This window comes from Enterocloster citroniae, from assembly GCF_040545455.1.
Classification (GTDB): Bacteria; Bacillota; Clostridia; order Lachnospirales; family Lachnospiraceae; genus Enterocloster; species Enterocloster citroniae.
Window position 1 is genome coordinate 57,672 of record NZ_JBEPLZ010000021.1, and the last position, 47,278, is coordinate 104,949.

A 47,278-nucleotide genomic window follows, 5' to 3' on the forward strand; every position below is an offset into this window, starting at 1 on the left:
CCACCACAGTCAGGGGAATGTCGGAGCCGTATTTTGACTGTGCTCCGTAAAGCACCAGCACATTGTTCATCACCGCCATGATGACCACAATGGAGATCTGGGTGAGAAAGCTGCTGATCCCAAGGGGCAGGATATGTTTCAGGATCCCTGCACTTGGCAAAAAGCTTGTGGGTTTCAGCCGGAAGGATTTGGTCCCGGTAAGGTAGTAGACCGCCAGCAGGGCGGAGACGATCTGCCCGGCAATGGTAGCCAGCGCCGCCCCCTTCATGCCCCATCCCAGGATAAAGATGGCCACAGGGTCGAGGACCACGTTGATGATGCAGCCGACCAGGGTGGAACCCATGGCAAACTGCGGGCTGCCGTCCGCACGGATGATGGAATTCATGGAGTTGGCAAACATAAAAAAGGGAATACCCAGGATCAGACAGGAGAAATATTCCCTGGCATATTCTATATTGTTTACCGTTGCCCCGAATCCTGTGAGGATACTGTCACGAAACAGAGCGAACACCAGTGTCAGCAGGATTCCCGACACGGTGATCAGTCCGATGGCGTTGCCCACGCTCTTGTGGGCATTTTCCGCGTCCATGCGCCCCTGGCAGATGCTCAGGTAAGCCGCGCAGCCGTCACCTACCAGAAGGGAAATGGCAAGAGCGATAATGGTGATGGGGAATACCACATTGGTGGCGCCGTTTCCAAGGAATCCCACCCCGCGGCCGATGAAGATCTGATCCACAATGTTATACAGGGCGGATACCAGCAGCGACATGATACAGGAGATGGAGAAGCGGAGCATCAGTTTTCCGATGGATTCCTCCGCCATATATTGGTTTGCGTTTTGATTCATAATGACCTCCGTTTTAGTTGAATGCATAAATGATGGATAGATGAAAGCACAAAAAAGACTGCGGCTTCTGTGAATGACCTTCACGACAGAAGCTACAGCCATATTGCAGTATTTAATATACCAGATTTTTACAGGGGATGTAATAGGTTAATGTATACAATCTTTTCTATCATTTATATTGTGAACTTTTCTGGTTGCATATTCCTCAGTATGGTAAAATAAGACAGAAAATGTATCTACGTGGAAGCAGGAAAGTGAATTTAAGAGGAAGCATGGTGAAAAATGAAGCGGCAGGAGCAATTTGCGTATCTGGAAGAACGTTTGTGTCATTTATGTAATTATATTCAATATTGTAATTTCAAAAATTATACAGATATAAACAGGATATCGGAGGGATTTATTCGTAACATAATTAATATTGTATATGGATATAGTTGTAAAGATTTAAATAGCGTACGGTTGAATTATCCAGGGATAGACTTGGGCGATGACGCTGCCGGAACCGGTAACGGATCAACGGGTACTGGAGGAGCTGCTGCATTGCTTTAACAGGCCAGCCTTTACAACGGATTTTGAATATGAATGTCCGAAAATTATACCTGTACATGCAGGATAAAGCGTATATGGTAAAGGTAAATGATAAAGAAGCAATCTACATTGTAACAAATATGGGAGGTAAGGATGCAGGCAGGAGATAAGATATCCTTTGGAGATTATGAATGGCGCGTGCTTGACGTACAGGACAATACTGCATTGATCATAACTGAATATGTGATAGAGGAGCGGTCTTACCATGATGTCTACAAAGATATAACATGGGAGGAATGCTCCCTGCGAATATATCTTAACGGGGAATTTTATAATAAGTTCAGCGAAAGGGACCGGTCAAGGATCATTTCCATGCTGAATCAAAATATGGACAACCAGTGGTATGGCACAAAAGGCGGAGCAGACACATGGGACAGAATCTTTTTGTTAAGCCTTGAGGAGGCTGCGTGCAACTATTTTGGCGACAGCAGTTCAAAGCTTTATCACCCCGGAAAAAATCAAAGATACTGGTTTGAAAGAAAAGATATGAATAACAGCAGGCGGATCGCGCACCATCTTGAAAATGGACGGGGCTGGTGGTGGTGGCTCCGCTCACCTGGCCGTGTTGGCATAAAAGCGGCCTATATCTGGGGGACTGACGGCAATATAGGCATCCAGGGCAACAATATTTTAAAAGGCAATCTGGATGAGGGCAGGTGCAGAGGCGGTGTCCGTCCTGCTTTGCGGCTGATGCTGTAGGATGGAAGTAAATGTGTTGGCTGCGGCATGTGCGTTAAAGTGTGCGTTGCGCATAATTTGGTATTAAATAATAAAAAAGCGGAGACAGTATTGCAGGCAGGCTTACCCACACGGCAAAGAATATGCAGGATGTGTCCTATGTCGTGTTGGATCAGGAAAAGGACCGTATTGAGAAAATGGCGGTTAGCCTGTTTAAAAAGATAAAGCCCTTGGCGGATCTGTTAAACCCCATGGCAAGGAATCATGAGATAGATGACCACTTTTTCTTTTTTAACGCTCCCGCCGTGATCGTGATCCTGGCTAAGAATCAAACAAACGGTATACTTGCCGCGCAAAACATGGAATTTGTAGCGGAAGCACATGGACTTGGCGTACTGTACAGCGGATATTTTACAATGGCCGCCAATGCTTCACACAAAATCAAAAACGCAATGAGCGTACCCCGGGGGAAACGTGCAGCAATGACATTGGTCCTCGGTTATCCGGATGTGAGATTTTACCGTTCCGTACAGCGTGAGAAGTTAGATGTCACATATAAGTAGATGGTTTATGCGCTTGCGCGGTAATTTGCCGCGCAGGCGTATTTTCTTTTGTCATCTTCAATGGCTTTATACATTTTTCATAATCAATAATATTGACCACCAGGTCAATATATGCTATCCTATAAGAAATTGACCAATAGGTCAATAATTGAAAGGATGGGTTCCATGAAGCGGGAAGAAAAGAATCAGCAGACAAAGCGCCGGATTATGGACAGCGCATTGAAGGAATTTACGGAACAGGGATATGGGGGCAGTTCGGTGAACCATATCTGTGAGGGGGAAGGATTTTCAAAAGGAATTATTTTCCACTATTTCCAGACCAAGGATGAGCTGTATCTGGCCTGTGTGGAGGAATGTTTCCGAACGCTGACGGGATTTTTGCGGGAGGCGCTGATCCTCGACAATGAGCCGGTGCACCGGCAGCTCCAGGCATATTTTAATGCCAGGTTTGATTTCTTTCAGGCATTTCCCATGTACCAGAGGATATTTTGTGAGTCCGTCATCATGCCGCCCCGCCACCTGGAGGCAGCGGTACGGGAGCAAAAGGCTGAGTTTGACGCCCTGAATCTCTCCATATTGGAGCGGATCCTGGCGCCTCTTAGGCTGCGCCCGGGGATCTCCCGGGAAAAGGTGGTGGACCTCTTTGTCCAGTTCCAGGATTATGTGAATGTGCGATACCAGAATATGAGGGAACAGGACATTGATTTTAAGACACATGAGGAGGACTGCCGCAGGGCATTGGACGTATTGCTTTACGGTGTGGTGGAGCGAAAGGAAGTGGCGCAATGACCCGGGAAAACAAACCCCAGAAAAACAAACCCCAGAAAAACAAACCCCAGAAAAACAAACCCCAGGAATCCATATTGGGGGAGCTGAAACCCTCAAGGGCGATCACAAAGCTGGCGGTTCCTGCAACCCTGGCGCTGCTGGCCAAGGCGGTCTATAACATTGTGGACACAGCCTACATCGGTATGCTGGGATCGGATATCGCACTGGCTGCCGTGGGAGTGACTTTGCCGCTGCTGCTGATCATGGTATCGGTGGAGAATATCTTTGCAGCCGGAGCAGCGGTGCTGGCAGGACGCCAGCTGGGAGCGGGGGATAAGAATGGAGCCAACCGCACCGTTACATCCGTGGTGGGGATCTCTGTGGGGATTGGATTTTTCCTGTGTGTGGCGGGCATCATTTTCATGGAACCTCTGCTGCGATCCTTTGGGGCCTCCGAGGCCGTGCTGCCCCAGGCAAAGGACTATGCGTTCTGGATGTTTATCGCAGCCATTGCCAATCTTCCGGCCCAGAGCATGAACTGTGCGGCCAGGGCGGAATCCTCGGTCAAGATCTCATCCGTTGCAGTGATCACCGGGGCGGCCCTCAATGTTGTTCTGGACCCCATATTCATGTTTGAATGGGGCTTTGGGATGGGCGTGGGAGGCGCGTCCCTTGCCACCACGGTTTCCCAGTTTGTTACATTTTTCATTCTGGGATGGTTCTATATGAGCGGACGCTCTGTTATAAAGATCAAAAAGGAATTTTTCAGGCCCCATTGGAGGCTGATAGAAGCGGTTACTGTGATCGGGATTCCTACGGCTGTGATTCAGATCTGCCTTGCAGTCGCCACATCACTGACCAATATAGCCGCCAAGCCCATGGCGGATGCGGATCTGATCATTGCGGCGTACGGCGTGGTCCAGCGGCTGATCCTGATCGGCTGTTATGTGATCATGGGGTTTATGCAGGGATATCAGCCCGTGGCATCATTTTCCTTTGGCGCCAATAAGGAGGAACGGTTCCATGAGTGCGTCCGGTTTGCCCTGCGGGCTTCCCTGGTCCTTACGGTGTTGGTGGCCGGGGTCTACATACTTTTGGCTAGGCCGCTGATCATGCTGTTCAACCAAAATCCGGCGGTCATTGGTTACGGCGCAAAGCTGCTGATTTCCCAGGTGGCGCTCTATCCGGCTTTTGGACTTTGCTACATGATGACCATCACATTTCAGACCATCGGTGCATCCAGGTACGGACTGTTCCTGTCCGTGATAAGGCAGGGATTGTTCTATGTTCCCTTTATCCTGATTCTGCCCCGGGCATTGGGCGTGACGGGCATCTATCTGGCCCAGCCGGCCGCTGACATACTGACTATTCTGGTCTGCCTGTTCTCTGTCAGGCCCATGAAGCGGACCGCATCGGAGAATATGGCGGCTGCGGTGAACGGAACATCACCGGGAGGAAATCCCCCGGGTGGAAACAACCCATACAGAGGAGAAAATACATGAGAAAAACGGTCATAACCATCAGCCGGCAATATGGAAGCGGAGGCGGGGAAATCGGGGAGCAGCTCTCCGGGAACCTGGGCATTCCGCTGTATGATAAACAGCTTTTTATGGAGGCGGCCTGTCAAAGCGGCATCCACCGGGACTTTTTTGAGAATGCCGAAAAGCGGGGGCAGGACCGCTTTTCCTATATGTATGGTTCCGTGACAGCCGGGCATACCACCTTAAGCGACCGGATTTTCCTGGAACAGTCCAAAACCATCCGCAGGCTGGCAGAGGAGTCGCCGTGTATTATCGTGGGGCGGGGAGGCAATAAGATCCTCTGGGATCTTCCAGGGGCGCTTCACGTATTCATCTACGCAAGAGAAGCGTACAGAAAACGCCGTATTGTTGAATTATACGGCGTGCCGGAACCGGACGCGGACCGGCTGATCAGGCAGCTGGACAAAAAGAGAAAGTCCTATCTCCTCAATTATACGGAGCAGGTTTGGGGAGATCCCCGCAATTATCATCTGTGTATTGACAGCGGCTATACGGGGATTGAGAACGGGGTGAAGATCATTCAGGCGTTATATTTGGCGGATGAGAGTACCAAAATGTAAAAATATAGATTGGCTGAAGTCAGGGCGGGAAATCAGAAAAGATGATCCTGCCCTGAAACTTTTTCGCTCAAATAAGAATCTATAGATCAGATAGCAAATTACAAAACGGAGAGGGAAATGACCCATGAGACAGGATTTATATGACAGGATCGTGGACTATATTGTGGAAAACCAGGATAAGTTTTACCGTCTGGCCTACAGTTACGTCCACAACAAGGAGGATGCCCTGGATATTGTCCAGAGCGCGGTCTTAAAAGCGCTGGACCATTATCAGGCGCTGCGGGATGAAAATGCCGTTAGAACATGGTTTTACCGCATTCTTGTCAATGAGAGCATAGGGCTTATCAAACAGCGAAAGCGGGAAACCCTGACAGAGGATGGTATGGATGAGGATGTGCCTTATTACGAAACCGGCTATGATTCGGAGGATGATCTTTATGACCAGCTAAACTGTCTGGAAACGGATGTGCAGACCATTATTAAGCTGCGGTATTTTGAGGAACTGTCCCTGAAGGAAATTGCCTATGTCACTAAATCCAATCTGAATACGGTAAAAACAAAGCTATACCGTGGATTAAAACAGTTAAAGCAGAGTATCCAGGAGGTGGAGGTATGAGCCGGTTAGAAGATGCTAAGAAAAAATATGATAAGACCGAGATTCCAAAGGAACTTTCTAAACGGGTGCAGGCAGCGGTGGAAGAGTCCGGGGCCAGGAAGAGGGAACGGGAAAAAGTGGTGAGGATCCGCAGAAGAAAGGTACTTGCGGGAAAATGCGCCGGAGTGGCTGCCGGGCTGGCAATCGTGTTTACCACAGCTTTGAACACCAATACCGCGTTTGCAGATATGGCGGCCCGGCTTCCGGTGGTTGGAGGCGTTGCGCGGCTTCTCACCTTCCGTTCCTATGAAAAGGATGAGGGGGACTGGAAGATATCGGTGAAGATCCCCAGCGTGGAAATGATCGCTGCCGACACCAACGGGCTGGACGATTCCCTGAATCAGGAGATACACGAACTGTGCATCCGCTATGGGGAGGAGGCGCAGCAGCGGGCAATGGAATACAAGAAAGCATTTATGGAGACAGGGGGAACCGAGGAAGAGTGGGCGGCCCACAACATTGAGATCAATGTGTGGTATGAGATCAAATCCCAGACCGAAGATTACCTTTCCTTTGCAGTCATGGGGACTGAGAGCTGGACTTCTGCTTACAGTGAGGCCAGATATTACTCCATTGATCTGAAGAACGGAAAGCTTGCCACCCTTCAGACGCTTCTGGGAGACGAGTATGTCCGAAAAGCGGATGAGAGCATTCAAACTGCCATGAGGGAACGGCAGGAAACGGAGGGGATCGAATTTTGGGCACAGGATGAGGGGGGATTTTCCGGTATTGATGAGAACACAAAATTTTATGTCAATGAGAAGGGAAATCCGGTCATTGTGTTTGACAAGTATGAGATCGCTCCCGGAGCTTATGGGGCAATGGAGTTTGAGGTGGAAAGGTGAGAATAAGATCATGGAGGTTATGAAATTTATGAAGATCATAAAAATCATGAAAAGGAATATGGTGTGCGGACTTTATATTACAATGGCAGGAATGACAATGACTGCCTGTGGACAGATGACAGGGGCTGAGGTATCGGCAGAGATCCATACCGGGGAACTGCCGCAGGCCGGGGCAGGGGAGGAACATGTGTCAGGCTCAGACATCCGCTCCTACGAAGACAATTTCACTGTTCCAAAGTCCGATGTATCAGATTTTGCAAAAGAGATAAAAGCCGCAGTGGCATCAAAGGACCTGGACACATTAGCGTCCCTGGCCTCCTATCCCCTTTATATTGGATTCAAAGACGGCGGCATTTCCATTGATACCGCGCAGGAGCTGACCGCATTGGGGCGGGACCGTATTTTTACGCCGGAAATGCTGGAGTCAATAGAAGGTGCGGACGAGGAAGGAATGTCACCCAGTATGGCAGGTTTTTCCATGACAAAAGAAGGGATCCCAAACATTGTATTCGGAGTCAGCGAGGGGAGACTGGCTGTAAAGGGAATTAACTATTGAATGGCTGCTTTTGCTGCGTTTCCCAGCTGACCCATTTAACGTTAACGTTTTTATATGGTTGCTTGAATGCAGTAAAAACGCCCTGGTCTATATCATTGTTTGTGATCATATTCTTTTTTCTTAGGCATTAATAATCCTCCTTGACTGGAGGAATCCACTTACCAAGAGAATCATATCACATTCTGTGTAAGACTGAAATCGTCAATCACGAATTTAGTTGGTGAAACAAGAAGTTAATATTACATTTTAGGAAAAAATTTAAAAAACCTCTTGACTTGGAGTTGACTCCAACACTTATAATGACCATATCACAAGGAGGTAGATCCATGGAAATTCAGGAAAAAGAGGAATTTGAACAAGTCAACATGTTTGGCATCGGAACGCCTAATACTGGGTTTGCCCGCTATTTTACAGGAAACTCGTATTTGAACCCGCTGACAAAACCGGGAGAGTCATCTGTGTTTCTGGCAAATGTGACCTTTGAGCCGGGCTGCCGGAATAACTGGCACATACACCACGCAGATGAGGGCGGCGGCCAGATTCTGGTGTGCACGGCGGGAAGCGGCTGGTACCAGGAGGAGGGAAAGGATGCGGTCAGCCTGGAGCCGGGGACGGTGATCACAATTCCGGCAGAGGTAAAACACTGGCATGGTGCAAAAGCCGACTCCTGGTTCAGCCATATTGCAGTGGAGGTGCCGGGAACCAATACAGGTAATGAATGGTGTGAACCGGTTACTGACCGGGAATATGAAAAATTACCATAAAATATGTTTTTGGAAAGGAAAGGTGATCTATATGAATTCATTTGTTTATGACATCCCTACAAGAGTATACTTTGGCCCGGACCAGTTGGATAATCTGGGCAAAGAAGTATCTGCTTTTGGAAAGAAGGCCCTGTTGTGCTACGGCGGCGGTTCCATTAAGAAAAGCGGTCTCTATGACCGTGTGATGGCACAGTTAAAAGCAGCCGGAATGGAAGTGTTTGAGCTTTCCGGCATTGATCCCAATCCAAGGGTATCCTCCGTAAATGCAGGTGCGGATATCTGTAAAAAAGAAAAGATAGACGTGCTTTTGGCAGTGGGCGGGGGATCAGTCCTTGACTGTACCAAGTACATTGGTGCTGCAGCTTATTATGACGGGGATGGATGGGACATTCTCCTGGATAAGGTGCCGGTGGAACAATGCCTTCCTATTGTAACCGTGCTCACCTTGGCGGCAACCGGTTCTGAGATGGATTCCGGCGGTGTGATCAGCAATCCGGAAACAAAAGACAAGATCGGCCGCATGTTCCCGCCCATGCAGCCAAAGGTATCCTTCTTAGACCCCACGGAGACCTATTCTGTGAGCAAGTATCAGACAGCCTGCGGCTCCTCCGATATATTGTCTCATTTGCTGGAAATCTATTTTGTTCCGGAAGGCGGCAGCATGTATATGCTGGACTGCTTTATGGAAGGTATGATCAAAACAGTGATGAAGTATGCGCCCATTGCAATGGAACAGCCGGATCATTATGAGGCCAGGGCAAACCTGATGTGGACCAGTTCATGGGCGATCAATGGATTTGCCGGAGCATTGCAGAACTGTGAGTGGACCTGCCATCCTATTGAACATGAGCTGTCTGCTATCTATGACATCACCCATGGACTTGGACTGGCGATTGTAACACCCCGCTGGATGAGATATGTCCTGGATGTGACTACGGCCCACCGGTTCTATCAATACGGTGTGAATGTGTTTGGCATTGACCCATCCCTTCCGGAAATGGAGGTAGCCGAAAAGAGTATTGAGATGACAGCGGACTTCCTGTTTGGCAAGCTGGGCTTAGCCTCCACATTGACTGAGATCGGCATTGATGACAGCAATTTTGATATTATGGCTGAAAAAGCCTGCGGCGGAGGGATCCTTCAGGGATATAAACCTTTGAACCGTGAGGATATCAGAAAGATACTGACCATGTGCCTGTAAGGAGTATGCCATGACCATAGCAGAGGTTTGTAAAAAGTATGATATAACGGCTGACACATTGCGGTATTATGAGCGGATCGGCCTGATTCCCAGAGTACCCCGGACTTCCGGGGGAATCCGGGACTATGATGAAGAGTCCTGCGGATGGATCGAATTGATGAAATGTATGCGTAAGGCCGGTGTGGAGATTGAAGCCCTGATCGAATACGTGGCCCTGTTTAAACAGGGGGATGAAACCATTGACGCAAGAAAGGGGATCCTGATCGAGCAGCGCAGGCGCCTTGAGGAGCGCATGGCCGACATGCAGAGGTCTTTGGACACATTGAATCTCAAAATCCGGAAATATGAGCAGGGATTGATGAAAAAAGAACAGCTTCTCAAAGAAAAGCATAACGGTAAGAACTGTGAAGCATGAAACACAGCATTTCAGGGCAGAGAGACGAAGAAGGTTAGCAATGTAAGCATTGATTGGTAAAGCGCTTTAGCAATCTATATTGGATAGCCTTCCGCCCCTTGGAAAAATGATCCTGTATATGGATGCATTATTGTATTTATATTGGTAGTTTATGCCCCAATGCTGTTTTTTATCTGCAAGATTACACCTAAACAATTTCTGGACGCGATGCAGGAACCGCTGCTCATTGTTTTTAGTACCACTTCAAATATGGCAGTGCTTCCGTCTAATATGCGGGCTTCCGAGAAATTGGGATTGACACCGGAAGTCAGCAGCTTTCTGGTGCCCCTGGGCAACACCATCAATATGGCCGGTGCAGCCATGTACATGGCGATTGTTTCCAATTTTGTCGCACAGGCATATGGGATAACCCTGACAATGCCCCAACAGATACATATGCATATCTGAATAAAAATGATATTAGCTGAACACTTCGTAAACATCCGAGTGTTCAGCTTTTTTGCGCACCTTTCCACACTCACCATTACTGTCATAGAAGTATCATGAAAAAGTTAAAAATTGTAAAATACCCCTACCTTCCCCGCGGTATCTGTCTGTGTTAGGATAGTAAAAGACATACATTTTAATGTATATATACCAGTTGATGCCGATTGATGACAGGAGGAAGCAATCCATGAAAAACCATGGTGAATTAGAGGATAAGCTATACCGGTTTAGAAATTATTTATTGGAGGAAGAGCGCTCCGGTGCAACCATTGAGAAATACGGAAGAGATGTGCGGGCGTTTCTTTCATGGCTGCCTGACGGTGGGGAAATCTCAAAAGAGGTGGTGATCGGCTATAAACAGGCGATCATAGAGGGATACAAGACCACCAGCGCCAATAGTATGCTGGTGTCAGTGAACCGTTTTTTGGATTTTATTCAAAAAAAGGACTGCCAGGTAAAGCTGTTTAAAATACAGAGAAGCCCGTTCCGCAAAAAGGACAAGGAACTGACAAAAGAAGAGTACAACAGGCTGGCTCTGGCGGCAAAGGCGAAATCCAGCAGCCGTTTGTTCCTGATGATCCAGGCAATCTGCAGTACCGGCATCCGGGTCAGTGAACACCGGTTTATCACAAGGGAGGCATTGGAAAGGGGAAATGTTACCATTTACAACAAAGGCAAGGAGCGGGCGGTCTTTTTGCCAAAGAAGCTGAAAAAAAGCCTGATCCAATACTGCCGCCAGAATGGGATCCATTCAGGGCCTGTTTTTATTACTAAAAATGGGACTCCGGTCAACCGGTGCAATGTATGGGCGGAAATGAAAGCATTGTGCAAAACCGCAAGAGTCAGCCCTGAAAAAGTCTTTCCCCACAATCTGCGCCACCTGTTTGCAGTCACATATTACCGGATGCAGAAGGATATCGTGCATCTGGCCGATATATTAGGACATTCCAATATTGAGTATACCAGGATCTATACATTTACCAGTGAAGAAGAACATGCCCGTGTTTTATCAAGGATGTGCCTTCTAATATAAAAAGACCAGAACATAATATACATTATGTAATGGCCAATAAATGTGTTTTCCTAATCCTGTTTTTATTATGCATCTAAAACCTGTTTTTTTCAATACTTTTCCGGATTCCGGCCTCTTACTTTTCACTATTTTTTCCAAAACACATGAGCAGAGTTGAATTTGGATATGGCGAATGTTCCCCACGAAAGTGTTGCTCTGCTTTCAGTCGGAATTCTATTACATAATGTATATTATGTAATCTCTCATATGAGATGCTTCCTTTAGAAATACCCCATAATATAAATGATCGATCAGCAAAACTAGCGAAAGCTAGTGACGCAAAGCTACAGGGATTTCCCCTTTTAACAGGGATGTCAGCCAGCTGCAGGATTTAGTAAGCCGGCTGACGCATGCAGCATCGGCTTTTTATTTTGCCTGTTTGTCTAATCTGAGTATGTAAATCCAAGGATTCGGGACCGTGGGGCGGATGAGCTGAGCGTTCGGGAGGTACAGAGGAAAATGAAGCATGATAAAAACCAGTTTGTTGTCAATGTATTTACAAATGGGGCTGATCCGGAATGGGAAAGACGGGATACACAAGAGACTGACATGGATTATATAGAGTTTTGCCGGGAGGTATTCCGAATCCGGCAGAAGATGCAGCAAAACATCTCCCCAAAGGAGGAATAGAAATGAGCAAACAAAAGAAATGTTCAATTGGGTCTGTGATAGGCGGGATATTGTGTATGATCTTTATTCCTGTGATCGTTATAAACCTGACATTGATCATCAGTACCTACACAAAGCCGGGCGAGATGCCGGGGGTATTTGGAGTAAAACCGGCCATTGTCCTATCCGGTTCCATGGAGCCGGAGATTCTGACAGGGGATATGATATTTTTACATAAAACAGATCCGGACCTGCTTCAAACAGGGGACGTGATCTGTTATCTGGACTCCGGCCAGGCCATCACCCATAGGATCGTGGCGGTCCGGGAGGGGGAAGACGGTCAGGTGCGGTACATTACACAGGGCGATGGGAACAACACGGCAGACCGGAAAGCTGTGAGAGCGGACCAGGTGCAGGGAATCTGGCGGGGAGGAAAGATTACAGGACTGGGCAATGGGATCATGTTTATGCAGTCCACAACAGGAATGATCTTGTTTATGATATGCCCTCTTTGCCTGTTTATCCTGTGGGATATCTGGAGAAGAAGGGAGCTTGACAGGAAAGAGGCTAAGCATAGGGCTGATCTGGAGGCGGAATTGTACAGCTACAGGGCCAGGGAGAAGATGGGACAGGAAGAAAAAGAGCCTGGATTGTAAGTGAAAAACGAATGCACCGGCTGAATATCACAGGCACAGTGTGATAAAAGCTGTTATATAAGCCAGGAGTAATACCTGGGTGCAGTGCCTCAGACACATGGGAGCCGTGTCTGGGCGGTCATACATGGTTCCCAGTTTGAAATGAAAGAGAGGACAATACATATGAAAGAAAAATCTTATGTAGCGCGTCTTGGTGCATTAGCCTTGGTATTGACTCTGATGACAACCTGTCTGACAGGAGGGACATTGGCAAAGTTTGTAACCGAGGTAGAAGGGACGGCAACGGCAACGGTGGCGGCCTGGAATTTTGAGGCAGCTGGAAACGGAACCGAATTCACCGGAATCGATATGGGAAGAACCGCTTATGAGGGGGACACCATCAAAGATACAGTACTTGCTCCAGGGACAAAAGGATCATTTGATATTGTGCTAGACGGGTCAGGCAGTGAGGTTGGTATTGATTATAGTGTGACGATTACTGCGGCATCAGATGTGGACCTGCCGGATGATCTGATATTCAATGTAGGTGATACAACATATGATCTGGGGGGCGACATAACCGGAACAATTAATTATGCAGATGGAGCTGACGCCATGAAAAAGACCATTACCGTTAACTGGGAATGGGATTATGGCTCCGATGATACCGCGGCACGTAACGATAATGACTATGCCGGTAAGTCCTGGACACTGGATATTAAAGCTACCGGAACCCAGGTGGAACCGACATCCACAACAGCTTAACCACCCCCGCCTCCCTGTGCCGGAGGCAGGGTGTCTTAGCGCATTCAGCCTAAGAGAAAGAACGTGGCAAGCCGCCGCGTTTTTTCTCTTAGACCGAATATCAGCCGTGTCTGCCGGCAGAGGAGAGGGATTATGATCAAAAAACATCCGAACAGTTTTGTTCCTGAAAAGAAGGCAGGGGATCATAAATGGATCCCCGTACTGCTGTTATTTCTGCTTATGCTTTTGTCATCCTGTGCGGCTGGATATATTCTTGGCAGGTCTGCATTTCCGGGATCATCCGGTCAGAGGATTGATACGATACTCCTCACGCCTGACGGAACCGAAGGAGAGTCTGCAATACAGCAGATATTCCATTTGACCGGAAAGATCAATTATACCAATGGCCGGCCCTATGCACGGGGGCGGGTCCAGCTCCACAGTGAGCCCAGGGAAACGGTTACGGATGCGGCTGGAGGTTTTTCATTTTTCCATGTGGAAGGCGGAGAACATCAGGTCCGGATCTTAGACCCGGCAGGCAATGTCTTGGGAGAGCGGAGCATTGACCTTTTTGCGGCTCAGGCGGATTCGGGAGTCAATGTAAGCCTGAAGGAAAGCGGGAAGTACACCATAGAAGTTGCCGTGGATGTCAGGATGCTGGAAGTGGTGATTGAGCTGGATGAAGAGAACAGCACATTGTATATTGATCCGGAGAAACTGACCTACCTGACAGAGGACGGCCGTATAGTGACCCCCACAGGAGAAGCGCATAGAAGGGAGGGGACCCTTGTAACACCCGGAGGTGCAGTGGTCAGCGCAGACGGAACTGTGATTGCGCCGGCAAGCGAAGGTCCTTTGGGCATTGCTCTTCTGACCCCTGAAAATGAAGTGGTTTATCCGGATCAGGATCAATCACTGCCCGATGGGACCAGGATAATGGAAAACGGGAACATCATACTGCCGGGCGGAACGGTCATAGAGAGAAATAATAGTGGCACAGAAATCCTGACCCCGGACGGACAGCGTGGGCAGCCGGGAGCAGGCGGCGTTGTTATATCCGGGGATAATCAGGTGTCTCCCATTGGATCAGGTACAAAGGCACAAGGGGATCCGGATGAAAGCATATCAGGAAGCATATATGATGCAGATGGAAACGGGGAAAAGCCGGAAAAAAGGGAAGAACACGGCGAAGGAAACAATGGGGAAATGAATGGCGGCGGCGGAAGTAACGGAGCGGCGAGCGGAGACAGCAGTGGTGGAAATAACGGAAATACCAGCGGAGACAGCGGTGGTGGAAATAACGGAAATACCAACGGAGGAAGCAGCGGAAGTAACGGAGATACCAACGGGGGCAGCGGCGGCGGAAACAGCGGGGACACCAACGGAGATGGCGGAAACAGCGGAAACACCGGTGATCATGAAGATGAAGGACCGATCCCGAATTTTTATGTGAGCTGGACACAGGGCCAGGAAATCCAATTGTTTTCCGGTCCGGCCGGAGATGATCAGACTCTTTTGCCCGGGGTGGAGGGCAGCTATCCTTTTAAACTGGAAAATAAAAATGATTTTAATGTTACATGTAACCTGTCAATTCAGGAAGGAAGTATTCATATTCCCATGCGTTTCCGGATCGTAACCGAAGGGGACAAAAAGCCCCTTACCGGCTGGTGGGATACGCAGAAAGGCAGCGCTGTAAAAAGTGATACCCTGCGCCTGGGTGCAGGTGAGAGCCATTCCTATGTTCTGGAGTGGAAGTGGCCGTATGAGAGCGGAAATGATGGGATCGACACGGCGGCGGGCGAAGCAGGTGAGTCTTATAGGGTCAGGCTTAAAATATCAGCCCAGCAGGAAGCACCTTAATCTGAGGGCGGGAAAGGAGATGTCTGAATGGGATGCATGGGAAAATGTTTACGCACAGCGGTTTTGGCCTCATTGGTTATAGCAGTACTGCTGAACCTTTGCTTCTTTATACGGCCTGAGCTGTTTGGGTGGTCCCGGGCAGTCATTCTTTCCGGCAGTATGGAGCCGTCAATGTCAATCGGTGACCTGGTCATTGTTCAGCGTGAGAAGGAATACAGGGTGGGAGACATTGTTGTGTTTGACAGCGGAGGCTTGTCAGTCACTCATCGGATTTTGGAAAAGGCACAGGAAGGATTTGTGACAAAAGGGGATGCCAATAATGTTCCGGACAAGGAACTGCTTTCTGAAAATCATATCATAGGAAGGGTGGCTGTTGTGATTCCTATGGTTGGGAAGGCTGTACTATTTTTGAAAAATCCAGCAGGAATGATGTTGATCATGATGCTTGCCATATGGCTTATTTGGGGGGCGGATGTGGTCAGGATGGTTAAGGGGCCAGGAGGGGATCTATCAGAATGAGAAAACATTTGACAAAATCCAGAATTGTGGGATATGGTTTGCTGCTTGCCGCAGCAGGCATATCTGCCTGGTCTCTGTCCTATGCGCGGTTTACGGCACAGGCGGATGGAACGGCCGCCGCTTCTGTGGCAGCCTGGGGCAGCAGCAGCACTGCCATTGATATTCATGTAAACGGGCTGCGCCCTGGTAAAACGAAGGATTACATATTTTCAGTTACGAACATGGAAGATGGAGTGATAAGTGAAGTTGGGCAGGACTATTCCATCGGGGTGGAGACCACCGGCAATCTTCCTTTGGAATTTGCGCTCACCCCTGAGATCAGCAGCCCCGATCATGGCGGAACATTTGCGGAGACCGGAGAAAATGGAAAATTAACTTTAAATAACGGAATGGCGGTTGTAAAGGGCGGTTATCTGCCCCATTCTGTTTCTGTTATTCATACGTATACGCTGGCTGTTACATGGCCGGAGGAACAGACGGGCACTGAATATGCGGATGAGATTGATTTGGTGACACTGACGGTCAGCTCGGAACAGACCATTCCGGTTGAGCAGCAATAGGAGGCGTCTGAGATGAGGAAAATGGGCAGAAATGGGAAAAGAACGGTTCTGATATTGGCCATTGCTTTTATGCTCCTTCTGTTTCTGGCAGGAATAGCGGCTGCACGTTATATGAAAGAGGAGAGTCAAAGCGGTGTTGTAGAGGCACAGACATTTTACTTTGCCAGTGACCTGTTAAATGAAGACGAAGGCCTGGCTGTATATTTTATTGATCCTATGGCGGAATCCTTAACAATCCAGCTCTGTAATTTTGCGGATTCACAGCGAGTAACATCCGCGGATATTACGTATAGAGTGAGTGTGACAGGAGGCACTGTTAACGGCGATACTGCCGTGATAAGCGGGACAATGAATGCAGGTGAAAAGACTCCTGTGCCGCTTGTGGTTACGCCCACAACCAAACCTGAAAACAGTGGGGGACCATTGGAATTAGAAGAAATAAAGGTAGTTGCAGAATCAGAATCGCCTTATAAAAAGACGCTTACAGGCGTATTTAAAAGGCAGCTGGGTAACCAGTATGTGGTGGAGGATGAGGCTGGCCATATTGCAGCGGTGCTGACCATGGTCTGCGGGGATGGTGAAAAAGATATAAGGATCACATTGCCGTCAGGTGTGATACCGGATGAAGCTGACATCCGTATTAAGGATTATAAAGATGATCAATGTACGTTTCGTTCGCCCGGATATGGGATCTATTCATTGGTATTGCTGAAATCAGAGGACGATATAATAGTGTCGGGTCAGGGTTCATTTGCAGATGCCATTGATCTAAGCAGAACGGACGGGTGATGTCCGTGGTCAAATGAGTATAACAGTCATTTTTTTGCAGCGGAGGGAATGAGATGGATAGGAAAAGCCGGAAACATCAATTGAGGAGGCAAAGATACGATGGGCAGCGTATGCTGGCGTTGTGTCTTGCTTTATGCCTTATATTGAGCAATCTGAACTTTGGGTCCATGCTGGCATATGCGACAGAAGGAAATAAAAAATCCTTTGACATTGGCGGTGATGTGAAGGCAGTCCTGAAAGACGGCGTGCTGACCGTTAGAGGATATGGTGATACAAGAGATTTTACCGGAGATACCGCCCCCTTTTCGGAATATGCGGATGAAATCCATGCATTGGTCATTGAGGATGGGATCACCTATATCGGCGATTATTTATTCTATGGATTAGGTGGACTGCAGGGAGAGCTGATACTTCCTGAAAGCATTGTGGGGATCGGTGACTATGCGTTTTCAGGAGAAAGCCTGGACCGGGCACCGGGATTTACTGTGATCCGCAATGAATTTGAGGGAGGAGAGATCACAGAATGGAAAAAGGCAGAGCCGGAAGAAAGTGAACCTGTCCAACCGGCCACCCCATCTCAGGCAGAGGAAAAGGACCAGCCGGACCAGAAAGAGTCAGACCCTTCAGCGAAGGAAGAACTGGATCAAACCACGAATAAGGAACCGGATCAGGAAGAACCGGACCAGACCGCAGCGGATAAGCCGGATCAGGAAGAACCGGACCGGACCGCAGCGGATAAGCCGGATCAAGAAGAAACAGACCAGACCACGAAAGGTGAAACTAAAAAAGAGGAATCAAAGAAAGCAGAAACCCGGAAAGAGGAGCCGGACCAGGAGAAAACAGGGCAGGAAGAACCGGACCAGACAGAGCGGGACCAGACAGAGCCGGACCAGACAGAGCCGGAGAAGCTGTTTTCAGTCACTGCCAGGATAGAAAATTATCAGGTTCCCCGTGTGGGGGAGGGAATGGCGGAAGAAAATCCAGATATTTCAGGGGGAGGCGATTCCTCTGAAGGAAAATCAGACAGCGGCATAGAGAATGTTGATACAAATGGCGGCAGTTCAGACGCTGCCGGAGAAAACGCCGGTACAAGTGATGGTACTCCGGACAACTCCGGGGAAAACACCGATACCGGCAAAGGTAATTCAGACACTGGTGGAGATAATTCCGAAGACAATTCTAAAGACAATTCCGGAGATAATTCTGAAGATAACTCAGAAGACAACACCGAAGATAATTCTGAAGATAACTCAGAAGACAACACCGAAGATAATTCTGAAGACAACTCCGGCTCATCCGATACCGCCCCGGATTTACCGGGAGATGATTCTTCCCAGAACAGCAGCGGCAAGGAGCAGGATAATGGCTCATCCAAGGACGACAGCTCTGGCAATGAAACCAATTCCACGGCCGGGGATATAACAGGGACATCAGAAGATGATACGGTGAATCCTGATACGGGTAACCCTGACAAGGAGGATGGCCAAACCCAGGATTTTCCTTCCGGGATTGAGGCAGGAAAGGAAGATAAAGGGAGTAACACCAAAAAGGATTCCAATACCCATAAGGATAAAGATCCGGATTATGACATTGAATATATTTCACAGCAGAAGATAGAGAATCCGGAAACAATTTTCTATGAGGGACAGACCGGTATGGTCATCTGCTCTCCGGATAATGATACATTTATTGAAGCAGCGGAATGTGCCGGTTATCTGATGGCGGACAGTTATATTACAGTGGCCCTGGATGATGTGGCGGAAATGGAACTTCCGGCCCGTGAAGGTCAGATCTGTCTGCCGGAATGCCCGGAAGAAATAACGTCCCCATGGGATGATAATGCCCTTTTTTCCACAGAGTTTGCCGGGTGGACCTTGGCACCGGGGACAGGACCGGAGGAAGCATTGGCGCCCGGAGCGTATATGGATGTGGGAGAGGACGTTTATCTAAGCCTGTATTCCGCATGGAAGGCCATTGGAACATGCCAACTGGGTGTTAAGGCGGACCGGGAAGGGGAGCGCGCGGTCTACACCTTGATCAATAAGGATACAGAAGAAGCTGTAAAAAGCCTGGACGGATATGCCTTTTTGTATCAGTGGCAATGTTCTGAACAGGATGGGGATATCCGGGAGGATGGGGGATGGGAAGACATCACCGGCGCGGACTCTCCTGTATATGAGCGTCTGGTAGAAGCGGGAGATATCACAAAGCGGTTCCGCTGTGCGGTGACGCCCCTTCAGCTGGCCAGGACTTTTGGAGCAGAGAATCCTGATACACTGTACTCGGAACCTGCAAACGGTGTGGCCGTGCTTGAAACAGTCTATGTGGACCAGACCAATGGAAACGACAGTAATCCAGGCATAGAGAGCGCCCCGGTTAAAACAATTGAGGCGGCTGCTGCAAAATTAAAGCCCGCTGATGAGGGCGGAACTGCGGATAACAACCAGATTATTTTACTCCAAAATTATGACTATGACGCTGTGTCCCATTTTTTAAAGGATGTTCCGGTTCCTGTGACCATTAAAGGAACCACAAAGAATACTAAATTTTTCAGCACCACAGCAACAGCAACAAGTGAGTTCTATCTGTATGAAGATATCGCCTTTGAGTCATTGATCTTGGGGGACATGGGCCATATATACGGCAATGGATATAGTATACTCATTGGAGATGATGTTACGTGTAACGGATTGTATTTGTACGGAGCATCAAAAGACGGGACATTGACAGTCAAGCCGGGCAGAATTGAAGTCCGCAGTGGCCGGTTCAACAGGATTATCGGGTATATACGGAGTAAAACATCGTTTGACGCAAATGATAACGAGGCGGTTATCACAGTGGACGGAACCGCAGTTGTCAGCAGTATCGTAGCCGGAAGCGCCAGCGGGGAAATTAAGAATGGAAATGTGAGCGTCAATATTAAAGGAGGAACAGTAGCAAAACTGATCGGCGGATGCCAGGGTTACACTACTGTGAAAGCCCCCTATAGCGGTAATACAACGATAAATATTTCAGGCGGGTCTGTTACGGATGTCTATGGTGCTGGTTCGGGAAGGAACACAGCGATTCCAACCTATCAGGGAAAACTGGATATTCATGTAACGGGAGGAAATGTCGCAAATATCTATGGTTCCGGTTCCGCCGCATATGTGGTAAGCGGCGGAGAGCCGTCAGTGGTAAATATAGAGGTATCAGGGGGAACTGTGGGAAATATATATGCCGCAGGCATAGGCGGAGATTCGGAGGTGAGCGGCGGCAATGAAGAAAACGGTACCCCGGCATCTGAGTTTGGAAGCTTAACCGGACAAGCGAACATTACCATAGACAATGACGCTGTTATAACAGGCAGTATATATGCAAGCGGTAAAGGCTATATTGACAAAGAGTACGGCAAGGAAAACGCATATCTCAATGGGGAAGCCAATATCACGGTGTGCGGAGGCACGATCCGGGGCAATATCTACGGCGGAGGCCAAGGCGTCAGCAAGACAGGGTATGAAACATGTGCCCGTGTATGTGAGGATACCAAAGTAGCGGTTGAAATAAAGGACGGAGTTGTGGAAGGCTATATCTACGGGGGAGGAAAGACAGCCCAGGTCCGGGGGTCAACAAAAGTAATGATCAATGGGGGAACCGTCAAAGGAAATGTTTACGGAGGCGGGGAGGAAGGACTCACATATGGGAGGACTGCTGTACATATGACCAACGGGACGGTAAACGGCTCCATATATGGAGGGGCTCTGGGAAAGACAGATGACCGCTTTGTTTACGGAGGCTCCACCGTTAATATGGAAGGCGGATGGGTGCGGGGAAATATCTATGGAGGAAGCGAACTGAGTAATGACGGCAAAAGCGGAGTCCAGGACGAGACTTCCGCAGCCGGTCTTGTGTTTGTGAATCTGACAGGCGGTACGGTTACCGGAAAGGTCTTTGGCGGAGGATTTCAGGGGATTGTCAATGGATCCACTCATGTCCACATTGGATCAGGGGCCGTTGATAAATGTAATTATTATAAATCCCATGCAGACGAAAAGCCGGTTTTGGGTGCATCTGACCTGGTTGTGGGCGGTTCGGTCTATGCGGGAGGAGATTACGGAGGTGACGGCGCTGATCTGGACTATGACACTATAACAGTGAACGGTTTTTCCCATATTTATATTGACGGAACCGGATATGGCTTTAATGGGGCCGGTGCCGGAAAGATGGAGATAGGGGGAGGCGTGTTTGGCAGCGGTGCATCCTGTGATGCAGGTGACGTGCGTCTGGTAACGCTGGATCATTTTGGCACGGCTGCCCCTGACACGGGTCAGCCGGAGCAGGTTAGCGGCGCAGTCACGTCAATACAAAGAGCGGATCAGGTACGTCTGATCCAGTCCCATGTCCGGCTGGCCGGCCAGTCGGATGTTGCCAATTCCAATCAGACGGCCCTTTATTCATTAAACAGGATTGGAGACAAGGGGAATTTCGAGAACCTGGGTAAACTAGGGAACAGCCTGGTTTTAGAAGATGGAAGCACATTGGTATTGGATTCAGCATCCAACGGGGTGGCAAACCTGAAAAGTATGGATCAAACTGAGGATCATGCGGTGACTAAAGATACCCTTGCGGATATTCCCAATACAGTGGTCCTTGCCACAGGAACGGTATTTCGTATTTCCAGCACAGCCCAGGACGGCTCTGAGGAATACGGTGCTGTTACAGGATATTTTTATATGATCGCGGGAGATACGGCAGAGGCATATGCATTTGCCAGAGTAAAGACCTCAGACCTGAATCCATCGGATGGAGGGTTTGTAGTGCCCGGAGAAGATATGGAACTGGGGTACACCAATATAGGAACATTGTACCGCTACTGGAAAGTGGCCGGGGAAAATGCCAGCGCTACACGCCATGTGGTTCTGACTGCCCGGAATTTGGGGGATGCGGGTCAGGGCGAGGATGGATTTGCTGTTGCAGAAGGTACCATCGAGCTTCCTCCCATAGATGATACGCAGGATTCCAGATATGTTATCAGTGAGATTACGCTGTCGGATAAACTGGCTTTGGTGGATGCAGGGCTGGACCAGGAGACAGGGACATGGATTACATCAGGTGTGGATATTGATGAAACACAGGAAAAAGAGAGGATACAAAACACACCGGCAACCACTTTTGGGTTGATGATGCGGCAGGAGCTGGGAGACGGGGATGTGATGTCCAGAGTCATTTCCGATAAAACGGCGCTTAAGAACGGCAGTAACTCTGTTATTGGAAAGGATTGGGATTACACGGCGCCGGTCCAGGATAGTACAGGTATCCCCAAAATTGAATTTAATCTGACCTATTACAATGACGGCATCCGGGTAAGTCAGAACCTGGGAACTGTGACCGTGGTGGTGGAACGCTATGCGGGAAACAACCTGATGGAAGTGGTAACCTTGAATGTGGAGATCGTCACCAGAGCAAGTGCGCTGTCAGAACAGACCGTTGATCTCTATGCAACAGAGAGCGGAAGCTATACGGGAAGAATGGTGATCCCGGCGGATTCCAGCAGAAGCCTGAGCCTGGCCGGAATAAAGGTACCTGAAAGCGGGATTGCCTTAAAAGCAGTGAAAGCTGATCTGGAAGGTTATGATGTGGCAATTACATTGCAGCCTGTTCAGAGCCAGGGGTGGAATACTGCAAATCTGATGAGTGAACCATATGATCTGTACACATATGACAAATCATTGGGCGCGGTCTTTCTCGGCACCACGGACAGCCGGTATGAGGCGCCAATGGATTTTGTGCTATACAATAATGGTGATTTTACGCCTAAGGACACGGATGAGATTATTTTGACCCTGACGGACGGGGATGGAAATCAGGTGCCTGTCACACTGAATATACATTGGAAGGAATCCATTGTTTCGGCTATCGGGATGGCGCCAGGAAAACAATATAATGGCATGATGGATACCGGACCGGTGGTGATATCCCGGGAGAGTTCTGTTACAGCGGCCTTTACCCTTCAAAATCAGGATTCTGTCATTGGCGCTTCCGGCGTGTGGCTGGAGCTGCAGAATGGAGATGGATCAAAACATGAGCTGCCGGCCGGTACAAAGCTTACACTTCTGAGCGGAAGCCAATGCTATCTCTATACTGTAATGGGAACGGAACAGGACGGGAAAATCCCGCTGAATCATTTTACACAGATGTGGGAGAGCAATAAATTCACAGAAAACGTTGCCTCTAAAACCATTACAGTCATAGTATCATTTGACGGAACAAGCGGCCTGAAACCGGATGAATATAGTCTCAGACTGCGCAATGACACGGGAGCTGACTCCAAAGGAGGGGATTTTACAGTCAATAATTCAATGGCTGCAATAACACTGGGCAGCCAGGGCGGTTTTTCCAGAGGAGAACACAGCATAAGCATATCCGTTTCCGTACAGCAGGATGCACGTCTATCAGACAAAACCGCAGTGGTGCTCTCATCGCAGGCGGGGAAAGAGTTCCCCAAGGGGACCGTATTTATTTACGGAGACAAAAACTACTATCCAATTAATGGAAATGTGTACCTGATCCTGAATGAAAACCAGGACCAAACGGTTATTATGGATACGACCCATACAACGGGTTTATCTTTGGAAGGCAATCGTATGGAGGCTCAACTTTTCGCAGTAGGTATAAATGCCGGTAAAAGCCTTATCAGCAGTACCGGGGTATCCTATGAAGTAAAGGCTGATCCCGTATATAACCTTAGTGTGGAAGCAGACGAAAAAGAGGGACGTGTGGCTGCACCGGGAACAGTTATCCCATTTACGGTATCATATTTAATGGAATACGTGGAACAGCCCACAAAGATTCAGGTTGAGGTCAGGAAAAAAGAAAACGGTACATATATTGGAGTTGAAGGCTGGGAGATAAAGGGCAATACAAAAATCGACCCGGGAGAGAATCAAATGACAGAGGATAATGCTTCTGTTACAATTGCTGTTCCTCAAAATGCACAGGACGGGACCTATCGACTTATCTTTATTTTGGGAGATCAAAGCGCGTTGTATAATATAATCGTGCAAAAATAAAAACAAGAATTTACAATACATTAAAACAACTGCAAAAGAAGGGAACGCGCCGCATAGGATTGGTCCGGTCATGATAATGCTGGCCAAATGACATGAAAATGCCGGCCCGGTGAAACGATATGTATACAGATGACGGGCTATACCGTGTGATTTACGAATATTTTGAATCCAGAATCCTTTTTGCGGTATATAAATGCGGCGAATGTCTGCCGTCTATCCCGGAGACAGGGCGGTTTTTCCATATGAGTCCTGCCGCCGTTCATTCGGCCCTGGAACTGCTGGTGCGAAAGGGCCATATAAAAATGACCGGCAATCAGACAGCGGTGGTTACATATGCGGCTAAATCAGGCGATGTAAAGGAACATGCAGCAAAGTATTTTGCCCTCCGTGAAGAAGGGATCAAAGATATGATCCAATCGGCCCCGCTGCTTATGGGGCCATTGTGGCTGGAGGGACTTAGGAAAGGGACGCAGCAGGACTGGGATAAGATACGGAATGCCCTTGCCTTTCCCTCACTGGGGGTCATATCAGTATTGGTGGAACTTTACAGCCTGACTTTGGGAACGCTGAATAATAAGCTGATCCTGAACCTGTTTTGGGAAGAAATCCGCTATCTGCGTTTCCCATATCTTACGGATAAGCGGCTGGAAAACCAGGAACCGATGAACACGGGGATGTCCAATCATGAGATCATTGAGTTATTGAGGGAGATCTTTTTTGGCTCATACAAAGAATTGATGGATGACCTGTCCCGCTTTATCAGGGAGGAAGGAACTAAATATTTAATTGGCAGCAGCAGGATTCCCTTTCAGTGGAATATTTACCGCCGCAGGCCTCAGATCAAATATTCCCTTGCAGGCCATCTCATCTGGGAAGTGGTAAAAGGGGAATATCAGATTGGCACCTATCTTCCCTCCCTGCCCCAGATTGCCCAAAAGTATCATGTATCCGTGGCCACGGTACGGCGCACCCTGGAACTTTTGTCACAAATGGGAGTTACCCAGTCATTCCATGGAAAGGGAACCCTGGTGGTTATGAGAACAGCCAAACTGAATTTCGGGATGCCCGGTATCCTGGAAGGAATGAGCCTATATCTGGAAAGCCTTCAGATTTTTGCGCTGACGATACGTGATATTACAATGTATACCATTAAGGAATGTACGGCGGAGGAGCTGAAGCGCCTGACCGGAAAATTTACCCAACTCATTCAGGAAAAAAGAGTGCATCTATGTTTTGAAGCGTATTTTAAATGGATTGATCAGTATTGCCCTCTGGCAACCGTACGTGAATGCTATCATAAGCTGCAAAGACTGCTGACCTGGGGATACCCGGTGATGCTGTATCGGATCAGAAACCAAAACATTCAGGCGAGATATACAGGATTCGCAAAGGAGATAAGCACATTGCTGTGCGAAAACAGGCTGGAAGAGTTTTCGGATGCCTGGAGGCGGATCATGGAGCAGGAGGAACGGGAGGCCCGTAAATTCGTATCCGATGTGAAGCCGAGACCAATATCCCGCTGATAATTTGAATGATCATACCAAAGAAGGACCGTGCGCCATGCGCCGGTCCCTCTTTGCTTGCTGACCGAAATTATACGCCATACAATTCTCCGGTTCTCGCAATACAAAGTTAATGCTACAATATTGCTATGAAAATGCAGCAGAAAAGCGTCAGTTTATAATAGAGAGGGATATCAGCAACATGAATGAACGGTTGGAAAGATCCAGGAGCGCGGCTAAGGGCCAGGGCAGCCCAAGCCGGGGAAAACAGAGCGTGGGCGGAGAGCGGAAACCATACACATCTGGGAAACGGAAACGCCGCGGTAGAAAGCGGCAGAGATGTATCAGACGTATGATACAGGTTTTAGTGATTGCAGCAGTGGTTGTTTATTTGCTATTCAGCCTGAAATATAACAAAGTGTTTCTTCCTAATACCGTGATAGGGGGGATCTCTGTATCAGGGATGGATCTGGAGGAGGTCAAGTCAAAGATCACCGAAGGTATCAGCGGCTATGAACTGGTGGTGGAGGAGAGGGACGGAAAAGAGGAGCGTATCCTGGGCAGGGACATTGGTCTTGCACCGGTCTTTGACGGATGCCTGGAGACAATACTGGAATATCAGAATCCACTGTTATGGGGAATCCGATGCATTAAGGGGGAGGAGTACGGGCAGGATTATATGGTTTCCTTTGATAAAGGGAAGTTTGAACAGGAGGTTCTTAGTCTGGCATGCCTGAAGCCGGAGCAGACCAGGGAACCGGAGGACGCACACTTGGCCTATGTCAGCGGAGAGGGACTTCAGATCATTCCGGAGAAATATGGAAATTGTCCGGATCCTCAGCTGCTTTTGGAAGAGACAGAAAAAGCAGTTGCCGGTTTACAGCAACGGATCTCACTGGAACAGGCAGGCGTTTATAAAAGCCCGGAAATCCTGGAACATGATCCGGATCTTAAATCCAGGCTGGAGCGCTGGAAACCATATGCGGATACGGTTGTGACCTACCGGTTTGGAAGCCGCAGCGAGGTGTTGGATGGAACTGCCATTATGCGGTGGCTGTCCGATGACGAAAACGGAACAGTGGTGATAGACAGGTCAAAGGCAGAGGCATATGTCCAGGGGCTGGCAAAGAAGTACAATACAGCCTATAAAGCAAAGGAACTTAAGACCTCCTATGGTCCCACGGTGTCCATTACAAAAGGGCATTATGGCTGGATGATCGACCAACAGAAGGAAACAGATGAATTGACAGCAATCATCCTGTCCGGCAAAAGCCGGGAGCGGGAGCCAGTGTATCTTCAGACAGCGGCCAGCCATGACGGCCCTGATTACGGAACCACTTATGTGGAAATGAATCTTACAGCCCAGCATTTATACTATTATAAAGACGGAAGGCTGCTGGTCGAATCTGATTTTGTCTCCGGTAATGAGGCAAAGGGATGGAGCACTCCGGCAGGCGCTTACGATTTGACCTATAAGCAGAGAAATGCGGTTTTGAGAGGAAAGAATTACAATACGCCGGTCACATATTGGATGCCGTTTAACGGGAATATAGGAATGCATGACGGTTACTGGCGTTCCAGCTTTGGGGGGACGATCTATAAGAAAAATGGATCCCACGGCTGTATCAATCTTCCTCCGGCTGTTGCAAAAACCATATTTGAGAACATTGAAGCCGGAATCCCGGTGCTCTGCTATCACCTGGAAGGGACAGAGGAGGAAAAAACAACCAATATATCCTCCGGAAAAACATCCCCATCCGGCCAAAAAGAAGACACAAAGCCCACATCGGCGGATATGCCGACAGCCCAGGACGTTCAGATGCAGACAGGGGATGGGACAGGGAAGGGACAGGGGGATGAGACTGGGAAGGGACTGGGGAATGAGACTAGTAATGAGGCAGAGAATGGGGCAGTAGATGGGGCAGGAAATGAGGCGGGGAATGAGTCAGTGGAAAATGGGACCCCACAATCAAATTCCCAGACTTCAATCGAACCTGGCATAGGTTCGGGTATGGAATCCGGGCCGGATATAACCCCTGGTTCGGGTGTGGATGCCGGGATTGTTCCCGGTACCGGCAGCAAAATTGGGCCTGGCGGTGACGGTGAAGCAGCCATGGCAGGACCGGAAAACATAGGACCGGGGGCGGAAGAGAATACCGTCAGGACAGTGGCCCCCGGGCAGTAAAGCCAGGATTTGCTGCTGATATGTAAGGGATTGTTCTTTAGTTATATAAATACAGCATGATCCGGACCAAAATGCTGCAGGATAACCATGGGTTCCGCCAGGCCGTTGTTTGCAATCCGTACACCGTTATTGGCCCGCCGCCTGCTTACAAAGTATTCATCGGCTGTTTTGCTGCCGACTCTCATCATGTTTACAGCTTCGGCTTGATATGGGCCAAATGTTCCGTATCCCTGAATGATGATACAGCCATAGGCAGCCTGGTCTTTTAACAGTACCTCATGGCCGGGGATGACGGTTACTTCCTTTGCGGTTATGTATTCATTTCCATAGCATATCCACTTTTCAATCAGGCCGTCCTGCTCATGGGGAAGTTCTACGGACGGCCTGAAATATTTCAAGTACCTGATGCAGTTCCAAAGTGACATACTGGACACGCCGGTCCTTGTGCCCCAGGTGGAAGAACTGTCCGGCATGGGAGCTGCCTATGCTGCCGGATTCGGGCTTGGCATATATGGACAGGAAGTATTTGGCTGCCTGAAATATGATCGGTATGATGTGAAAATGGATGATCAGATGAGAGAAAAGATGCATCATGGCTGGCAGGAGGCTGTGGGCAGGGTGGTGTCGCGGTAAGGTAAGAGTAAATACTTCATAATTAAACAGTGAAGAATGACAGAGACGGTCATCCGTAACAGGAGGATCGTCTCCTTTAGATTTATCACAACATCAAGATATCACACCGAGACAGAATGCCGGATCAGGTAACGTTCAATTTCCATGTTTTCTTTTATGAGGAAATCCTTCAGCATTCTGACAAAGGTGGACATGTGAAGCAGGGGCTGCGCATCACGGTGGGTTATGATCTCCACGTTGAGCTTGTGATTTAAGTTCTTAATAGGAAATACATGCATTTTCATTTCGTTGGGCAGCATCCGGTTCATCTGGATCAGGCGGATCAGATGAAAACAGGGGGTGATGGTTGCGTAAAGCCCGGTCTGGCATAACTCAATGAGTATATCAAAATTACTGGCTGAAATAGGAATCTTTAATTCGATATCATATTTCATCAGGAACTGGCTGATGGCATAGGTAGTGGTGCTGGTATTATGGCCCTGAACAAACGGAACCTCTTTAAAAAGGCTTAAGTCAGCGCCTTTTGGAAATTCCGACATTCGGGTTTCATATGTATCGGGAAAGTAAGTGCGGAGCAGAGTATCTGATATGACCAGATACAGGGAATCTTCGCATACACCGGCTCTGTTGAACATTACATGCTGGCTTGTGTCCACACCCAGGAAGATATCCAATTTGTTGTTGATAAGCTGGAGTTCCAGACGCTTTGTATCATTAAGCTGTACCTGCACGTCTACATTGGGAAAGTCCTTTTGAAACTGCGGAATAAGCTTTGGTATAATGATTCCGCCCCTGGTGGAACTGACGCCAAAATTGATCGTGCCCCGCACCCCTTCGCTGATGTCGCACAGTTCATTGATCATACTGTCCTCCAGCGCCTGCATCCTTGAAAGGTATCTTAACATGGCATGGCCTTCCGGGGTCAGCTGCAGCCTTGGTTTTCTTTGGAAAAGTGTTACATGATACATCTCTTCCAGGCGTTTGATATGATCACTCAGGCACTGCTGGGTCACAAAAGCGCGTTCCGCAGCCCTGGAAAAATTCAGTTCCTCCGCTGCCAGCAGAAACATCTTAAATCCATTTGTCATGACGATTTCTCCCTTCTGATAACCAGAATAGCATATTGAGATGGAGTACACAAGAAATATCTTGTGTACTAGTGTCTATTTAACTGTTTTTCATTTATAAATGAATGAAATATAATAAATATGTAAATAAAACAGCGCTGTACAATAGATAATCTGGTCAGTTTTGATAAGTAGAGGAGAGGGATAATGGAAAAATGGAAATGTTCACGTGTAGATGATCCCCAAGAAGCATATTATGTAGGTCTTATGAATTCTTGTGGTTATCGGACGGAGGACCTGCGTAAACCGATCATTGGGATTGTCAATTCCTATACGGATGTGAATCCGGGCCACAAGCCGTTGGGGGAACTTGTTAAATATGTAAAAGAAGGTATTTGGTGCGCAGGCGGTGCCCCGGCTGAGTTTAATGTTCCGGCTCCCTGTGACGGGATGTCCCATGGGGAAGGAATGCATTACATATTGCCTCAAAGGGAGTTGATAGCCGGTTCCGTAGAGGCGATGGTCAATGCAAATTCCTTTGATGGCCTGGTGTTTTTGTGCTCGTGTGATAAGATCGTCCCAGGTATGCTGATGGCTGCCGCTTCCCTGAATAAACCCTGTATGTTCCTTACCGCCGGCTCCATGCTGCCTTACGAGGGGGAGGAGAGGACATACGTAACCCCTGATCTGAAGGAGTCCATCGGTGAGAGAAATGTGGGTTCCATATCAGAGGATACATTTACTGTATTGAAGGAAAATATATGTTTTTCCTGCGGGACCTGTTCCATGTATGGAACCGCCAATACAATGGGGGTATTTTCAGAAGTCATTGGTCTGGCACCCATGGATTCCACCACAATGCTGTACTGTTCTGCGGCAAAATATAAACAGGCCAGGGATGTGGGGGAACGGATCGTGGCATTGACAAAAGAAGGAGTGACATTTTCCCACATTGTAACGGAGAATTCCCTGATCAATGGTCTGCGCCATATATCGGCAACCGGCGGTTCCAGCAATGCGCAGCTTCATGTGTGTGCAATTGCCAAAACCATGGATCTGAACCTGGATATGAAACGGTTTGATGAGATACAAAAGGATGTGCCGTGTATAGCAAAGTTTAAGCCTTCATCCCAATATAGCATTTACGATTATTATAAAGCCGGCGGTGTGGGGGCAACCTTAAAGAGTATAAAGGATTACCTGAATTTAGACGAAAAGCTTGCCACGGGAGGTACTTTAAAAGAGTATCTGGATAAATTCAACAGGAAGGTGGATAAAGCGATCATTCACGATGCTGATGATCCGCTGTATCCTGATGGATGCTTTGCCGTCCTTACAGGAAACCTTGCTCCTAAAGGATGTGTGGTAAAGAAAAGCGGTGTGGAGCCGTCCATGTTTTTTCACAGGGGACCGGCGGTATGCTTTGATTCAGAGGAGGATCTAAGGGATTATATGGTCCATAAGACCATCCGGCCGGGGAGCGTTCTTGTGATCCGCTACGAGGGCCCTAAAGGCGGGCCGGGAATGCGGGAACTTTCCATACCGGCGGCCATGCTGGTGGGAATGGGGCTTCACACATCAGTGGCAATGATAACGGATGGAAGATTTTCCGGTGCGACCAGGGGGCCGTGTGTGGGCCACATCACACCGGAGGCATGGGAAGGAGGCCCCATTGCTGCAGTTGAAGACGGGGATATCATAACCATTGACCTGGATAACAGATCCATCAATGTGGAGCTTACACAGGAAGAGATCAGTGACCGGCTTAAGCGTGTAAGGAGGCCTGATCATCCGGCAAAAGGGGTTGTAAAGGCATTCCGCTCCATGGTTTCAGGAGCGGATGAAGGAGCGGTATGGTTATATAGGGAAAAATAAAATAATGGGAGGGGTTTACCGTGCAAACAATGATAGTATTTTTATTAGGGCTGGCAGTTATGCTGTTTCTGATGATCAAGACCAAACTTGGTCCGTTTATGAGCATGCTTTTAGGAGGCCTGATCATTGGTATGGGCTGTGGTGTCGGATCATCAGAAACGATCAATGCATTGACAGGAGGTTTTGGAAATACATGTAAAAGCATAGGTCTTGTCATCATATTTGGGACCATCCTTGGGACCTATCTGGAGAAATCCAATTCATGCCAGAGAATTGCGACCTCACTTCTAAAGGTTACAGGTGAAAAGAACGCCAGCGTTGCACTGGCAGCAACAGGATATCTTGTATCAATTCCTGTATTCTCAGATGTTGCACTTATTATGCTGTCGCCAATCATCAAGGCAGTTTCAAAAAAGACTGGGAAGGTGCTCTGTGTCTTTGCCACACTGACAGCCTGTGCCCTTTTATGTACCAATGCTTATGTTGCCCCAACGCCTGCGCCCCTGGCTGTGGCAGCGGTCATCGGACTGGATGTGGGGACATCCATTGCATACGGTTTGGTGGTAGCTGCAATATCCACAGTAACAGCCGGATTGTTCTGCATGCTGTTTTTGGATAAGAAGCCTGCCGGCTATTTTACCAGCACAGATGACACGGGTAAGAAGGAGGCGGTGGCAGCCAGTGTGGAAGAATCACAGATGCCGTCATTTATAGAGGCGATTCTGCCAATCCTGATTCCGATCATCTTGATCGTAGTAAATTCAATCTGCGGGATGGCTTTGGCGAAGGAATCACCGGTGCTTGCCTTTACCGGTTTTGTAGGGGATAAGAATATCGCACTAGTGATCGGCATTATCTCAGCGATCCTTCTCCTGAAGAAAAAACTTCCTGAAGGAGAGACCTTTGGAGCAATTGGGGACGCGCTAAAAACAGCCGGCCCAGTTATCTTCATCACGGCAGCCGGCGGTGCATTGGCAAAGGTGGTGGATGCCACAGGGGCGGGACAGATGTTCGCAGATGCGCTGGCGGCAAGCTTTTTACCAGTGATCCTGATTCCGTTTCTGATCACTGCATTGTCTAAATTTGCCCAGGGTTCTGGTTCGGTAGCAGCCCTGCTGGGCGCTTCCCTCTCCATTCCTTTGATCGAAGCAGGGCTTATGAGCCCGATCGCAGCATTTATATCGATCTCAGCCGGTTCTCATTGCGGCTCCCATGTGAATAACAGCTTTTTCTGGGTGTTTGCTGAATTCTTTGGCTATGATACAAAGACAACCCTTAAGACCCTTTGCGTTGCCCAGAACGTGGTGCTGGCAGGTACCGGACTGCTTTGTGCCTGGGTGATCAGTGTGATTTAAAACTTGATGGAGGTAAAAAAGATGAGTAATTTTCAATTTAAGGGAGTGATCCCGCCGATGGTTACACCTTTTAAGGAAAATGGGGATGTGGACTATGATGCATTTGTACACAATATTGAAAAATGGAACAATACGGGGTTAACCGGTTATCTGGTATTAGGCTCCAACAGTGAAACCTGTTATTTAAACAGGCAGGAGAAGGAAGAACTGATACGGCTGACAGTAGAACATGCAGCAGACGATAAATTTGTTATGGCAGGGACCGGACTGGAATCCATACGCCAGACGATTGAACTTACTAACCGTGCAGCCAGCCTGGGGGCGAAGAGCGCTCTGATCCTTACCCCCTGCTTTTTCGGAAGCAGTATGGACAGCAATGCACTGATCGATTATTTTACCCAGGTGGCGGACCACGTGGATATCCCTGTACTGTTGTACAATGTTCCTAAGTTTACACACGTAAATATTGAGGCGGATGCGGTACAGAAACTTGCATCTCATCCCAACATTCTTGGAATGAAGGACAGTTCGGGAAATGTACTTCAGCTGGCTGCTTATAAAAGAGTGACACCGGATTCATTTAACGTAATGGTGGGCACTGCCGGCGCATGGTATCCGGCATTGACTCTGGGAATAAAGGCAGGTGTCCACGCGTTGGCCAATTGCTGCCCGGACGAATGTGTTAAGATCCAGGAACTGTTTGACGGGGGAGACTGGGAAGGGGCCAGGGATCTCTATCAGAGGATGTTCCCGGTCAACGGCGCGGTGACAGGTACATATGGCATTGCCGGACTTAAATATGGCTGTGACCTGATGGGATATAAGGGAGGTCATGTAAGAAGACCTCTCCAGTCCTTAACAGATGAAAAGAAGACAGCACTGAGGAATATCTTTGAATCAGCGGGGCTGCTGTAGAGAGCGACAACCGGAGGCTGTAATCCTATAGATGAATCAGCGGCAATAAAGCTTGAGGATAAGGCTACAATTAAATTCTCTAACCCGGGAACCCAGCCCATGCCCCTTGACAGCCGGCATCATCTTTGTTATATTCGGATACGAACATAAAGGAATGGCGTCAGCTGGAACAGGGAGTACAATTGGATGAAAAAGAAGAGCGGACATATCATAAAAGAAGTGTATCCTGATTCGATCGCAGAGGAGATGGAGATTGAACCGGGAGATACACTACTTTTGATTAATAATGAGGAAATAGAGGACGTATTTGACTACAGGTACATGATCAAAGATGAGTATGTTGAGGTGGTCATCCGAAAACCGGACGGAGAGGAGTGGCTTCTGGAGATCGACAAGGAGTATGATGATGACCTGGGCGTGGAGTTTGAGAATAGCCTGATGAGTGATTACCGTTCTTGCAGCAATCAATGCATTTTCTGTTTCATTGACCAGATGCCGCCCGGAATGCGGGATACATTGTATTTTAAGGATGATGATTCCCGTCTATCTTTTCTGCAGGGCAACTATATCACCCTGACCAATATGAAGGAGAAGGACATAGAGCGGATTATACGGATGCAGTTGGCACCCATTAATATTTCTGTCCAGACGACAAATCCGGAGCTTAGATGCAAGATGCTCCATAACCGCTTTGCAGGGGAAAAATTGAAATATCTGAAAATGCTGTACGATGGCCATGTGGAGATGAACGGGCAGATTGTGTGCTGCAAAGGTGTAAATGACGGATCGGAGCTGGAGCGCTCCATCCGTGACCTGGCTGAATATCTTCCGTTTTTAAGAAGCGTTTCCGTGGTTCCGGCAGGTATCACAAAATATAGGGAGGGATTATTTCCCATTGGGCTGTACACCAAGGAGGAGGCAGGGGAGATCATTGATCTGATAGAAAGCTTCCAGGAGGGGTATTACCGGCAGTATGGGCTTCACTTTATCCATGCCAGTGACGAGTGGTATATAACAGCAGAAAGGGAGTTTCCGGAGGAAGACCGGTATGACGGCTATATCCAGCTGGAGAATGGCGTTGGCATGATGCGTTTGTTCATCAATGAGTTCCGGGAAGCCCTAAGTGATGTTACAGGGAGTTCGGAATACAGCGCCCTTAAAGGGGCGGTAAGCCGTACCCTGACCATTGCAACCGGAAAGCTGACATACCCCACCATTTGTGAGTTTGCAGCTCAGCTCATGGAGGCATTTCCAATGCTTACCATCCATGTTTTCTCTATCCGCAATGATTTCTTTGGGGAAACCATAACGGTGTCCGGTCTGATCACAGGGCAGGATCTGATCAAGCAGCTGAAAGAGCGCAAGGACAGGGGAGAGTATCTGGGAGATGTGCTGCAGATCCCCTCCAACATGCTTCGGATGGGGGAACAGGTTTTCTTAGACGACCTGACTGTGGAGGATGTGGAGCGGGAACTGGGGATGAACGTTGTGGCAGTGGAATCAGGAGGACGAGAGTTCATTGAAGCTGTTCTGGACCCTGAGTACAGGATGGAGCGAAAAAACGATAATTTTGTTTATATTCAGGCATATGATAGGGAGAAGGAGAGACGTTAAGAATTAAAGAAATCGGCGGAAAAAAGCCTCCAGTTCCATGGCGGCCAGATCCTCATCCTCCCCCTCAATATTAATAGTGACAGTATCCCCCTGTTTGATCGACATGGCCATGACCTTGACGGGTCTGGCCATATCTGTTTCTGTGGAGCTTTTTATGATGGATATGAAACTGTTATATTTGTTGGCTTCCTGAGCCAGAAGCGCGGCAGGGATGGCATGGATCCCATGGGCTGCTTTGATCGTATAGGAAAATTGTTTCATATCGGATATACCTTTCCATTAAAACAGATCATTTAAAACAGATCACATAAAGCAAATCCAGGAGTCCAGCCGCTTTAAAAGACTTATGACGCTATGGGCAGCCAGCTTACTGGAGTGGACATTGGAAGAGGGGGCGGCGGATATCTGGATCCTTGCATGGCCAAATTCCCCCTTAAGGTCAATGGTATGCCTGTTGGAGTGAAGATCGGGGTTGGCGGCAACGGTTACGGAAAGATTGTCGGCACCCACAGTGGCAAGACCTACCGCTACTGCAACATTTACATTTTGTGGAAATACCTCAATTGCCTCAACTGCATTGCCGGAAAAGACCAGCTGGGTTTCGTGGTCAGGGAGGATGCGGCCCGCTAGACAGGGAGCGTCCGCCAGCGCCTGGGGAGGTTTTTCCGTGTGTATGGATACGGATAATTCCCGGTCCAGGGCAGCTGCTCCCATGAGATCAAATCCACCCACAGCTCCTGAGGGCAGGTATACATGGGTCCCATGTGTTTCGGCCATTTGGCGGATATGATCCATATACGCCCGATGGGAAAACACTCCCACAGAGAGGGGAATCACATCCACCTGGTTTTTGACCGCTGGTTCTAAAAGCTCTTTCAGTGCAGCGGCTCCGGCTGCTTCGATCATGAGATCAGGTTTGTCAAGAAACATCATTTCACTGGTAAGGTAAGCGGCACAGCCGAATGTCTCTGAGCATGCGGCTGTCAGCTTTGGCTGGTCCGTGTAGATTCCGCAGAGCGTGTAGTTTCCGGCCTGTCCGGCTTTAATACCGGCGGCGATCTCATGTCCCAGGCCTCCGCAGCCCACCAGGGCAATCCGTTTGGGTTTCATTTTAGGCCCTCCATTTATTTAGTCAGCCGTCTGCTTCACTGCGATGGCCTCGATCTCCACTTTCACTGCCGGATTGGGGAAGACCACCTGGACAGCGGATCTGGCTGGCTTGTCCTCGCCCCAGACAGAGGAGTAGGCATTGTTGACAGCCGGCATATCTCCTCTGTCAGCCACAAAGATCATGGTTTTAACCACATCTTCAAAGGAATACCCGGCCTGTGTCAACACGTCTTCCATATTCTTTAACACCTGAACAGTCTGTTCACCGGCATCATGGCTTACTATTTTTCCGGTCTCAGGAGAGATTCCCAGCTGACCGGAAAGATACAGGGTTTCTCCTGCTTTTACAGCAGCGCTTAAGGGGGATGAAGAAGTAGTGGATTTGTAATAAGTGTGTTTCATAGTTTTCCTCGCTTTCATTTCTATATGATGCGGTTATCCTCAGCGAATCAGGGGCGTGTGTGCCCTTGTCTACTGAAGTTACACATTTTCAAACAACAGGTCCAGCAGATGGATCCCCTGCTTGCCGCCTGCCCGGATTCCCTTGGTGCATGGGACGCAGTAACATACCACTTTGTCGGTGTGTATGTTGCTGCAGTGTTCCCGCATCAGGGCTTTTTGTTCCTCCTCTGCTTTTGGGATGAACATGCCCTGGGCTTCTTTCACAAAGCGTCTGGGAGCAAAATCAGCATTGGCCCGGACCAGGGGCTGATGCAGGCTGGTTCCGCAGAACCGTGTCCTTTCATAATTTTCTTCCAGTTCAACCACAGAAACATTCATTCTGTGCAGGATCCTGCGCACAGCGTCCTGTTCAGCCCTGCGGTCATAGCAGCGCCAGCAGTCCTGCAGGGTCATGGCCTCGCGGTGAAGATCCGGAAAGGGAAATTCCCGGTCATCCTGTAAAACTTCCCACAGGGATTTTACATGGGCTTTGGAATCCTCTGAGCAGATCGCGGCGCAGGTATTGCACACACATACGGCAGTGTCGTCCTCTGTCATAAGGGAGTGGGACGGGCGGCAGCAGCCCTGTATGGTCATGCCGAACCTCCTGTCCAGATAGGCGCAGATCCGGTTGCTGGTTTCCGGTGAAAATGCAGTGAATTTACAGCTGGGGTAATAGTAAACAGCCATTTAAAGTGCCTCCTTATATGTGCTTAATAGAATCCCGGGTTGAGGAGCAGTTTTTTAAAGGCCCCAAAGGATTCGCAGTCCCTTATGGATGTTATAATGCTGGTATCGGTCAGTATTTGGGCAAGGATGCGGTACAGTGTCTGAAAGTCATTTAATGAATCAGGGGAAATGGCCATCATAAATACAACATAAACCAGGTGCTCATTCCACTGGATCCCGCCCGGCGCAACCAGGACGCCGATGGTATTGATCGTGGCCTCCATGCAGACGGAGTGAGGAATGGCAAAATCAAAATAAGCGGTTGAAGCTGCATTTTCACGTTTTAAGACATTGTCTCTGTACTCCCTGGTAACAAACTGGTTGTCAATGAGAAGATTGCACAGCTTGTCAATGGCTGCATCACGTTCCATCCTTCTGGATCGGTCAATGATAAAGTTGCCGGATGAAAAATAAAAATCAAAATTCCTGTGCAGATATTCCAGGGACTTTTGGATCTGGACCTTATCAATGGCATTGCTGATCCCGGCGTAATCGGCAGAAGTCAAAAACGGGCTTATATAGACGCACTGGCCGCCGGAGGTATTATTCTTGTCAATAACAGAGATGGCCAGATCGCAGGAAGCATCCGGCTTTGGTTCCTCCAGGGTGATGGTCTGCTTGATGGTTATCTGGTCGCTGAAGCGGCGCATGATCTTTCGTGCAATGGTCTGTCCCATGTTCAGATATTCCGGAATCATGAGCACGCAGCTGATGGTGCTGTCCGTCACATTCTGCCTTTCGATCTCCGCACCAATGTGAAGCACAATAAAAGAGATCTCATCCTCTGAAATACTGCTGCTGATAATGTTTTTTGCCCGCAGCTGCTGAACCATGTAGATGGCAATATCATACAGAAAGGGTGAGGAACTGCGAAGGGAAGTCTTAAGCGGATTCACGATCTGAATGTGGTTAAGGCTTCTCACCCGCATACAGTTCACATGCAGGGCAAAGCGCACAAAAAACTCGCTGCTGTCAAGTCGTATACAGAACCGGCGCTCCGTGCCGGACACAATCTCCCTGATGTGATCCAGCAGCTGGCTGCCCACATATCCGGCCAGGGATTCCTCTGTTTTTGCTTCCAGCACCGTTGAATTGGATTTGATCAAAAAGTAAAGCTGGAGCTTGTCCGCAGGGCTGATCTCAATGGAGAACCGTTTCTGTAATTCATCACATAGCATATCTGCCAGATTGTAATCCCCATCTGATGTCTCATCAATCTTTAAATCCTGGCCGCCGTCCATATGGATGGTATTGCCGTTGATCACCCGGACGACCATGATCAGGACATGCAAAAGCATATTGATCTTTGAGAAATCATTGAGGTAATAGCCTGTTTTCTGATACACCTCATCCAGAATGATCTGTATGGTGTCAACCACGTCCTGGGGAAAAAACTGTTTTAATGTGGCGATGTCCAGGAGATTGGCTTCCTGGGACTGGGTAAGCATATGGTTCATAAGCTTGCGCTTATCCTTCTCTGTTCCTGATACGGACACATTGTTGTTTTTAATGACGAATTTTACATTCAGGTAGGCATAGGACTGGTTCATTTTCTGCAAGTCATTTTTTAAGAGAGAGTAGCTTATACACATCTCATCACTTAGTTCAAATGCATCCAGCTCCTTTACGCTTCCAAGCAAAAGCTGCTTACAGATATAGAAGGAACGTTCCCTGTACCCGTCCGGTATGGAGTTGACCTGGTCTAAAAGGCCGGCCGTCCTGGTACGGTCAATGACATAGCCGTTTGGGGTGGAAATGATGACCGGTTCCGGGTACATGCCGTTAATATCATTCATATAGTTGATAACAGTGCGTGTGGATATATTAAGACAGGAAGCCAGCTGTTTACAGGGAACCGGCTTGGAACTTTTGGAAATCATCCTGATCATGGAAATCTGTTTTTCCTGCATAGGTTCAGTCTCCTTTCATCTGTTGTCTGATGTTATGATATCATTGTAGATACAGGGCTTCAACCAAAAATTTTCACTGCGGGATGAAAATATCTGGTTGAATTGTGAGAAGACATTATACTATAATCACAGCAGATTAATCTAAAATTGCAATTGCGGTTTGAACGAAATATTGGGAGTATTGTAGGATAGAAAGGAGCTTTATAGTATGAGTGAATTACGTGTATTGCTTTGCTGCGGAGCGGGATTTTCCAGCGGACTTCTGGCACAGCAGGGGAGAAAGTATGCCAAGAAAAACGGGATCAGTATGACGGTTGAAGCAAGAAGTGAAAGCCAGGTAAATGGGTACCTTGGTAAAATTGATGTGCTGCTGTTAGGACCTCATTATGCAAATCAGCTTGAGAATTTTAAGAACATGTGCGCTTCCTATGAGATTTCGGTGGGAGTAATCCCACAGGATATATACGGCCAGATTGACGGAAAACGTCTGGTGGAGCTGGCTCAGGACATGGCTGCATCAGGGAAGGGGGGAACCGGGGATGAATAAATTCATGGACTGGCTGAGCTGTGTCCTTGCTCCTGCCACCAAAAAGGTTTTTTCGCTTCCGTATATTGCGGCTGTATCAAGTGCCATGCAGAAAATACTTCCCTTTATCCTGACAGGCTCGGTCATCTACATATACAATGTATTCCGGGCATTTATTCCGGCACTGCCCAACTTTGATGTGATCATCAACTATACCTTCCGGTTTCTGGCATTGATCGTTGCCTTTGTTGTGGCAGCGCAGCTCATGGAAAAACTGGACCTCCAGAAATATCTGGTCAATGCAGGGCTTACCGCTATACTGGTATTTATGGTTTTTATCGTGCCTTCTTATGATGAGACCGGAGCAACAATCATGTTCACCTATGCGCGGTTTGGTCCGGCGGCCATGTTTGTGGCGATCGTGGCGGGCATTATGGTGGGATTTATCTACCATATGTATTCCAAGCTGCATTTCCTTGAAAATAACGACACCCTTCCGGACTTTGTCTCCGAGTGGTTCAACAATATTTTCCCCATTCTTGCATCAGTCGCCATATCAGCCGTACTGGTATTTAAGGCGGGAATTGACATTTACCAGGTCATTATCAATGCATTTATGCCCATTCAGAATTTCCTTTTAAGCCTGCCCGGCATGCTGACACTTTCCTTTGTACAGGTGTTCTTTTTCAGCCTTGGCATCTCTCCCTGGGTATGGGGAGCAATCAGAAACCCGGTGTTTGCAACCGCTCTTGCGGCCAATATCGCGGCCGTGGCAGCCGGGCAGAACCCGGAGTACATTGTCACTTATGAGACCATGTTTGCCATAGGACTGATCACAATGGGCGGACAGGGAGCCCCCCTTCCCCTCAACCTGCTGATGTGCAGGTCCAAGTCCAAGAGGCTTAAAACCATGGGACGCATCTGTATCGGTCCCTCCATCTTTAATATCAGCGAACCGCTGATGTACGGAACCCCGGTGGTATTTAATCCAATGCTCATGGTTCCCATGTGGATCAACGCACTTTTGGGACCGGTTATGGTGTGGGCTGCCATGAGTCTGGGATTCCTTAAGATACCGGCCATGTCCCTGCAGGTAAGCCAGATACCTGCACCTATCTCAACAGTGATCGTGACACAGGATATGAGAGGTCTGCTTTGGTTTGTTGTCTTATTGGTTGTTTATCTGGTTATTTGGTATCCATTCTTTAAGGTTTATGAAAAAGAAGAGATTGAGAAAGAGGCGGCAGCCGCATAGGAGGAGAAACAAAGTGAACGAACAGGAAAACACAGTCAAACAGTATGAAGAGGAAGAGGGGCTTCCTGAACTTGCCCAGGTTGCCATGAGGGTGGTAATTGACGCAGGGGATGCCAAAATTGCGGCGGAACAGGCGCTGAAAAAGCTTCACGCCTTTGATTTTACCGGGGCCGAGGAATTGATGGAGCAGGCATTTGCACAGCTCCAAAAAGCCCACGATGCCCAGACAGAGGTGATCCAAAATGAGGCGGCGGGAACCAGGTATGAGAATTCCTTTATTTTTAACCATGCACAGGACACCATGATGGCAGCCATGACCCAGTGCAGCCTTACCAGGGAGATCATAGAACTGTATAAGATCCTTTACAGGGAGATCCATAAGGACAAGGCTTAAAACAATACAGTGCACTCTCGAAGTCTCCTCGGCACCCATCTTTGCGGCTGATTTTCCGCCAGTCGCACACCAATTTACTCAACGTACACACCGTGTACGCCTCATAAATTGGTGCACAACTGATAAAAAATCATCTCAGAAATCTGAGTACCGGGAGATTCCGAGTGTACACTACATTTATAAGGAGGTTTTATGAGATTTCCAGAAGATTTGCTCTGGGGCAGCGCCTCTGCTGATTTCCAGTATGAGGGCGGTTTTGGAGAGGACGGCAGGGGTGTGATCACCCAGGATTTTGTTACGGACGGCAGTGTGGATGTGCCGCGCATGATGACCTACCGGCTGCCGGACGGGACCAGGGGGGAGACTCCTGCAAGGACCAGCATGCCAAAGGGCGCGGTGGGGGATTTCCGGGAGGGAAAGTATTATCCCAGCCACCAGGCCGTGGATTTTTACCATCATTATAAAGAGGATATCAGGTATCTTGCAGACATGGGGCTTAACTGTATGCGGTTTTCTATCTGCTGGACCCGCATTTTCCCCACCGGCATGGAGGAGAAGCCCAATAAAAAAGGGCTGGATTTTTATGAGGCGGTGGTGGACGAATGTTTAAAGTACGACATCCAACCCCTTATCACAATATGCCATGACGAGCTTCCGGCCTATCTGGCGGAGCATTACCAGGGCTGGATGAGCCGTGTAACCATTGACTGCTATGTGAAGCTTTGCAGGGCACTGTTTGAGCGGCTGGGCGGAAGGGTGAAATACTGGCTCACCTTTAATGAAGTCAATATCCTCAATGGTTACAGCCATCTGGGAACCACGGACTGTACCATGGCAGCCACCTATCAGTGTGCCCATCATATGTTTGTGGCATCTGCACTGGCTGTTAAGCTGGGACATGAGATGATGCCCGGCGCGCTGTTTGGCGCCATGTATGCCGCCAGCCCGGTCTATGCCAGGACCTGCAGGCCCCAGGATGTGTTTGCACAGATGACCATACGTCGCCGTACCCTGTTTTATATCGATGTCATGGCTCGGGGGGAATACCCTGTCTGGCAGGCGGATTTTTTTAAGGATAACGGAGTAGAGCTGGTCATTGAGCCAGGGGATAAAGAGATCCTGAGCCAGGGGACCATTGATTACATCAGTTTCAGCATGTACCGTTCCACCACCTGTACGGCGGACAGTGAGCTTAAGATGAATGTGCTCTCCTTTGATCCCAACCCCTATCTGGAGGCCACACCGTGGGGCTGGACCATCGATCCCCTGGGGCTTCGCTATGTGCTCAATGAGTTCTGGGACCGCTATCAGCTGCCGCTTTTTATCGTGGAAAATGGACTGGGCATGGCAGATGAACCGGATGAGGATTTCTGGGTGGAAGATGATTACAGGATCAATTACCTGAAGGACCATTTTAAGGCTATTAAGGATGCGGTTGAGCTGGATGGGATACCGGTTCTGGGCTATACCATGTGGGGAGGCATTGACCTGGTAAGCCTGTCCACGGGAGAGATGAAGAAACGGTACGGATGGGTTTACGTGGACATGGACGACAAAGGAAAGGGAAGCCTGAAACGGTATCCTAAAAAAAGCTTTTACTGGATGAAAGACTTCATGAAGAACGGGAGCCGTACACCATTAAATAGTTGAATATATTGGAGCAGCTCTGGGTGTTCAGGATCTCATAAAACTGTTTGTCCTCCAGAAATTCCACCAGACTGGCCATGGCTGATAGATGGGATTCATAATCAACAGCGCTTAAACAGAAAATGTATCTGATGGGATCGTAATTCTCCACGTTGAATATGACAGGATGTTCCAGGACGGTGACGGATATTCCTGGTTTTAGAACACCCCGGTCAGGCGCTGCGTGGGGCAGGGCAACTGATTTCATGATCACGGTGTGGTGCAGGCTGCTCTTAAAGGTATCAATAACAGAATCCACATAGTTTTGGGTAATATAGTTACAGGTGAGAAGAGGCTGTGCTGACAAAAGCACGGCCTCTTCGGCTGTCCGGGCAGCTGCCCTGGTCTGGATCAGGGCAGGGCGGATCATGTCCGACAGGGACAGCGGCCGGGAGGGAGAGGACCGGCCGTTTTTTTGTGAAAAGTAGCTGATCAGGTCTCCTCTGAGTTTTCCCTCGGATAGGATCTGTGCATGTTTATGAATAATGGTGATCAGATCATGTACGGAAGGAAGTGGATCGGCAAATGATTCAAATGTTTGATACACCTTTTGGGACAAACGGTATTTGTCCTGGCTGTTCAGAATGGACGGCACATAGAATACAGGGATACCAAGGCCCTCCAGCTGAAAATCCAATGAAGTTGTAAAAACAGCATGGCATGTCTGGGTGAGAAGTTCTCGGCGGAGTCCGTCATAACCGGTGGAGAAAAAGTCAAATTCAGGAAACAAGCCGGCCAGCTGTTTTTTCAGCAGGGCGGAAAAGCCGGTACCCGCGTTACAGACTATGGCACCTTGTTTTCTGTATGGGCTGCCATAGGTTTTCTGCGTGGTAAAGCTTGCAAAATGGACAGTGAGATAGGCCAGTTCGTCCTCTGCAAAAGGGGAGTATAGGATATAGTTTAAAGGCTTAATAGTCTCCCTGACCAGGGTGGCGGTGGCGGCATACTGCTCCAGGATCTGCCGGGTTAAAGGATTGGACACGGGCAAATGATATAGATTCCTGTAAAAAGCAGGCCTGAAATGGGAATAGAGCTGTGCCAAAGCCTTGTTGTGGTCAGAATACTGCAGACCGCTTAAGGCCTGGAAGCGGATCAGCATCTGACGCAGCAGTTCCACCAGATAGGACTTGTCCGGTGTCTCATTCTCAATGTCCGATACCGAGATGCCGATGAGCCATGCGCTGATATATTCTATTTTATCCTCCTCCAGATCAAGGCCCAGTTCTTTCAGCAATGTCTCGGCAAATTTATATTCATTCAGCTGGGGCATTTTTTCGGAAACAAAGTCAGGAAGTTCAAAGGGGTTCCCGCTTGGAAACTGCCTGCTGACAGAAAGGATGACCAGGATGTAAACAAACTCCCTTAATCTGCTCTCAACAAAGGAAATGCCGCAGGTACCTGCGATCCGGCGGATCGTCCCTATGTAATGGTCTGTCACATGGATAGAGTGTTTTTTGAAAAAATGTTCCATTACGGGACCATGGACACCGGTGATTCCGTTCACCATAAAACTCAGGCAGGAGGAGGGGGAACCGGACAGTGTATATCCGTATACGCGGTCACTGTCTATGCGTATTTCGTAGGATTCCAGATTCTTCCGTAAGTCTTTCATATCCGCCTGGATGGTGGTCTTGCTCACTGATAGTTCATCTGTGAGATGAAAGATGGTGAGATAATCCTGGTTGCACAGGATCGCCAGGAAGATATAATACTGCCGCTCTTCATGATCGAAATTATACTGCCGGATCTGGTTTAGAAATATCTTTTCCAACAAATCCAACGTCTCTGGGGATACCGGCTGACTGGCCTGTAAGAGTCTGTCCTTTGGCACGCCGTAGGAATCTGCCAGGACGGTGTTGATGGATTCCAGCTGGTATTCGATCTGTCTTTTTGTAAATGAGGTTTCCCCCATAAGCTGGGGAACGGTTAATACCCTGTTTATGATTATCTTTTCAATGATGGACAGCGTGTTTTTATTCATCTTTCCCTCCAAGTGAGACTGCCATGGGTGAAATGTTTACGGTAATTTTGTTTCAAGGTAGGTATGTCCGCAGGGATTTCCTTCACATATATACATGGTCTGTTCTGTCAAATCCATGACCAATGAACAGATGGTTGCCCACTGTTTTCTTACAGGCAGTGCCTGGTCGGCATGGGTGCATACTCCATGGGGATGATTGCCGTGCTGTACCAGTGCTTTTTTGATGTCCTGAAAGCTGATCCTTTCCAGATGTTCCAGGGATTGTTTCAGTGAATCGTATCTGAGGACCGATTCATTTTTCAGGTATTTTATATATTCCCTGTCAGTATTCAGGCCGGATGCAAGAAAATGATTGGTGTGGAGCATCAGACCGTTTGCGGGCAAAAGTTCCGTGGCCTGACGGCTGTCAACTTCAAAATCGCATATTCCATCCCTGCTTGAACCGGCCAGTATGTTAAAGGAGCTTCCCGTTCCAAAGGTGTGTACCATTCTGCGTACATCCTCCAGGGTGTGCTGTTCAAGGATCAGGCGTTTCATCAGATGGAGGGGCAGTTTTAGGCCCACATGGTCATTTTTCAGGGTGTTTCCGCAATATCCGATCCCGCTGCTGTTAAAACCCATTCTACCAATAATTCCCGCTTCTGTCACCATACAAATCCTGGTATCATCTGGAAGAGTGAGCTTTAGTATAATGGTGTTATGTTTCTGGAAAACTCCGTAATCCCAGTTCTCCGCCATATAAGTACGGCCGTCCGCGCTGCGGCCGGACTCCACCCCGATTACACTGCAGCTGTGCTCCGTCAGTCCCCCTTTTCGTGCGATCTCATAATGGCAGTTGATTGCCAGAATGTCATCAAACTGCTGGCCGGAGCCATGGCAGATGCCCCTCATCTCCTCTATATATTGGGGAAAGTCCGCCTGGATCAGGTCATAATACTGATTGGAAAATTCTTTGATCTCAGCCCAGGAGCAGTTCCAGATCGGTTCAAATTTTTGCCTGTAGTAATCAATCGTACCGGCAACCATATCCTTTGCCTTGCTTCCATGTGCCAGCCCCATCTCATAGCTGGATCCGGCTGCACATATTTCTTTAAACGCCATATTAAAATCTCCTTTGCTTTTTTCTTTATTATAAAAGATGACCACTGTTGCCGGGGGTACTGATTAGGTCAATTTTTGTGCGGTTACCAGACAAAAACTGTCATGAAAGGAGATTGAACTTTTTATCAGGAGAACGTATATTGGACTCATGAAAGGAGCAGCAGCATGACACATAAACCATTGGAAAGAGATGAAGTTCAACTGAATATTGAAGCGGCCGACTGGGAGGATGCCATAAGAAAGTCAGCCCGTCCCCTGGTTGGCAGACATAAGGTGACGCAGGCGTATGTGGACGAGATCGTCAGGGTGACCAGAGAGGAGGGACCTTATTTTATCATTATGAAACACGTTGCTCTGCCCCATGCAAAACCGGAATACGGGGCGCTGGAAAATGCGGTTTCTTTGACCACATTAAAAGATCCGGTATGTTTCGGACATAAAAACGACCCGGTCAAATATATTATTTTCTTATCGTCTGCGGATGGGGAAGAACATCTGCACAACATCTCAAGGATCGCGGAACTTTTGGGCAGGAAAGAATTCCTGGAAGTGCTGGATCAGGCAGAGGACAGCAGTATGGTATGCGATTTTTTTAATCAGTAAGCCTGCAAATAAAAAGTCAAGCTAAATTTTAAAGAACATTGAAAAATTTATACAGGTTGAAAAGTGGGTATCAAAATAAGACCGCCAGGATA

At 48.3% G+C, this 47,278-nt stretch carries 43 protein-coding genes, 1 pseudogene and 1 riboswitch (1 of these 45 running past the window's edge); of the genes and pseudogenes, 34 read left to right on the forward strand and 10 right to left on the reverse strand.

Annotated elements, in window-relative coordinates; genetic code table 11:
- Positions 1-847, reverse strand: partial view of an MATE family efflux transporter gene (locus tag ABID13_RS21455; RefSeq protein WP_048930285.1) — the 5' portion only. Its footprint begins 581 nt before the window's first position; the window shows 847 of its 1,428 coding nt (coding positions 1-847); it begins with the start codon at positions 845-847; its stop codon lies off the left edge, out of view.
- 282 nt (positions 848-1,129) lie between these two features.
- Between ABID13_RS21455 and ABID13_RS21460 the strand changes: the two genes are divergently transcribed.
- The 24 genes and pseudogenes from ABID13_RS21460 to ABID13_RS21575 all read left to right on the forward strand — a co-directional run bounded on the left by ABID13_RS21460 (position 1,130) and on the right by ABID13_RS21575 (position 27,991).
- Entirely contained in the window at positions 1,130-1,396 is a 267-nt protein-coding gene (locus tag ABID13_RS21460) for an SMEK domain-containing protein (protein ID WP_048930284.1), read from the forward strand.
- Positions 1,397-1,528: 132 nt separating this feature from the next.
- Complete coding sequence (locus ABID13_RS21465; RefSeq protein ID WP_048930283.1) at positions 1,529-2,134, forward strand: DUF6273 domain-containing protein; 606 nt, start codon at positions 1,529-1,531, stop codon at positions 2,132-2,134.
- 27 nt (positions 2,135-2,161) lie between these two features.
- Positions 2,162-2,676, forward strand: a pseudogene (locus ABID13_RS21470) (nitroreductase family protein).
- 165 nt (positions 2,677-2,841) lie between these two features.
- Positions 2,842-3,465, forward strand: coding sequence for a TetR/AcrR family transcriptional regulator (locus ABID13_RS21475; protein WP_040414939.1), 624 nt, complete (start codon positions 2,842-2,844; stop codon positions 3,463-3,465).
- Entirely contained in the window at positions 3,462-4,946 is a 1,485-nt protein-coding gene (locus ABID13_RS21480; protein WP_048930282.1) for an MATE family efflux transporter, read from the forward strand. The genes ABID13_RS21475 and ABID13_RS21480 overlap by 4 nt, the downstream gene beginning before the upstream one ends.
- The gene (locus ABID13_RS21485) at positions 4,943-5,545 is read left to right on the forward strand and encodes a cytidylate kinase-like family protein (RefSeq protein WP_045093985.1); all 603 of its coding nucleotides are present in this window, start codon (positions 4,943-4,945) and stop codon (positions 5,543-5,545) included. The genes ABID13_RS21480 and ABID13_RS21485 overlap by 4 nt, the downstream gene beginning before the upstream one ends.
- Positions 5,546-5,669: 124 nt before the next feature.
- Positions 5,670-6,161 carry a sigma-70 family RNA polymerase sigma factor gene (locus ABID13_RS21490; protein WP_007859242.1) on the forward strand — a complete coding sequence of 164 codons (492 nt, stop codon included), beginning with the start codon at positions 5,670-5,672 and terminating at the stop codon, positions 6,159-6,161.
- On the forward strand, positions 6,158-7,045 hold the full coding sequence (locus tag ABID13_RS21495) for a DUF3298 and DUF4163 domain-containing protein (RefSeq protein ID WP_048930281.1): 888 nt from the start codon (positions 6,158-6,160) through the stop codon (positions 7,043-7,045). The genes ABID13_RS21490 and ABID13_RS21495 overlap by 4 nt, the downstream gene beginning before the upstream one ends.
- Positions 7,046-7,073: 28 nt before the next feature.
- The gene (locus tag ABID13_RS21500) at positions 7,074-7,601 is read left to right on the forward strand and encodes a hypothetical protein (protein WP_156200110.1); all 528 of its coding nucleotides are present in this window, start codon (positions 7,074-7,076) and stop codon (positions 7,599-7,601) included.
- Between the two features lie 326 nt (positions 7,602-7,927).
- The gene (locus ABID13_RS21505) at positions 7,928-8,365 is read left to right on the forward strand and encodes a cupin domain-containing protein (protein WP_007859236.1); all 438 of its coding nucleotides are present in this window, start codon (positions 7,928-7,930) and stop codon (positions 8,363-8,365) included.
- Positions 8,366-8,396: 31 nt separating this feature from the next.
- On the forward strand, positions 8,397-9,566 hold the full coding sequence (locus ABID13_RS21510) for an iron-containing alcohol dehydrogenase (protein WP_048930332.1): 1,170 nt from the start codon (positions 8,397-8,399) through the stop codon (positions 9,564-9,566).
- A gap of 10 nt (positions 9,567-9,576) precedes the next feature.
- On the forward strand, positions 9,577-9,981 hold the full coding sequence (locus ABID13_RS21515; RefSeq protein ID WP_007859232.1) for a MerR family transcriptional regulator: 405 nt from the start codon (positions 9,577-9,579) through the stop codon (positions 9,979-9,981).
- A gap of 126 nt (positions 9,982-10,107) precedes the next feature.
- Positions 10,108-10,428, forward strand: a complete 321-nt coding sequence (locus tag ABID13_RS21520) for a dicarboxylate/amino acid:cation symporter (RefSeq protein ID WP_227162089.1) — start codon at positions 10,108-10,110, stop codon at positions 10,426-10,428.
- Between the two features lie 226 nt (positions 10,429-10,654).
- The gene (locus tag ABID13_RS21525; protein WP_048930279.1) at positions 10,655-11,500 is read left to right on the forward strand and encodes a tyrosine-type recombinase/integrase; all 846 of its coding nucleotides are present in this window, start codon (positions 10,655-10,657) and stop codon (positions 11,498-11,500) included.
- Between the two features lie 282 nt (positions 11,501-11,782).
- Positions 11,783-11,869: riboswitch (cyclic di-GMP riboswitch) on the forward strand.
- 129 nt (positions 11,870-11,998) lie between these two features.
- The gene (locus ABID13_RS21530) at positions 11,999-12,169 is read left to right on the forward strand and encodes a hypothetical protein (protein ID WP_007859224.1); all 171 of its coding nucleotides are present in this window, start codon (positions 11,999-12,001) and stop codon (positions 12,167-12,169) included.
- A gap of 2 nt (positions 12,170-12,171) precedes the next feature.
- The gene (locus ABID13_RS21535) at positions 12,172-12,804 is read left to right on the forward strand and encodes a signal peptidase I (RefSeq protein WP_007859222.1); all 633 of its coding nucleotides are present in this window, start codon (positions 12,172-12,174) and stop codon (positions 12,802-12,804) included.
- A gap of 162 nt (positions 12,805-12,966) precedes the next feature.
- Positions 12,967-13,548, forward strand: coding sequence for a hypothetical protein (locus ABID13_RS21540; protein WP_048930278.1), 582 nt, complete (start codon positions 12,967-12,969; stop codon positions 13,546-13,548).
- A gap of 132 nt (positions 13,549-13,680) precedes the next feature.
- Entirely contained in the window at positions 13,681-15,387 is a 1,707-nt protein-coding gene (locus tag ABID13_RS21545; RefSeq protein WP_048930277.1) for a carboxypeptidase-like regulatory domain-containing protein, read from the forward strand.
- Between the two features lie 27 nt (positions 15,388-15,414).
- Positions 15,415-15,906 (forward strand): signal peptidase I, encoded by a 492-nt coding sequence (locus ABID13_RS21550; RefSeq protein ID WP_048930276.1) that lies wholly within the window; start codon positions 15,415-15,417, stop codon positions 15,904-15,906.
- Positions 15,903-16,466, forward strand: a complete 564-nt coding sequence (locus ABID13_RS21555; protein WP_048930275.1) for a hypothetical protein — start codon at positions 15,903-15,905, stop codon at positions 16,464-16,466. Before ABID13_RS21550 ends, ABID13_RS21555 begins: the two co-directional genes overlap by 4 nt.
- 12 nt (positions 16,467-16,478) lie before the next feature.
- Positions 16,479-17,255 carry a hypothetical protein gene (locus ABID13_RS21560; RefSeq protein WP_048930274.1) on the forward strand — a complete coding sequence of 259 codons (777 nt, stop codon included), beginning with the start codon at positions 16,479-16,481 and terminating at the stop codon, positions 17,253-17,255.
- A 53-nt stretch (positions 17,256-17,308) separates the two neighbouring features.
- The gene (locus tag ABID13_RS21565; RefSeq protein ID WP_048930273.1) at positions 17,309-24,304 is read left to right on the forward strand and encodes a hypothetical protein; all 6,996 of its coding nucleotides are present in this window, start codon (positions 17,309-17,311) and stop codon (positions 24,302-24,304) included.
- 119 nt (positions 24,305-24,423) lie between these two features.
- Positions 24,424-25,827 carry a GntR family transcriptional regulator gene (locus ABID13_RS21570; protein ID WP_045093993.1) on the forward strand — a complete coding sequence of 468 codons (1,404 nt, stop codon included), beginning with the start codon at positions 24,424-24,426 and terminating at the stop codon, positions 25,825-25,827.
- Between the two features lie 181 nt (positions 25,828-26,008).
- A complete protein-coding gene (locus tag ABID13_RS21575; RefSeq protein WP_242849266.1) occupies positions 26,009-27,991 on the forward strand; it encodes a L,D-transpeptidase family protein in 1,983 nt (660 codons plus the stop codon).
- A 41-nt stretch (positions 27,992-28,032) separates the two neighbouring features.
- On the opposite strand, the gene ABID13_RS21580 is transcribed toward ABID13_RS21575, so the two are convergent.
- Positions 28,033-28,389 (reverse strand): hypothetical protein, encoded by a 357-nt coding sequence (locus tag ABID13_RS21580; protein ID WP_152649086.1) that lies wholly within the window; start codon positions 28,387-28,389, stop codon positions 28,033-28,035.
- A gap of 7 nt (positions 28,390-28,396) precedes the next feature.
- Here ABID13_RS21580 and ABID13_RS21585 point away from each other — a divergent pair, with 7 nt between their 5' ends.
- Positions 28,397-28,624, forward strand: a complete 228-nt coding sequence (locus ABID13_RS21585; protein WP_156200108.1) for a hypothetical protein — start codon at positions 28,397-28,399, stop codon at positions 28,622-28,624.
- A gap of 101 nt (positions 28,625-28,725) precedes the next feature.
- Here ABID13_RS21585 and ABID13_RS21590 read toward each other — a convergent pair whose 3' ends face one another.
- Complete coding sequence (locus tag ABID13_RS21590; RefSeq protein ID WP_048930272.1) at positions 28,726-29,712, reverse strand: LysR family transcriptional regulator; 987 nt, start codon at positions 29,710-29,712, stop codon at positions 28,726-28,728.
- A gap of 186 nt (positions 29,713-29,898) precedes the next feature.
- Here ABID13_RS21590 and ilvD point away from each other — a divergent pair, with 186 nt between their 5' ends.
- From ilvD to ABID13_RS21610, 4 genes are all read left to right on the forward strand, one after another.
- Entirely contained in the window at positions 29,899-31,566 is a 1,668-nt protein-coding gene (gene ilvD, locus ABID13_RS21595; RefSeq protein WP_048930271.1) for a dihydroxy-acid dehydratase, read from the forward strand.
- A 29-nt stretch (positions 31,567-31,595) separates the two neighbouring features.
- Positions 31,596-32,921: a GntP family permease gene (locus ABID13_RS21600; protein WP_048930270.1), complete on the forward strand. Its 1,326-nt coding sequence runs from the start codon at positions 31,596-31,598 to the stop codon at positions 32,919-32,921.
- Between the two features lie 21 nt (positions 32,922-32,942).
- Positions 32,943-33,836, forward strand: coding sequence for a dihydrodipicolinate synthase family protein (locus ABID13_RS21605; RefSeq protein ID WP_048930269.1), 894 nt, complete (start codon positions 32,943-32,945; stop codon positions 33,834-33,836).
- Positions 33,837-34,022: 186 nt separating this feature from the next.
- A complete protein-coding gene (locus tag ABID13_RS21610) occupies positions 34,023-35,450 on the forward strand; it encodes a DUF512 domain-containing protein (protein ID WP_045093999.1) in 1,428 nt (475 codons plus the stop codon).
- A 3-nt stretch (positions 35,451-35,453) separates the two neighbouring features.
- On the opposite strand, the gene ABID13_RS21615 is transcribed toward ABID13_RS21610, so the two are convergent.
- The 5 genes from ABID13_RS21615 to ABID13_RS21635 all read right to left on the reverse strand — a co-directional run bounded on the left by ABID13_RS21615 (position 35,454) and on the right by ABID13_RS21635 (position 39,640).
- Positions 35,454-35,711 carry an HPr family phosphocarrier protein gene (locus ABID13_RS21615; protein ID WP_048930268.1) on the reverse strand — a complete coding sequence of 86 codons (258 nt, stop codon included), beginning with the start codon at positions 35,709-35,711 and terminating at the stop codon, positions 35,454-35,456.
- A 42-nt stretch (positions 35,712-35,753) separates the two neighbouring features.
- Positions 35,754-36,560 carry an aspartate dehydrogenase domain-containing protein gene (locus ABID13_RS21620; RefSeq protein WP_048930267.1) on the reverse strand — a complete coding sequence of 269 codons (807 nt, stop codon included), beginning with the start codon at positions 36,558-36,560 and terminating at the stop codon, positions 35,754-35,756.
- An 18-nt stretch (positions 36,561-36,578) separates the two neighbouring features.
- Positions 36,579-36,962 (reverse strand): RidA family protein, encoded by a 384-nt coding sequence (locus ABID13_RS21625; protein WP_007859162.1) that lies wholly within the window; start codon positions 36,960-36,962, stop codon positions 36,579-36,581.
- Positions 36,963-37,040: 78 nt separating this feature from the next.
- Positions 37,041-37,691 (reverse strand): hypothetical protein, encoded by a 651-nt coding sequence (locus tag ABID13_RS21630; RefSeq protein WP_007859161.1) that lies wholly within the window; start codon positions 37,689-37,691, stop codon positions 37,041-37,043.
- A gap of 23 nt (positions 37,692-37,714) precedes the next feature.
- The gene (locus ABID13_RS21635; protein WP_007859160.1) at positions 37,715-39,640 is read right to left on the reverse strand and encodes a BglG family transcription antiterminator; all 1,926 of its coding nucleotides are present in this window, start codon (positions 39,638-39,640) and stop codon (positions 37,715-37,717) included.
- A 208-nt stretch (positions 39,641-39,848) separates the two neighbouring features.
- On the opposite strand from ABID13_RS21635, the gene ABID13_RS21640 reads away from it, so the two are divergent.
- The 4 genes from ABID13_RS21640 (at position 39,849) to ABID13_RS21655 (ending at position 43,465) form a co-directional block, all read left to right on the forward strand.
- Positions 39,849-40,187: a PTS sugar transporter subunit IIB gene (locus ABID13_RS21640; RefSeq protein ID WP_007859159.1), complete on the forward strand. Its 339-nt coding sequence runs from the start codon at positions 39,849-39,851 to the stop codon at positions 40,185-40,187.
- Positions 40,180-41,421 (forward strand): PTS transporter subunit EIIC, encoded by a 1,242-nt coding sequence (locus ABID13_RS21645; protein ID WP_007859156.1) that lies wholly within the window; start codon positions 40,180-40,182, stop codon positions 41,419-41,421. The genes ABID13_RS21640 and ABID13_RS21645 overlap by 8 nt, the downstream gene beginning before the upstream one ends.
- 13 nt (positions 41,422-41,434) lie before the next feature.
- A complete protein-coding gene (locus ABID13_RS21650) occupies positions 41,435-41,815 on the forward strand; it encodes a PTS sugar transporter subunit IIA (protein WP_048930266.1) in 381 nt (126 codons plus the stop codon).
- 192 nt (positions 41,816-42,007) lie between these two features.
- Entirely contained in the window at positions 42,008-43,465 is a 1,458-nt protein-coding gene (locus ABID13_RS21655) for a glycoside hydrolase family 1 protein (RefSeq protein WP_048930265.1), read from the forward strand.
- Here ABID13_RS21655 and ABID13_RS21660 read toward each other — a convergent pair.
- Together ABID13_RS21660 and ABID13_RS21665 are read right to left on the reverse strand one after the other, a co-directional pair.
- Entirely contained in the window at positions 43,428-45,482 is a 2,055-nt protein-coding gene (locus ABID13_RS21660; protein ID WP_048930264.1) for a BglG family transcription antiterminator, read from the reverse strand. The genes ABID13_RS21655 and ABID13_RS21660 overlap by 38 nt on opposite strands.
- Positions 45,483-45,518: 36 nt before the next feature.
- Entirely contained in the window at positions 45,519-46,583 is a 1,065-nt protein-coding gene (locus ABID13_RS21665; RefSeq protein ID WP_048930263.1) for a C45 family autoproteolytic acyltransferase/hydrolase, read from the reverse strand.
- Positions 46,584-46,748: 165 nt separating this feature from the next.
- Here ABID13_RS21665 and ABID13_RS21670 point away from each other — a divergent pair, with 165 nt between their 5' ends.
- Positions 46,749-47,186 (forward strand): PTS sugar transporter subunit IIA, encoded by a 438-nt coding sequence (locus ABID13_RS21670; protein WP_045094002.1) that lies wholly within the window; start codon positions 46,749-46,751, stop codon positions 47,184-47,186.
- Positions 47,187-47,278 lie beyond the last annotated feature (92 nt).

Bases quoted from the DNA above. Each gene is read 5' to 3' on its own strand.
- ABID13_RS21495 (WP_048930281.1), top strand. From the start codon at position 6,158: ATGAGCCGGTTAGAAGATGCTAAGAAAAAATATGATAAGACCGAGATT.
- ABID13_RS21500 (WP_156200110.1), top strand. From the start codon at position 7,074: ATGAAGATCATAAAAATCATGAAAAGGAATATGGTGTGCGGACTTTAT.
- ABID13_RS21605 (WP_048930269.1), top strand. From the start codon at position 32,943: ATGAGTAATTTTCAATTTAAGGGAGTGATCCCGCCGATGGTTACACCT.
- ilvD (WP_048930271.1), top strand. From the start codon at position 29,899: ATGGAAAAATGGAAATGTTCACGTGTAGATGATCCCCAAGAAGCATAT.
- ABID13_RS21600 (WP_048930270.1), top strand. From the start codon at position 31,596: ATGATAGTATTTTTATTAGGGCTGGCAGTTATGCTGTTTCTGATGATC.
- ABID13_RS21610 (WP_045093999.1), top strand. From the start codon at position 34,023: ATGAAAAAGAAGAGCGGACATATCATAAAAGAAGTGTATCCTGATTCG.
- ABID13_RS21620 (WP_048930267.1), bottom strand. From the start codon at position 36,560: ATGAAACCCAAACGGATTGCCCTGGTGGGCTGCGGAGGCCTGGGACAT.
- ABID13_RS21670 (WP_045094002.1), top strand. From the start codon at position 46,749: ATGACACATAAACCATTGGAAAGAGATGAAGTTCAACTGAATATTGAA.
- ABID13_RS21655 (WP_048930265.1), top strand. From the start codon at position 42,008: ATGAGATTTCCAGAAGATTTGCTCTGGGGCAGCGCCTCTGCTGATTTC.
- ABID13_RS21550 (WP_048930276.1), top strand. From the start codon at position 15,415: ATGGGATGCATGGGAAAATGTTTACGCACAGCGGTTTTGGCCTCATTG.
- ABID13_RS21570 (WP_045093993.1), top strand. From the start codon at position 24,424: ATGTATACAGATGACGGGCTATACCGTGTGATTTACGAATATTTTGAA.
- ABID13_RS21590 (WP_048930272.1), bottom strand. From the start codon at position 29,712: ATGACAAATGGATTTAAGATGTTTCTGCTGGCAGCGGAGGAACTGAAT.
- ABID13_RS21460 (WP_048930284.1), top strand. From the start codon at position 1,130: ATGAAGCGGCAGGAGCAATTTGCGTATCTGGAAGAACGTTTGTGTCAT.
- ABID13_RS21630 (WP_007859161.1), bottom strand. From the start codon at position 37,691: ATGGCTGTTTACTATTACCCCAGCTGTAAATTCACTGCATTTTCACCG.
- ABID13_RS21535 (WP_007859222.1), top strand. From the start codon at position 12,172: ATGAGCAAACAAAAGAAATGTTCAATTGGGTCTGTGATAGGCGGGATA.
- ABID13_RS21530 (WP_007859224.1), top strand. From the start codon at position 11,999: ATGAAGCATGATAAAAACCAGTTTGTTGTCAATGTATTTACAAATGGG.
- ABID13_RS21660 (WP_048930264.1), bottom strand. From the start codon at position 45,482: ATGAATAAAAACACGCTGTCCATCATTGAAAAGATAATCATAAACAGG.
- ABID13_RS21645 (WP_007859156.1), top strand. From the start codon at position 40,180: ATGAATAAATTCATGGACTGGCTGAGCTGTGTCCTTGCTCCTGCCACC.
- ABID13_RS21515 (WP_007859232.1), top strand. From the start codon at position 9,577: ATGACCATAGCAGAGGTTTGTAAAAAGTATGATATAACGGCTGACACA.
- ABID13_RS21585 (WP_156200108.1), top strand. From the start codon at position 28,397: ATGCAGTTCCAAAGTGACATACTGGACACGCCGGTCCTTGTGCCCCAG.
- ABID13_RS21560 (WP_048930274.1), top strand. From the start codon at position 16,479: ATGAGGAAAATGGGCAGAAATGGGAAAAGAACGGTTCTGATATTGGCC.
- ABID13_RS21545 (WP_048930277.1), top strand. From the start codon at position 13,681: ATGATCAAAAAACATCCGAACAGTTTTGTTCCTGAAAAGAAGGCAGGG.
- ABID13_RS21640 (WP_007859159.1), top strand. From the start codon at position 39,849: ATGAGTGAATTACGTGTATTGCTTTGCTGCGGAGCGGGATTTTCCAGC.
- ABID13_RS21505 (WP_007859236.1), top strand. From the start codon at position 7,928: ATGGAAATTCAGGAAAAAGAGGAATTTGAACAAGTCAACATGTTTGGC.
- ABID13_RS21480 (WP_048930282.1), top strand. From the start codon at position 3,462: ATGACCCGGGAAAACAAACCCCAGAAAAACAAACCCCAGAAAAACAAA.
- ABID13_RS21625 (WP_007859162.1), bottom strand. From the start codon at position 36,962: ATGAAACACACTTATTACAAATCCACTACTTCTTCATCCCCCTTAAGC.
- ABID13_RS21485 (WP_045093985.1), top strand. From the start codon at position 4,943: ATGAGAAAAACGGTCATAACCATCAGCCGGCAATATGGAAGCGGAGGC.
- ABID13_RS21665 (WP_048930263.1), bottom strand. From the start codon at position 46,583: ATGGCGTTTAAAGAAATATGTGCAGCCGGATCCAGCTATGAGATGGGG.
- ABID13_RS21490 (WP_007859242.1), top strand. From the start codon at position 5,670: ATGAGACAGGATTTATATGACAGGATCGTGGACTATATTGTGGAAAAC.
- ABID13_RS21555 (WP_048930275.1), top strand. From the start codon at position 15,903: ATGAGAAAACATTTGACAAAATCCAGAATTGTGGGATATGGTTTGCTG.
- ABID13_RS21565 (WP_048930273.1), top strand. From the start codon at position 17,309: ATGGATAGGAAAAGCCGGAAACATCAATTGAGGAGGCAAAGATACGAT.
- ABID13_RS21510 (WP_048930332.1), top strand. From the start codon at position 8,397: ATGAATTCATTTGTTTATGACATCCCTACAAGAGTATACTTTGGCCCG.
- ABID13_RS21525 (WP_048930279.1), top strand. From the start codon at position 10,655: ATGAAAAACCATGGTGAATTAGAGGATAAGCTATACCGGTTTAGAAAT.
- ABID13_RS21635 (WP_007859160.1), bottom strand. From the start codon at position 39,640: ATGCAGGAAAAACAGATTTCCATGATCAGGATGATTTCCAAAAGTTCC.
- ABID13_RS21465 (WP_048930283.1), top strand. From the start codon at position 1,529: ATGCAGGCAGGAGATAAGATATCCTTTGGAGATTATGAATGGCGCGTG.
- ABID13_RS21475 (WP_040414939.1), top strand. From the start codon at position 2,842: ATGAAGCGGGAAGAAAAGAATCAGCAGACAAAGCGCCGGATTATGGAC.
- ABID13_RS21575 (WP_242849266.1), top strand. From the start codon at position 26,009: ATGAATGAACGGTTGGAAAGATCCAGGAGCGCGGCTAAGGGCCAGGGC.
- ABID13_RS21615 (WP_048930268.1), bottom strand. From the start codon at position 35,711: ATGAAACAATTTTCCTATACGATCAAAGCAGCCCATGGGATCCATGCC.
- ABID13_RS21540 (WP_048930278.1), top strand. From the start codon at position 12,967: ATGAAAGAAAAATCTTATGTAGCGCGTCTTGGTGCATTAGCCTTGGTA.